The organism is Bradyrhizobium sp. DOA1, from assembly GCF_001593325.1.
Lineage (GTDB): Bacteria > Pseudomonadota > Alphaproteobacteria > Rhizobiales > Xanthobacteraceae > Bradyrhizobium.
Window position 1 is genome coordinate 145,576 of record NZ_JXJM01000001.1, and the last position, 56,682, is coordinate 202,257.

Consider the following 56,682-nt stretch of genomic DNA (forward strand, 5'->3'; position numbering starts at 1 on the left):
GTCGCCATGCCTTTCGTCGGCACGCCGTCCGTCGCCGTGCCGTGCACCTTGCGGACGCTGGCCGGGGCGGCCGCCCGGGCGCCCCTGTCGCTGCTGGGCGGGGGGAGGGCCCGCGTCGCGGCGGCCAGCGTCGGTGCGGAGATCCTCGCGTGGCAGCGCCACCTTGATCAGCCGCTCGATGTCACGGAGATAGCTGAGCTCCTCACCGCCGGCGACCAGCGAGATCGCGGTGCCGTCAGCGCCGGCCCGCGCCGTGCGGCCGATGCGGTGGACATAGGTCTCGGGCACGTTTGGCAGGTCGAAATTGATGACGTGGGTGATGCCATCGACATCAATGCCGCGGGCGGCGATGTCGGTGGCGACCAGGGTGCGGATCTCGCCCGACCGGAACAGGCCCAGCGTGCGTTCGCGATGGTTCTGCGACTTGTTGCCGTGGATGGCGCTGGCGGGGATGCCCGCCTTCTCGAGCGTCTTCACGACCTTGTCGGCGCCGTGCTTGGTACGGGTGAAGACCAGAGCCCGGTTGACCGGTTCTTCCTTCAGCAGCCTGGCGAGGAAGGACGGCTTGGCGGAGAAGTCGACCTGGATGATACGCTGGTTGATCCGCTCGGCGGTCGAGGAGACCGGGGTCACCGCGACACGGGCGGGGTCACGCAGCATGGCATCGGCGAGCTCGGCGATGTCCTTCGGCATGGTGGCCGAGAAGAACAGCGTCTGTCGCTTGATCGGCAGCTTGGCGACGATTTTGCGGATATCGTTGATGAAGCCCATGTCGAGCATGCGGTCGGCCTCGTCCAGCACGAGGAACTCAACGCTTCCAAGCTTCAAGCCGTTGCTCTGCACGAGGTCGAGCAGCCGGCCGGGCGTGGCGACCAGAACCTCGACGCCTTGCATCAGCGAGCGGACCTGGCGGCCCATCGGCACGCCGCCGATGGCAAGCGTCGAGGACAGGCGGATGTGGCGGCCATAGGCGTTGAAGCTGTCCAGGATCTGGCCGGACAGTTCGCGGGTCGGCGACAGCACCAGGACGCGGGCGGTCTTGGGCTGCGGCTTGATGCGGTTCTCGAGCAGGCGATGCAGGATCGGCAGCGCGAAGGATGCGGTCTTGCCGGTGCCGGTCTGGGCGATGCCGACGACGTCGCGGCCGGTCAGCGCCAGCGGCACGGTCTGGGCCTGGATCGGGGTGGGAGTGACGTAATTCTCTTCACGAAGAGCGCGCGCGATGGGTTCGGCGAGGCCGAAGTCCTGAAACGAAGTCAAAAGGGGGTTCTTTCCATGTCAAAAGCGGGCGCCCGGCGCATTCAGCGCGGCGCGCGCAAAGGGGTGTCGAGAAGACACCTGCGTGTTTGGGGTGTCGGATGGCTTGGGAGATATGGGGCAAGCCAGAGGCCCACAGGGGGCTTAAGAACACGCGGCTCGCTACGACCCCCTGATTCGCAAGAGGTCTCGCCCCTCATATGGAACATCGCCGGGGCGCTTTCAAGGCAAGCAGGCCACAAACGACGATTGCGGTGCAGAAATAGTTGTGCCGTTAATTTAGCCAAAACAAGGGATTTGCATATAAAATAGCCTGCCTGCCGCTTTCGCATACATTCCAACCGCCCATGATTTAGGCAGAGGGATGGCGGCGAAACTAGGAATCCAAGGAATTATACAAGTAAAAACAATAACTTGATGGGTGTTTAGTCCATGGCACGGTTCTTGCGAATCCGTTAATCGCAGGCGGCCGTGGGGCCGTTTCGCAGCGTTTTTCACGGCTGCGTCAGGGAGACGATACACTCATGCTTAGCAAATGCACTCACGATATAGCGGCGTCATTTAGCCGCCGCGGCGTGCTCGCCGCGACCGCCGCGCTGATGGTCGGTCTGGCGTCATTGACCGGCGCCAAGGCCGCGGACGATACCATCAAGGTCGGCGTGCTCCACTCCCTGTCCGGCACCATGGCCATCAGCGAAACCACGCTGAAGGACACCATCCTCTTCCTGATCGACGAGCAGAACAAGAAGGGCGGCGTTCTCGGCAAGAAGCTCGAAGCCGTCGTGGTCGACCCCGCTTCGAACTGGCCGCTGTTCGCCGAGAAGGCGCGCGAGCTGATCACCAAAGACAAGGTGTCGGTGGTGTTCGGCTGCTGGACCTCGGTGTCGCGCAAATCGGTGCTCCCCGTCTTCAAGGAGCTGAACAGCATCCTGTTCTACCCCGTGCAGTACGAGGGTGAGGAGAGCGAGCGCAACGTGTTCTACACGGGTGCTGCGCCGAACCAGCAGGCGATCCCTGCGGTAGACTACCTGATGAAGGAAGAGAAGGTGAAGCGTTGGGTGCTCGCGGGCACTGACTACGTCTATCCGCGCACCACCAACAAGATCCTGGAAGCCTATCTGAAGTCGAAGGGCGTCGCCCAGGAAGACATCATGATCAACTACACGCCATTCGGTCATTCCGACTGGCAGACGATCGTGGCCGACATCAAGAAGTTCGGCTCGGCCGGCAAGAAGACCGCGGTGGTCTCCACCATCAACGGCGATGCCAACGTTCCCTTCTACAAAGAGCTCGGCAACCAGGGCATCAAGGCGAAGGACATCCCGGTCGTCGCGTTCTCGGTGGGTGAGGAAGAGCTCGCCGGCATCGACACCAAGCCGCTGGTCGGCCATCTCGCCGCCTGGAACTACTTCCAGTCGATCAAGTCGCCGGAGAACGAGAAGTTCATCAAGGCGTGGCAGGCCTACACCAAGAATCCGAAGCGCGTGACCAACGATCCGATGGAAGCGCACGTGATCGGCTTCGACATGTGGGTCAAAGCGGTCGAGAAGGCGAAGTCGACCGATCCCGACAAGGTGATCGATGCTCTCCCGGGCATCGAAGCCAAGAACCTGACCGGCGGTACCTCCAAGATGCTCCCGAACCACCATATCACCAAGCCGGTGTTCATCGGCGAGATCAAGGGCAACGGCCAGTTCGACGTGGTCTGGAAGACCCCGAGCCTCGTCCCCGGCGATGCCTGGTCGAAGGAGCTCGACGGCTCCAAGGACCTGGTCGGCGACTGGGTCGGCAAGAAGTGCGGCAACTTCAACACCAAGACCAACAAGTGCCTCGGCTCGGGCTCCTGATCCCGATCTGACGCGTCCTTGCAAGCTCGGAGAGGGCGGCGATCCCGCCGCCTTCTCCACCCATTTCTGCCGGGATCAATCACAGTGCCAGCCCATTTGTCCGCTCGCCTATGTTCGCTCGTCCTCTCGCTGTTCCTGATCGCGTTCGCGCTGCCGGCCTTCGCCGGCCCGTTCGAGGATGCCGTCGCCAAGTTCGCCAATGACGATTTTTCCGATACGGAAGAGGCGATCGGCGCGATCGCGGGCAGCGGCAATGCGCTGGCCTTCCCCATCATCAGCGCGCTGCAGGACGGCCGCCTCATGGCCGATCCCGACAGCAAAAAGGTTTACGTCACCGGCGCCGACGGCAAGTCGATCGACGCCGCGACCGGTCAGCCCGTGGCCAGCGTGCCCGACGGCGCGAGCGCGGTTCGCCTCAACAATCGCCTGCGCCGCAGCGTGGACGCTGCGCTCGGCAGCCTGACGCTTCAATCGCCCGATCTGTCGACGCGTCTGCAGGCCGCGCAGTCGGTGTTCAAGTCGCATGAGGAGACCGCGCTCGATGCCGTCGATGCCGCCCTCGCCAAGGAAGGCAACAGGTCCGTCAAGACCGCGCTCGGCGAAGCCCGCGCGGCCATTCTGCTGTTCAAATCGGACGCGACCGAGGTCGAGAAGCTCGAAGCAGTCGCCACTCTCAAGGCGCGCGGCGACCAGGAGGCCCTGGCGCTGCTCACCGGGATGGGCGACCAGCCGGCCTCGGTGACCAAGGCTGCGGCGAGCGCGATCGGCTCGATCCAGAGCTCGCTGGCGGTCTGGTCCATGGTGCAGAACGCCTGGTACGGTCTCTCGCTCGGCTCGGTGCTGCTGCTCGCCGCGATCGGCCTCGCCATCACCTTCGGCGTGATGGGCGTCATCAACATGGCCCATGGCGAGATGGTGATGATCGGGGCCTACACCACCTTCGTGGTGCAGGAGGTGATCCGAACCCGCTATCCGGGCCTGTTCGACTATTCGTTGCTGATCGCGGTGCCGCTCGCCTTCCTCGTCGCCGGCGCCATCGGTGTCCTGATCGAGCGCAGCATCATCCGCTTCCTCTACGGCCGCCCGCTGGAGACGCTGCTGGCAACCTGGGGTCTGTCCCTCGTGCTGCAACAGGCGGTGCGCACCATGTTCGGCCCGACCAACCGCGAGGTCGGCAACCCCTCCTGGATGAGCGGCGCCTTCGAACTCGGCCAGATCACCATCACCTATAACCGGCTCTGGATCCTCTGCTTCACGCTCGCCGTGTTCGTGATCCTGCTCGCGATGCTGCGCTACACCGCGCTCGGCCTCGAGATGCGCGCGGTGACGCAGAACCGCCGCATGGCGGCCTCGATGGGCATTGCCACCTCGCGCGTCGACGCACTGACCTTCGGTCTCGGCTCGGGCATTGCCGGTATTGCCGGCGTGGCGCTGTCGCAGATCGACAATGTCAGCCCCAATCTCGGCCAGAGCTACATCATCGACAGCTTCATGGTTGTGGTGTTCGGCGGGGTCGGCAATCTCTGGGGCACCCTGGTCGGCGCCTTCACGCTCGGCATCGCCAACAAGTTCCTGGAGCCGGTCGCCGGCGCTGTGCTCGGCAAGATCGCCATCCTGGTTCTCATCATCCTTTTCATTCAAAAGCGCCCGCGCGGATTGTTCGCGCTCAAGGGCCGTGCGGTGGAAGCATGACCCCTCACATGCTGACGCGATCGCTGGACCGCAGCGCGACGATCTTCCTCGCCGTCGTCGCGGCCTGCGGCATCCTCATCCCCCTCTCCAACCTGCTGCTGCCCGCGGGCTCGTTCCTGCAAGTGCCGACCTATCTCGTCGCGCTCTGGGGCAAATATGTCTGCTACGCCATCCTGGCGCTCGCGATCGATCTGATCTGGGGCTATTGCGGCATCCTCTCGCTCGGCCACGGCGCCTTCTTCGCGCTCGGCGGCTACGCCATGGGCATGTATCTGATGCGGCAGATCGGCACCCGCGGCGTCTACGGCAATCCGATCCTGCCCGACTTCATGGTGTTCCTGAACTGGGAGAAGCTGCCCTGGTACTGGTACGGCTTCGACATGTTCTGGTTCGCGGCGCTGATGGTGCTGGTCGTGCCGGGCCTGCTCGCCTTCTGCTTCGGCTGGCTCGCCTTCCGCTCCCGCGTCACCGGCGTCTACCTGTCAATCATCACGCAGGCGATGACCTACGCGCTGCTGCTCGCCTTCTTCCGCAACGATTTCGGCTTCGGCGGCAACAACGGCCTGACCGACTTCAAGGACATCCTCGGCTTCAACGTGCAGGCCGAGGGGACGCGGGCCGCGCTGTTCGCGCTGAGTTGCCTTGCGCTGATCCTGGGCTTCCTGATCTGCCGCGCCATCGTCTCTTCCAAGCTCGGCAAGGTCTTGATCGCGGTGCGTGACGCGGAATCGCGCACGCGCTTCCTCGGCTATCGCGTCGAATCCTACAAGCTGTTCGTGTTCACGGTGTCGGCCTGCATGGCCGGCGTTGCCGGCGCGCTCTACGTGCCGCAGGTCGGCATCATCAATCCATCCGAATTCGCTCCCGGCAATTCGATCGAAGCGGTTATCTGGGTCGCGGTCGGCGGCCGCGGCACGCTGGTCGGCGCCGCGCTCGGGGCGGTCGTCGTCAACTACGCCAAGACGTTCTTCACCTCCGGCATGCTGGCGCCGTACTGGCTCTTCATGCTGGGCGCGCTGTTCATCCTGGTGACGCTGCTGCTGCCCAAAGGCATCGTCGGCACCTTCTACGCCTGGTGGGATCAGTCGAAGGACAAGCGCACCGCAGCGGCAGCAGTGAGCGCCGCGGCCGAAGACGGCGTGGCCGAACCCAAGATGGCGGAGTAGCGGTCATGAACGTGATGGACACCCGCACGACCTCCGCAATGCTCTATCTCGACGGCGTGCACGTCTCCTTCGACGGCTTCCACGCCATCAACAATCTGTCGCTGACGCTCGAGCCCGGCGAGATGCGCGCCATCATCGGCCCGAACGGCGCCGGCAAGACCACGATGATGGACATCATCACCGGCAAGACCAAGCCGGACGAGGGCACCGTGCTGTTCGACGGCGTCACCGACCTGACGCGGCTCGACGAGACCCGCATCGCCGAGCTAGGCATCGGCCGCAAATTCCAGAAGCCGACGGTGTTCGAGAGCCAGACCGTGCAGGACAATCTCCTGCTCGCGCTCAATGTCGATCACTCGGTGCGCGGCACCTTGTTCTGGCGCGGCAGCAAGGCCGAGGCCGAGCGCATCGACAAGGTGCTGGAGACGATCCGCCTCACCGAGGCCCGCAACCGCCTCGCCGGCAGCCTCAGCCACGGCCAGAAGCAATGGCTGGAGATCGGCATGCTGCTGGCGCAGGATCCGAAGCTGCTCCTCGTCGATGAGCCCGTCGCAGGGATGACCGACGTCGAGACGCATCTGACCGCCGAGCTGCTGAAAGAGATCAACAAGACCCACACCGTGATGGTGGTCGAGCACGACATGACCTTCGTGCGCGAGCTCGGCGTCAAGGTCACCTGCCTGCACGAAGGCACCGTGCTCGCCGAAGGAACCATCGACCAGGTCTCGTCCAACGAGCGGGTCATTGAAGTTTATCTGGGGAGATAGTGAATGGCGAATAGGGAATGGCGAATGGATTAGCCGCTTCTCTTATTCGCTACTCGCCATTCGCTATACGCCCGCAAAGGTGTTTCCGATGCTTGAAGTTAAAGACATCAACCTGTTCTACGGCGCCGCCCAGGCGCTGCGCGGCGTCTCGATCTCGGCCGAGCCGGGCAAGGTCACTTGCGTGCTCGGACGCAATGGCGTCGGCAAGACCTCGCTGCTGCGTGCCATGGTCGGGCAATATCCGATCTCCTCGGGCGCGATCATGCTCGATGGCAGCGACATCACCGGGCTGAAGCCCTATGAGAGGGCCCGCAAGGGCATCGGCTTCGTGCCGCAGGGCCGCGAGATCTTCCCGTTGCTGACGGTCGAAGAAAACCTCAAGACCGGCTTCGGCCCGCTGAAGCGCGAGGACAAGCACATTCCGGACGACGTGTTCTCGCTGTTTCCGGTGCTGCAATCCATGCTCGGCCGGCGCGGCGGCGATCTCTCCGGCGGTCAGCAGCAGCAACTCGCGATCGGGCGCGCGCTGGTGATGCGGCCCAAGCTGCTGTTGCTCGACGAGCCGACCGAAGGCATTCAGCCCTCGATCATCAAGGACATTGGCCGTGCCATCTCTTATCTGCGCAATCTCGGCAACATCGCGATCGTGCTGGTCGAACAATATCTCGACTTTGCCTGCGAACTCGGCGACAGTTTCGCGGTGATGGATCGCGGCGCGGTGAAGTTCACCTGCGACCGCTCCAATCTCGACGCGAGCGAAATCAGCCGCCAGATGGCGCTCTAGGCCATTCTGCCGCGACCGGCTGGGGAGGCGGATGCGCAGCGACGTTTCGCTCACATCAGGGGTCTTCGAGGCGAACCGCGCCCGCGGCGCGGTGCGCTTCGACGTACATGCGCGCGACGGCGTGACACGGCGCGGGGCCTTGCATGAATCAGGCTCGCTGCGCGTGCGCTTTCCCTCGCCGGAAGGCGAGGGGCTGTCCGGCGTGTTCGTCAACACGGCCGGCGGGGTCGCCGGCGGGGACAATTTCGATATCGACATCGCGGCCGGCCAGGGCTCGCGACTGACGCTGACCACTGCGGCGGCCGAAAAGGTCTATCGTGCGCCCGGGGCTGCGGCGCAGCTCGGCATCGCCTTGAAGGTCGACGCGGACGCGCATCTCGCCTGGCTGCCCCAGGAGACGATCCTGTTCGATCGCGCGCGGGTTCACCGCCGCTTCGATATCGCGCTCGATGAGACTGCTTCGCTCCTGCTTTGCGAGATCGTCGTGTTCGGCCGCACCGCCATGGGCGAGCGGATGGAGCAGGGCGAGTTCGTCGACCGCTGGCGGCTGCGGCGTGGCGGCAGGCTGGTACTCGCCGAGACCGTCAGGCTCGACGGCAATATCGGCGCAAAACTTGGACGATCAGCCGTTGCCAAGGGCGGCGCGGCGATCGGCACGGCCCTGATCGTACCTGGCGACGAGGCCCTGGTCGAGCGCATCCGCGAAGCCTCGGATTCATTCTCCGGCGAGGTCGGTATCTCGGCCTGGAATGGCTTTGCAATGGCGCGGTTCTGTGCCCAAGATGCGGCGTGTTTGCGCGCCGACATGATGGCGGTGCTGGCGCGCACCGGCGCGGTCCTGCCGCGACTGTGGCTGAATTGACCGGTTGAATTGATGCGTTGAACGGAAGAGATGCTGCATGAATCTGTCTCCCCGCGAAAAGGACAAGCTTCTGATCTCGATGGCGGCCATCGTGGCCCGCCGCAGGCTGGACCGCGGCGTTAAGCTCAACCATCCCGAAGCGATCGCGATCATCTCCGACTTCATCCTCGAAGGCGCCCGTGACGGCCGCACCGTCGCCGAGCTGATGCAGTCCGGCGCGCAGGTGCTGACCCGTGATCAGGTGATGCCGGGCATCCCCGAGATGATCCACGACATCCAGGTCGAGGCGACGTTTCCTGACGGCACCAAGCTCGTCACCGTGCACGAGCCGATCCGTTGAAGCGTGAAATTGTATCAACATCGTCATGCCCGGGCCTGTCCCGGGCATCCACGACCTTCGAACCGAGTGGCACGACGTGGATGGCCGGGACAAGCCCGGCCATGACGCAGCGGAGCAAGACGAGGTAGCACATGATCCCCGGCGAGCGCTTCATCCAGGACGGCGAAATCGAGCTCAATGCCGGCCGCAAGACCGTGACGTTGACGGTGGCCAACACCGGCGACCGTCCGATCCAGGTCGGCTCGCACTACCATTTCTTCGAGACCAACCCGGCGCTGAAGTTCGATCGCAAGAAAGCCCGTGGCATGCGCCTCGACATCGCCGCCGGCACCGCCGTCCGCTTCGAGCCCGGCCAGACCCGCGACGTGCAGCTCGTCGCGATGGCAGGAAAGAAGACGATCTACGGCTTCCGCGGCGACGTCATGGGGAAGCTGTGATCTCAGCAGGAACGAGCGTTGTGCGGCACGGTTGAGGCGGAAATGGAGGTTCTTGCCATGCTGTCACCTGTCCGCCTCATCTCCGAAGCCGCCGACCTCGCCGCGCAGCGCCACAATGGCATGGCCCGCAAGGGGCGAGGTCAGGAGCCCTACATCAATCATCTCGCCGAGGTCGCGAATCTGCTGGCGACGGCGACCGACGGCACTGATGCCGAGCTGGTCGCGGCCGGCTGGCTGCATGACAGCATCGAGGACACCGACACCACGCGCGAGGAGCTCGCTCAAAGGTTCTCCGAGCGAGTCGCGTCGCTCGTCACCGAATGCACCGACGATATGACCCTGCCGAAGGCCGAGCGGCGGCAGAAGCAGATCGAGGACGCGCCCCGCAAATCGCCGGGCGCAAAGCTGATCAAGATCGCCGACAAGATCAGCAATACAGGCGCACGCATTCAAACTGACCTAACGGCCAAGGAGCGCAACGATCTCGCCGACTACGTCGGATGGGCCACGCAGGTCGTTGCAGGCTGCCGCGGCGGCAATGCGTGGCTCGACGAGAAATTCGATGATGCCGTGAAGGCGGCGAGGGCCGTGCTGTGAGCCATCAAACATTCAATCGCAAACGGGGCTTGTGATGTCCGTCAAAATAAAGCGTTCCGTCTATGCCGACATGTTCGGCCCGACCACCGGCGATAGGGTGCGGCTGGCCGACACCGACCTCATCATCGAGGTCGAGAAGGATTTCACGACTTATGGCGAGGAGGTGAAGTTCGGCGGCGGCAAGGTGATCCGTGACGGCATGGGGCAGTCGCAGGTCACCAACAAGCAGGGCGCGGCCGACACGGTCATCACCAATGCCCTGATCGTCGATCACTGGGGCATCGTGAAGGCCGACGTCGCGATCAAGGACGGCCTGATCTCGGCGATCGGCAAGGCCGGCAATCCCGACATCCAGCCCGGCGTGACCATCATCATCGGACCGGGCACCGACGTGATCGCGGGAGAAGGCAAGATCCTCACCGCCGGCGGCTTCGACAGTCACATCCATTTCATCTGCCCGCAGCAGATCGAGCACGCGCTGATGTCAGGCGTCACCTCGATGCTGGGTGGCGGCACCGGCCCGTCGCACGGCACTTTCGCCACGACCTGCACGCCGGGGCCGTGGCACATGGGACGGATGATCCAGTCGTTCGACGCATTCCCGGTCAATCTCGGCATTTCCGGCAAGGGCAACGCCTCGCGCCCGGCCGCGCTGGTCGAGATGATCAAGGGCGGCGCTTGTGCGCTGAAGCTGCACGAGGATTGGGGCACGACGCCGGCCGCGATCGACAACTGCCTGTCGGTCGCCGACGATTACGATATCCAGGTCATGCTGCATTCCGACACGCTGAACGAATCCGGCTTCGTCGAGGACACGATTAAGGCGTTCAAGGGCCGCACCATCCACGCCTTCCACACCGAGGGCGCCGGCGGCGGTCACGCGCCTGACATCATCAGGGTCGCTGGGCTGAAGAACGTGCTCCCGTCCTCGACCAATCCGACGCGCCCCTTCACGCGCAACACGCTCGACGAGCATTTGGACATGCTGATGGTGTGCCATCACCTCGATCCCTCGATCGCGGAGGACCTCGCGTTCGCTGAGAGCCGCATCCGCAAGGAGACCATTGCCGCGGAGGACATTCTGCACGATCTCGGCGCGCTCTCGATGATGTCTTCGGACTCCCAGGCCATGGGCCGTCTCGGCGAGGTCATCATCCGGACCTGGCAGACCGCCGACAAGATGAAGAAGCAGCGCGGGTCTCTGCCGCAGGACAAGGGCAAGGACAACGACAATTTCCGCGTCAAGCGCTACATCGCCAAATACACCATCAATCCCGCGATCGCCCATGGCGTGTCCAAGCTGATCGGTTCGGTGGAGAAGGGCAAGCTCGCCGATCTCGTGCTGTGGTCGCCGGCCTTCTTCGGCGTCAAGCCTGATTGCATCGTCAAGGGCGGCAGCATCGTCGCGGCGCCCATGGGCGATCCGAACGCTTCGATCCCGACGCCGCAGCCGGTGCACTACCAACCGATGTTCGGCGCCTTCGGCAGGGCGCGGACGGCGTCTTCCGTGGTGTTCACCTCGAAAGCCGCGATCACCGGCGGCCTCGCGCGCAAGCTCGGCATCGAGAAGAAGCTCTATGCGGTCCAGAACACCCGCAGCAAGATCTCGAAGAAGAGCATGATCCACAACGACGCCACGCCCAATATCGAGGTCGATCCGGAGACCTATGAAGTGCGCGCCGACGGCGAGCTGCTCACCTGCGCGCCCGCGGAGGTGCTGCCGATGACGCAGCGATATTTCATGTACTGAAATAGCGCCTCAACGCATGTCCCCGGGGGGATGTTGGGAGCGCCTTTTCAAGTTTTGCGTTCGGTCCCGCCTGGTCTAATGTCTCGCCCGGTATCGTAACCTGAGAAGAAAAGCCGGGAGGATTTCTCGTGATCTACGTCGTTGCCACCCTGACCATCAAGCCCGAAACGCGTGCCGAATTCATCGCGGCAGCCACCGCCTGCATCAAGGAGACGCGGAAAGAGCCCGGCAATATCGCCTATGACATGCATGAGAGTGTCACCGACCCCAGCAAGATGGTGTTCGTCGAGCAGTGGGAGAGCGCCGAGGCACTGGTGCCGCATCGCGCCATGGAGCACATGAAGACGTTCGGCCGCGTCGCGGTGAAGTGCTTCACGGCGCCGCCGAAGATCGAGGTGATCACGCCCGAGAAGGTCGAGACACGGTAACGGGGTAAACGCATGATCCGGGCGACGCAGATCAAGGGGCAGCACCGCTTCACGGAAGCGCCGGCGGATACGGTCGTGCTCGATTTCGACGATCGGCACCGCCGCCGCATGGCGATGACGGGCACGCGGGGGCTCGAATTCCTGCTCGACCTGGAGAACGCCGTCGCGCTGCGCGGCGGCGATGCACTGGTGCTGGAGGACGGCCGGCTGGTCGAGGTGGTCGCTGCGCCCGAGCCGCTGCTGGAGATCCGCGGCCGCGATCCGCACCACCTCATCCGCGTCGGCTGGCATCTCGGCAACCGCCATTTGCCGACGCAGATCATGGCCAAGGCCTTGCGCATCCGCCGCGACCACGTCATCGAGGCGATGGTAAAGGGGCTCGGCGCGCGCGTGATCGAGATCGAAGCACCGTTCGATCCCGAGGGCGGCGCCTATGCCGATGCCGGCCACGCGCATGGACACGTCGACCATGCGCATCACGATCATGGCCACCATCATGATCATGGCCATCACGATCACCATGATCATCACCATCATGGCCATGCCGGGTATGACCATGGTCACGACCACCACCATCACCACGATGAGCATTGCGACCACCCCGATCATCACCACGGCCACAAGCATGCTCATGACCACAAATGAGCCGGTCTGTGCCGATGACCTCGCCGAGCACGAGGCGGCGGCGCTGTACCGGTTGATGACCTGGCTGTCGCCGGCCTTCCCGGTCGGCGGATTCTCCTACTCCAGCGGCATCGAATGGGCGGTCGAAGCCGGCGACATCACCGATATTGCGACACTGGCCGACTGGCTCGACGCCATGCTCGGCGACGGCTCGGGCTTCTGCGATGCGACGTTCCTGGTCCATGCCTATCGCGCCGCCGAAGCGGACGAGACCGCCACCTTGAACGAGATCACCGAGCTCGCGGCCGCCTTCGTGCCGTCGCGCGAACGACAGCTGGAAACCACCTCGCAAGGCCGCGCCTTCGTCGATATCGCCCGCGCCGCCTGGAATGCCGACGGGCTGGATGCCATGATTGCGGCATGCCGCACGCCATTGGTCTATCCAATCGCGGTCGGCGTGGTCGCAGCACAGCATGGTGTGCCGCTGGCGCCGACGCTGCACGCGTTCCTGCATGCGCTGGTCTCGAACTGGATTTCCGCGGCCAGCCGGCTCATTCCGCTCGGCCAGACCGACAGCCAGCGCGTGCTGGTGAAGCTAGAAGCCGCCGTCGCCGCGACCGCAAATCGTGCGCTGAATGCGACATTGGATGATCTCGGCAGCGCGACGTTTCGCGCCGATCTCGCCAGCCTCCGGCACGAGACGCAATACACGCGGCTGTTCCGGTCGTGAGCGGATTTTTGCGATTGTCGTCCCGGCCTGCGCCGGGACGACGTTAGGAAAGAGCGAGCGACATGTCGAAATCTCACGGCCCCTTGCGTGTCGGTGTCGGCGGCCCGGTCGGATCGGGCAAGACGGCGTTGATGGACCTGCTTTGCAAGACCATGCGCGAGCGCTATGACATCGCCGCAATCACCAACGACATCTACACCAAATGGGATGCGGAATTCCTGGTGCGCTCGGGCTCGCTGACGCCGGATCGCATCGCGGGGGTCGAGACCGGCGGTTGCCCACACACGGCCATCCGCGAGGATGCCTCGATGAATCTCGCCGCGGTCGCGGACATGCGCGCGAAATTTCCCGGCCTCGATCTGGTGCTGATCGAATCAGGCGGAGACAATCTGGCTGCCACTTTTTCCCCGGAACTGGCCGACCTCACCATCTATGTCATCGATGTGGCCGCCGGCGACAAGATCCCGTCCAAGGGGGGGCCGGGCATCACCCGGTCGGATCTCCTCGTCATCAACAAGATCGATCTGGCCCCCCATGTCGGCGCCTCCCTGGAAAAGATGGAAACGGATGCCAAGCGCATGCGGGGCGAGCGGCCTTTCGTCATGACCAACCTGAAGCAGAGCCAGGGGCTGGATCGCATTGTCGGCTTCATCGAGACCAAGGGCGGGCTGACCCGGGCGGGCTGACGCGACGACTTGGCGCAGGCGTTTTTCGCCATAACGCCGGGCTTCGGGCCGCAACTGCGGAACAAATTTCGGACACGGCGATTAACTACCTCCTGAGCCTCTGGCGCATCCTGCGCCGGCCGGATGCGGCCGGCCGGATTAAGCTTTTCAGGCGACCTACGTTGCGTACTGATGCCTCCTCCTCCATTATCTCCGCCATTGGGGTCCACCCTGTTTCGGCACATGGCCGTTCGAGCGGCGTTCATATGCTCTGTGTTTATTGCCGACCCTTTGCTTTCGCTTGAGTAGTCGCGTGGTCCGGCTGGGTTTCATCATCGGCTTCATCGCTCTGCTCGGAGTCTTGCTCTCCGGGCTTGCGGCCTATCGCGTCCACGATCAGGAGTTGGCGCTGGACCGGATTGCGCTTGCGCGTGCGATCGATGTTCACGCAAGCCTGGTTCAGGACCGTCTCACCGAACGGGAGTTGCTGGCGCGTGTCGCCTCCGGCCTGTTCCGCACGCCATCCGTGATCAAGCCGAACATGCTGGAGCCGTTGCGCTCCGCCATCTACGCCTTCAAGACCGACTTCGTGGTCGCGGGGTGGATTGCCCGATTGAAGCCGAACGAACTCGCGGCGGCGCAGGCTGCCATTGCCGGCGCCGGCTTTCCGCAGCCTCAGATCCGCGCCTATGACGACAAGCCGATCAATCCGGTCGATGTCACCCAGCCGATCGACGTGCTGTTGGATCTCGAGCCGCGGAGCAACGAGACCAAGGGACTGCCCGGCCGCAGCTACGATCAGGATCCGGTTCGCAGCGCCATGCTGACGCGCGCTCGGGTCGAGAAACGGTCGATCGCCTCGGACCCGATCCCTCTGCTTCGCCGCGACGGGCCGATCGGCGTCATCGTGGCGGCGCCGGTCATTCCCGAGGGAGCGACGGAGCCGGCCGGGTTCGTCACGTTTTCCTACGAGCTTGCCACGCTGATGCTGACCAACGACGACATGTCGTTGTTCTCGGTCGCGCTCAGGGATCCGCGCAAGGGTGGCAGCGAGCTCGTTGCCAACGATCAAGGCGTGGTCTCCGCGCGCGTAGCGGCGACAGACGGACAGGCGCCGTCGGCGACACGCACGGTGAGCTTCGGCGGCCGCGATTGGCAGCTCAGCTATTACGCAAAAGCCAATTCGGCCCGGCGCGCCGAGCAGACCGCCATCATCGTTGCAGCGATCGGCTTCGCCATCACCGCGATGGTGTGCGGCCTGTTCGGCTATGTCGCCTACAACAATCTGCGGCTCAGTCGCGAAATCCAGGTGCGGATCGGCTTCGAGCGCCGGCTGACCGCCGTCATCGACGAGCTCAACCACCGGGTCAAGAACATTCTGGCGGTGATCCAGTCGATCGTGACGCGCACGCTGCGTCACGGCTCGGACATCGACGTCGCGCGCGAGCTCCTGATCGGCCGCATCCACGCCATGTCCAACGTGGTCTCGCTGCTCAGCGAGAGTCAGTGGCAGGGGGTCAAGCTGAAAGGCTTGTTCGAGGCGCGCGCCATCCCGCATGCCGATCGCATCGCTGTCACCGGCCCCGACATTGCGGTCAGCGCGCGCGCGGCGCAGAGCCTGTCGTTGTTGTTCTTCGAGCTCGCCTCGCATTCCGACGAAGGCCTGTCGCTGGTCGGCAAGCATCCGAACATCACCGCCAACTGGACGGTGACGGGCGAGGGCGCCGACGAGATTTTCAATTTCCGCTGGGAGGAGTTCAACACCAGCGAGGCGACGCGCCGTCCCGATTCCGATTTCGGGCTGATCCTGCTCGACCGCGTCGCGCCCGAGGCGTTAGGGGGCACCGCCAAGCGCTATTTCACCGACGTCTCCTATGTCTACGAGTTGACCGCGCCGATGGAGACGGTGGTCGACATGACCGAGCGCGACCGCACCGACAAGCTCTCGGCGCCGGTGCGGCCCGTGCGAGGCTAAGCCTTCGGCCGCAACACCAGATCGACCAGCTTGCGCGCATAGGCCGGCGTGATCGGTGCAATGCCGAAGACGTAGCGGTAGAACAGGCCGCCATAGATCGCGTCGTAGAGATCCTCGGGCAACCCCTCGGCTAGGATGCTGCCGTCGTTCTGGCCCGCGGCAATCATCTCCACCAGCGCGTCGCGGCGGAATTGCAGATAGCGGGCGTAGAACAGCTCGGCGGAGCCGGTCTTCGAGATGCATTCAGAGATCACGGCGAGCTGCACCTTGCCGAACTCGCCCTGCAGCGCCTCGGCATAGGCCGCGGCATGGCGGCGTGCGCGCGCGGCCGGCGTACCGGAGCTCTCCGGAGGCAGCGGCAGCATCTGTGCAGCGTGGTACAGGAAGGCGTCGATCAGAAGCGCCTCGCGCGAAGGCCACCATTTGTAGATCGTCATCTTGGAGACGTCGGAGTGGCGTGCGACGGCGTCGATGGTGGTGGCGGCAAGGCCGGTGGCAGCCATCAGCGCATAGGCGCTTTCGAGGATGGCGTTGGTGGTCTCGATCGATCGCGGCCGGCCGCGCCGGGGCGGCGTGCTGCCAGCCCCTTCATCCTCGATTTTCGCCATGAGCTGGCCTGGTCTCCTCGCGCATTCCGCTCCCGCTTCGCATAGCCCAGCTACGGCGGCGGGCCTAGGGGAATCGGACTTTGCTACGTCTGCTGCCGCAGGGCGGCAGGCAGGTCCTGCCACTTCGACCAGGAGATGTAGTAAGCGACCGCGGTCATGGCGGCGAAGCCGGCAAGGCTCACCACGATCTGCATCGCCACCAGATTGGGCCCGGTGATCAGGATGAGATGGCCGGCAAAGGACAGGAACACGCCGACGCAGAACACAGCGAGCCATTCCTCGCCGCATCGGATGACCGCCTGAAGCGGCTTCAATTGCAGGCCGGGATGATCGGCTGGAATGAGATGTGTCGCGAGGAACGCGAGCGCGAGGAAGTGAAGCACGCGATAAGGCGCGAGATTTTCCTTGTCGGTTGGTGCGATGCCGTCGAGGAGCAGGCTCGGCAAATAGGTCGACAATGCCGGCGAATGGCGCATCAGGGTGACCGCCATCGCGAAGACGATATAGGTCCCTGCGGCGATCCGCAGCCAGGGCATGCCGCGTAGCGATTTGCCGGGCGCGCCTGTCACGGCGAACCAGCCGCCCAGCACCATCAGCATCTGCCAGCACAGCGGATTGAAGGTCCATTCCTGGTCCGGATAGACCCGGAAATTCCAGTCGAACCAGCGCGCGGCGAGATACAGCGCGACCGATGCCGCGAGCGTCACGTTCGGCCGCCGCAGCAGGCCCCACAGCACGAGCGGATAGAAAGCCATCAAGGGGATCATCAGTTGCAGGAGGTCGAGGTTCAGCGGCTCCTCCTGGAGCACCAGGCCGCGGATCAGGATGCGCAGCGGGTGCTCGAGGATCCCCGAGATGTTGTATTCGTGGATGATCTCCGGCGCCATCGATTGCCGGGCGACATAGGCAATGGTGTCGATATAGATCACGAACAGCACGACATAGGCGGCGTAGAGCCGCCAGACGCGGCGGAAGATACGCGTCGCCGCGACGACGTAGCCGCGCTCCAGCGCCATCCGGCCGTGAATGATGGCGACACCATAGCCCACCACGAACACGAACAGATCGGCGGCGCCGCTGAAGCCGAAGTTTCGCAACGTGAGCAGGTTGACGATGTTGTTCGGGATGTGGTCGACGAAAACCGACCAATTGGCGATGCCGAGCGTCAAATACAGCCTGGCGTCGGGTTGGAAGGCGGCGAGGTTCGCCTTGACGGACGGTTTCATCGCGAAAAAGACTTTTGGAATCAGGGGCGACGCTTTTAGCGGCAACCGCCCGCCCATCCGAGTAGCGTTTGCGTGATGACGGCCGACTTCCCTGCGCGTGGCGCAAGATGCGCGGCGTGCCCTCGTCCGGAATTCCGATAGATGCGCGCGGCGCACTTACAACGAAATTTTCTGCCCCGCCCGAAGCGTCATTCAGCGGGCTCGGCCTGCGCCTCGTCGGAAACACCCGCGCGGCTGGCCATGATTCCGAGTGCGACGCCGCCGATCGCCAGGATCGGCAACAGCCGCTTGATACCGATGGCGCGGACGATCTGGAGGCCCGTGGCGAGCAGCATGGGATCTGCGAGCATGCTCTGCGCCGTCGACTTCGCGGCACGCTCGGCCGCGATGTGAGCTTCCTTGCGCAGCTGCCGCTTATACGCCCAATAGCTCACTGAGGCTGCCAAGGTGAGCAAAAAGAAAACGCCGGCGCCCGCGAGGCAGGCCTGCACCGGGCCATACTTCTCGAGGACCGAGATGAACGCGGCCGCGCACAGGAAGCATGTGGTGATGAAGAGCGCGAAGGCCGCGCCGGCAGCCAGGGAGGTCAGCCGCACCGTCGTGCCGGTAGAGGCACTGATTCCGTCAATGATGCGTTGAAACATGGCCTTGCTCCTCAATCCCCGACAAGCCAAAACACCAGGCGCCGGCATCGGCGGCACGGCAGCGCCGCCGTCTCAATGTTCGTTCCGAAACTTACCGGCGCCAGGCGACACCGATCAGGAAACCGATCCCGAGCGCCAGCCCAACCGTCGCGAGCGGGCGTTGCGTGATCGCATCTTCCAGCGTCTCCTCGATCGAGCCGTAGGCGTCGTGCGCAGCTTCCATCATCGCGCTGCCGCGCTCGGACATGTCGTCCATTGCGGAGTCCACGTTCTCGCGCGCTTGGCGATAGCCTCGGCGAGCCTGCTTGCTGGTGGAATTGGCGAAGGTATTGAGCGCGTCGGTGATCTGGTCGGTGAGGGCGGCGATATCGCTTTTCACGGCTGCTACATCCTTTTCGAGACGTTCTCTGGTGGCTTTGTCGGTCCAGTCCTTCATCCCGGCTTCGGCATTGGGCGTGGACATCGGGAGCTCCAAACTGTTGCGGCTGAGATAGCCGGAGAACGTTTCGTCGTCGGGGAAGTTCCGTTCACGGAAACCGTCAGGCCTGCGGCAGATGCGGCGCATCCGCCGGCAGCAGATGCTCCTTGAGGATCAGCGCGACGATGAGCAGCGGTGACGACAGGAACGCGCCCATCGGACCCCACATCCAGGTCCAGAACGCCAGCGCCAGCAGGACCGCAAGGGCATTCAGCGCCAGGCGGCGGCCGATGATGGTCGGCGTGATGAAGTGCCCCTCCAGGAAGGTGAGGCCGCCAAAGGCGAGCGCGGCCATGAGGCCGCCGCCGATGGTGGGGAAAGCGACGAGGCCCACCACCACCAGCACCACGAACATCGCGACCGGTCCGATGATGGGGATGAAGTTGAGCGTTGCCGCTAGCGCGCCGAGCCCGGCCGGATTGGGCATGCCGGTGAGCGCGCAGATGAGGCCGGTGCCGACGCCGACGCCGATGTTGATCAGGGTCACGGTGAGCAGATAGTTGCCGAGATGAACCTCGATCTCGTTGAGAATGCGCAGCGTGCGCAGGCGCGCGTCGCGGTCGCTGAACGTCATGATCATGGCCCGCCGCAGGTCGCGCCAGCTGGCGATGAACAGGATGAGGGTGACGAAGAACAGCAGGAATTCGGTGAAGGTCGGCGACAGGAATTCAAGCGTCGGCTGCACCCATTCGACCTTCGGCATATGGATGCTGGGAAATCCTTCCGAGCCTCCGATCATGGTTTGCAGCTCGCGCCACAACGCCAGCGGCCGGTCGAATACGTGCAGCTTGTCTCTCAATTGCGCGCCGAGCTCGGGCAGGCGCGTGCTCCATTCCATCACAGGCGAGGCGATCAGCGCCACGACAAAAGCGACCACCGCGGTCCCGGCGATCACGATCAGGACGGCACCGAGCGCGCGCGGCACCTTGCACCGTTCGAGGAAGCTCGCCGCCGGCGACAGCATGGTGCCGGTGACGAAGGCCATCACCACGGGCAGGAAGAACGCCCTTCCGACATAGAGGACGGTGAGGACCGCGATCAATAACAGGCCGGCGAGTGCGAAAGCGACGAACTCCGTGCGGCGAATGACCGGCGGTAGCTCGGTGTGGCTGTCGGGAAGCGGTTCGCCTTCGCTGTTGCTGGGAATCAAACGTTCGCTGGGTAGGACGCGCACAATATCTCTCCCGCACGGAAGGCTAGCGATCCGCGCGCCCATTGACGCTTCCATAACGGACGGATGCCGCGACGGTTCCATCGCGCCTTCGTGAAGATGTGCTCGCTTGACTGTGACTTGGCTGCCGTAAACGTCGGGGGAACCCGAGTCGGTCGGGCCGCGTTTGTTGGAGGCAGCATCACCCCAGATGCACATCCAACGGGGCAGCACATGACAAGGTTCTCTCTCGCCCGCCGCTTTTCACCGCGCGCCGTCACCACCTGTGCATTCGCGACCGTATTGCTCAGTTTGCCCCTCGCTGGTGCGAGCGCGCAGACGTTCGGCTATGCGCCGATGCAGCCGCCGGCCTATCCGCAGGACCAGGGCTATTCCCAAGGTTATTCCCCGGGATACCCGCAAGGCTACTCCCGAGCCGACGTCAACGAGGCGCCGCAGGCTGCCGACGAGGACGCCCAGCTGCCCGACCGTCTGCGCAGGCAGATCGTCAGCTTCGACCGGAGCGAGCCCGCCGGTACCATCGTCATCGATACCAACAACACCTATCTCTATTACGTGCTCGGCCAGGGCCGCGCTATCCGCTACGGCGTCGGCGTCGGCCGCGAGGGATTCACCTGGTCGGGTGTGCAGAGCGTCAGCCGCAAGGCGGAATGGCCGGACTGGCATCCCCCGGCTACGATGATCGCGCGCCAGCCCTATCTGCCGCGCTTCGTCGCCGGCGGCCCGGGCAACCCGCTCGGCGCGCGTGCGATGTATCTCGGCTCGAGCGAATACCGCATCCACGGCACCAACGATCCCAGCACCATCGGCAAATTCGTTTCGTCCGGCTGCATCCGCATGACCAATGAGGACGTCATCGACCTGTTCGGCCGCGTCAATGTCGGTGCCAAGGTCGTTGTGCTGCCGAAGAACGCGCCTCTGATGGCCAGGGGAGGTGATTCCGTGCGCAAGCGTCCGGCCGGGACCGCGCTGCCTTCGGGCCGGCAGGCGCTGAACATTTCGGCGTCGTCGGTGAACTAACCCGCATTCGGGACGAAGCGCGCCTTTGGTTTGAATGAGGTCACATGACTACACGCTCGATCGCCAAGCTAGCCGGCGTTGCCGGGGCCTTTGTCGCGATAACTTGTCTCGGTCTCGCGCTGGCGCCGTCGGCGCATGCACAAGACTTCTTCTCTCAATTGTTCGGTGGTTTCCGGATGCGGCCGCCGCCGGAGATCCGGACACCGTTCCCGCATGACGACATGCCGCGCTACGACGTACCGCGACAGCGGGCCGCCTATGGCGGCGGCACCGCCTATTGCGTGCGCGGATGTGACGGCCGCTATTTCCCGGCGCAGGGAAGCGATGCCGAAAGCAAGGCGCAATCCTGCAAGAGCTTCTGCCCGGCGTCCGAAACCTCTCTGGTCTACGGCAGCAATATCGACGACGCCACGACGGAGAAGGGAAAATCCTATTCCGACTTGCCGAATGCCTTCCGTTATCGCAACGAGATCGTCGCGGGCTGCACCTGCAACGGCAAGGATCCGGCGGGGCTCGCCCAGGTCAAGGTCGAGGACGACCCCACCTTACGCAAGGGCGACATCGTCGCGGGCGCCGGCGGCCTGGTGGTCGCAACGCGCAATGCCAACGACCGCCGCGGCGTCGCGATGAATTTCTCGCCGTTGCCGGAATCGGTGCGGGCCAGATTCCGCCAGGTGCCGGTGGTGGCGAAGGAATAGAGGAAGGTCTTCGATGTCGTCCTGGCTTTCGCCAGGACGGCGTCGCGAGCGGCGCGTTGGCGTGCTACGCCGCGCGGATTTTGCCCAGGAAATCGCTGACCTGCTCACCGAGCTGGCGGCTTTGCGTCTCGAGCGTCTCCGAGGCGTGCTTGACGTTCTCCGCAGCACCGGCTGCGGCGTCCGCATCGGCTTTGACGCCCGTGATATTGTCCGAGACGTTCTTGGTGCCCTGCGCCGCATATTGGGTGCTGCGGGTGATCTCCTGCGTGGCTGCGCCCTGCTCCTGCACGGCAGCCGCAATCGCGGTCGCGACCTCGTTCACCTCGCCGATGATGCCGCCGATGGCCTGAATGGCGTTGATGGCGTCGCCAGCGACCTTCTGGATGTCGGCGATCTGCTCAGAGATCTCTTCGGTCGCCTTCGCGGTCTGGCTCGCCAGCGATTTCACCTCGGAGGCGACGACCGCAAACCCGCGACCCGCTTCGCCGGCACGCGCGGCCTCGATCGTGGCGTTGAGCGCGAGCAGATTGGTCTGCGCCGCGATCGTATTGATCAAGCCGACGACCTCGCCGATGCGACCCGCCGATTGCGCCAGCCCCTGCACGGTGCTGTCGGTTTCGCGCGCCTGGTTCACGGCGCGGCTGGCGATGCCTGCGGCATGGGCGGCCTGTTGGCTGATGTCGTTGATCGAGGCCGAGAGCTCCTCGGCGGCGGCGGCCACGCTGTCCACGCTCATGGAGGCGTCATTGGAGGCCTTGCCGGCCACCTGGACACGGTCATTGGTCTGTCGCGACACGGCGGAGAGGTCGCCCGAGGTCTTGCGCATCTCGCCGGAAGCTTCGCTCAATTCGCCGAGCGTCTTGCGTACCGCTCCCTCGAATTCGCCGACATAGGCCTCGACCGCGCGCTGGCGCGCGGCCGCGCCGACATTGCGTTCGCGCTCCTGCGCCTCGATCCTCAGTTTCTCGGCGGCCTGCTGCTTGAAGGTTTCCAAGGCGCTGGCAAGGGCACCAATCTCGTCCCGGCGGTCGAGATAGCCGCTGTCGACGGCAAGGTCACCGCTGGCCACCTTGAGCATCGCATCGCGGATGGTGTTGAGCGGGTGGATGACACGACGGTTGACCAGGATGACCGCCCCGATAGCAAGTCCGATCGCGAGCGCCAGGAGAGTGAGCTGCAGCATCAACGCGCGCTGCGCCGAGCTGTGCTGCTCCAACGCATGCGTCTTTGCGGCATCGAGCGCGGCTTCCGCAACGGCGACCGCGCTTGCGAGGCGGCCGACCGTGAACGGGCTCCATTGATTGGCCGTCATCTCGGCCTTCTCGCCCTTTACCAGTGTGTCTGCGAGACGATCGCGCAGGGCGAGATATTGTGGGTCGAAATAGGCGGTCTTGACCCCGGCCAGTGCCGAGGCGAGCGCGGGCGGCAATTGCATGCCCGAGGTCGACAATTCCAGCGCCTTCCACATGGCGGCGGTACCGCCGACATGTTGCGTGTAGCTATAGCGGGCCTCAGGCCCGATCTTGCCGGCGCCAAGCCCGGTCGAGATCACCAGAGACGCTTCGCCGCCGGTGTTGCGCAGCAGCCAGGCGGTCTGCTTGATCGCCAGCAACTGGTCGATCACGGCGTCCTGGTGATTGACGGTGGCGGCCAGGCCGTTGGAGAGCTTGTCGAGCGTTTCGAGCAGGCCCTGGGTTGTCTCCATGTATTCCTTGGGCAGGCCGGCACGGCGCTGGTCCTTGGGCTTGGCGACTTCCTCCCAGAACTGTTTCTGCTGCTCGCTCAGCAATTTGTAGAGCCGCGCGAGCTCCGGCACCAGCGTGCCCGATTGCGGGAAGCTCATCATCGGCAGCAGTTCGAGCGCGCGCGCCATGGCCGGCATCTCGGTATCGCGCAATCCACGGAGATATTTCTCGATCTCAGCGTCCATCGGCTCGGTCGCGTTCAGCAGCCGGTTGGTGGTGGAGCGATCGGTGCGCAGATTGTGCATCGCCTTGAACAGGTCGGCGGACGCGCCCGCGATCTGCGAGATCCGGCTCGCGGTTTTCAGGCGATCCCAGGATTCGTAGGCGGTGAGCGAAAGCGCGATCACCACGCAGACCGACGTGATCGCGATCACCGCCTTCAACAGCGCGGATACGGTCAGACGATTCAGCATCGAAGTCCCCCAATTCCCATTGCAAAGTTCGCGAAGACGCCCGGCAACATCGACAAATGGGCGCGTAGCGGCGCCGGCGATCGCATGGTTTTGCGGCCGACGGCCCTGACGGTTTCTGCATCTGAGAGCAAAAGGGTAAAGTTTTAGGCAGGCCGGCCGATCGTAAAACTACGGAAATACTAGAAGTTGCAAGGGGTTGCCGAGGTGGAACCCATGAGGGAGGTGCGCGTTAGGACAATGTCAGCTATTTGCCTGAAGGGGGGTCCTAGCGATGCTGGTCGGCGTACTCGTCACCTTTCTCGTCGTCATTCTCGTGCTTTATCTCATCAACATGCTGCCGATGGACGGCCGCGCCAAGCAGATTGCGCGCGTGATCGTCATCATCATCGGTATCGTGTCGCTGCTGAAATATCTGGCGGTATTCTAGCGGGTTCCAGCCCGGATGAGCGCAGCGATATCCGGGGCGCCGCGACAAGGTCCCGGATGTCGCTTCGCTAATCTGGGCTACACCTCGAAACAAAAGCCCCGGCTTGGCCGGGGCTTCTTTCTTGCTGTCTCAATGCAACGACTTGAGCCAGTCGTCGACGTCCTGGCGGACCTGATCCTTGGCCTTGCCGTAACGTTCCTGAAGCCGGCCCTCGAGCTGTTCGCGCCGACCCTCGATCAGTTGAAGGTCGTCGTCCGTGAGCTTGCCCCATTTCTCCTTGGCCGAGCCCTTGAACTGCTTCCAGTTTCCTTCGATCCGATTCCAGTCCATGACCATCTCCCGTTGGTTGATGGCCCGACAACGCGACCCCCGCGCAGCCAGTTCCGCGGTGCATCGCGACGTTTCGTCCAACAAAAAAGCCCCGGCACGCGCCGGGGCTTTGACGTTTGCGTGACTTCGCTCAGCCCGCAGCCTTGTCATCCAAGAGCCTTGGCTTCGCGGCGGCGCGCGGTGAGGATGTATTCGGTGTACCCGTTCGGCTGCTCGCGTCCCTTGAAGATGAGATCGCTGGCCGCCTTGAAGGCGACGCCGTCGAAGGCGGGCGCCATCGGCTTGTAGATGGGGTCGCCTGCATTCTGCTTGTCGACGACGACGGCCATGCGCTTAAGCGATTCCAACACCTGCGCCTCGGTGATCACGCCCTGATGCAACCAGTTGGCGAGATGCTGGCTGGAGATGCGCAAGGTGGCGCGGTCTTCCATCAGGCCGACATCGTGGATGTCGGGCACCTTGGAGCAGCCGACGCCTTGATCGATCCAGCGCACGACATAGCCGAGGATGCCCTGGCAGTTGTTGTCGATCTCCTGCTTGACGTCGTCGGGCGCCCAATTCGACTTCGACACCGGAATGGTGAGGATGTCCGAGAGCTTTGCGCGCGGCCCGCCTTTGGTCAGCTCCTGCTGGCGCGCAACGACGTTGACCTGGTGGTAGTGCAGCGCGTGCAGGGTCGCGGCGGTCGGGGAGGGCACCCAGGCGGTGGTGGCGCCGGCCTGCGGATGGCCAAGCTTCTGCGCCAGCATGTCCGCCATCTTGTCGGGCGCGGCCCACATGCCCTTGCCGATCTGGGCGTGGCCGGGCAGGCCACAGGTCAGGCCCATGTCGACGTTCCAGTCCTCATAGGCCTTGATCCAGGCCTGCGCCTTCATCTCGTTCTTGCGGATCATCGGACCCGCTTCCATCGAGGTGTGGATCTCGTCACCGGTGCGGTCGAGGAAGCCGGTGTTGATGAACATGATGCGCTTGGAGGCGCGCTGGATGCAGGCCTTGAGGTTGACGGTGGTGCGCCGCTCCTCGTCCATGATGCCGACCTTGAGCGTGTTCTCGGGCAGGCCCAGCATCTTCTCGACGCGGTCGAAAATCTCGCAGGTAAGCGACACCTCGTCCGGGCCGTGCATCTTCGGCTTGACGATATAGGCCGATCCGGTGCGGCTGTTCTTGACCTTGGAGTTGCCCCTGAGATCGTGAATGGCGAGCAGGCCGGAAACCGCGGCATCGAGCAGACCTTCCGGAATTTCCTCGCCCTTCTCGTCGAGCACGGCGTCGGTGAACATGTGGTGACCGCAATTGCGCATCAGCAGCAGGCTGCGGCCATGCAGCTTGAGCTCGCCCTTGCCGTCAGGCGTCTTGTAGAGGCGGTCGGCATTGAGCGCGCGCGTCAGCGTCTTGCCGCCCTTCTCGAAATCGGCCGACAGCGTGCCGTTCATCAGGCCGAGCGTGTTGCGGTAGACCAGCACCTTGTCTTCGGCATCAACGGCAGCGACCGAATCTTCCATGTCCAGGATGGTCGAGACCGCGGCTTCCATGATCATGTCGGCGACACCGGCCGGATCGTCCTTGCCGATCGCGCTGCTGCGGTCGATCTTGACCTCGACATGCAGGCCGTTGTTGACGAGCAGCACGGCGCTTGGAGCTGCCGCAGCGCCCTGGAAGCCAGCGAACTGGGCGGCGTTCTTCAGCGCGGTGGCGTTGCCGCTCTTCAGCTTCACCGCGAGCTGACCTGCGACGACGCTGTAGGCGGTGACGTCGGTGTGGCTGCCAGTCGCCAGCGGCGCGGCGGCGTCGAGGAAAGCCTTGGCCTTGGCGATCACCTTGTCGCCGCGCGCCTTGTTGTAACCCTTTCCGCTCTCGGACGGATCGTGCGGAATCGCATCAGTGCCGTAGAAGGCGTCATAGAGCGAGCCCCAGCGCGCATTCGCCGCGTTCAACGCGTAGCGCGCATTGGTGAGCGGCACCACGAGCTGCGGGCCGCAGATCTTGCCGATCTCCTCGTCGACATCAGCGGTCTCGACCTGCTGCGTCGCCGGCTCCGGGACGAGATAGCCGATCTCCTTCAGGAAGGCGGTATAGGCGCCGAGGTCGAACGCCTTCCCCTTGTTGGCGCGGTGCCAGTCGTCGATCTTGGCCTGAAGCGTGTCGCGGAATGCGAGCAGCGACCTGTTCTTCGGCCCCAGCTCCTTGATGATGGCGGCAAGCCCGGCCCAGAACGCATCCGGTGCGATCCCCGTTTTCGGGGCCGCTTCCTTGGCGATGAAATCGAACAGGACGGGAGCGATCTTCAATCCGTGGGCGTCGACGCGTTTCATGATGGGCTTTCTTGTTGGAAATGGCTGTTTTTGGCTGCTTTTGACCCGACAGCAGCAAAATGCGCCCGCTGGGGGCGACTTTCGGGGGCCTATTAGCCCCAAAAAAGGGGCGGTGAGAAGACCCCCAGGGGCTTGTCAAAATGTCAAGGAGCGGTGCGAGCGGGCGCGCGGAATGTGCGCTGGGAAGGCAATGGGCTCGGCCTCTCCTCGACGTCGTCCTGGCGAAAGCCTGGACCCATTACCCCAGGGAGGAGTTTGGCCACGGCTTGTCGCCCGGTACTGCGACTGAACCCAAGGAATGGATCACGCGGTATGGGTCCTGGCTTTCGCCAGGACGACACCGTTCATGTGGCCCGGGGCGTGCCCCAAGCGGAGCGCACGCCTCAAATATTCGCAGCGAGGTCCACGACTTCGTCGAACAGCACGCCTGATGTCTTCAGCATCTGCTCGATTTCGTCGGCGGCCTCAGTGACCGTCCGCGTCGACGTGTCGATCACGAGCTCGGCGGCCTGCGGCGCTTCATAGTCGTTACCGATGCCGGTGAACGAGGTGAGCGCGCCGGCGCGAGCCTTCTTATAATGGCCCTTGGGGTCGCGCTCCTCGCAGATCTCCGCCGGCGTCGCGACATGGATCTCACGGAACGCGGTGTCGGCGATGCGGCGCGCGGTGGCGCGGTCCTCGCGGGCCGGTGAGACCGCGGCGACGATGGCGATGTGGCCGTTGCGCGCGAGGTGCGTCGCGACCTCGGCGAGGCGGCGGATGTTCTCGCTGCGATCGGTGGCGGAGAAGCCGAGATCGCTGTTGAGCCCGGCGCGCAGCGTGTCGCCGTCGAGCAGGATCGGCGAGCCGCCATTGCTGAACAGCCGCCGCTCCAGCGCTTTCGCCAACGTCGACTTGCCGGAGGCCGGCAGGCCGGTGAGCCAGACCACGGCACCGTTGTGGCGGTAGCGCGCGGAGCGCTCGTCGGGCCGCAGCGCCGATTCCACCGGCACGATGTCGACCGGGACGGCGCGCTGGCCGGCATCGACCGACAGCACCAGGCCGCCGCCCGCGATTCGTCCGGACACCTCGATCACGAGGCGGCCGGTGCGCGGATTTTCGGTGTAGGGATCGGTGGCCATCGGGCTCGATAGGGAGATGTCGATCTCGCCGACATGGTTGCGGCCGATCGCCTTGTTCTCGCTGCTCGACAATTCGCCGGGATCGACCGCCTTCTCGATGGCCACGACGGTGGCGCGGCTTTCCTTCGGCCCCGACCGCACCAGCAGCTGGTCGCCCTTGGCCAGCGGCTTGTCATGCAGCCAGAAGATCCGCGCGCGCAGCCGCCGCGTCTCGCGCGGCGCGGTGCCTGCATGCGCGATGATGTCGCCGCGCTCGATGAAGAGCTCACGGTCCAGCGTGATGCCGACCGAACGGCCCGCGCCTTGCCGTCCGGCGACGGGCGTCACCGGCCAGCTTTCGACCGTCTTTATCTTGGCGATCTTGCCGGCCGGCATGATCACGATCTCGTCGCCGGCAACCAGGCTGCCGGATTCGATGCGGCCGGCCACGATGCGGCGATCGTCGAATTTGTAGATCGCCTGCACCGGCAGCCGCAGCGCCAGCGCTTCCAGAGGCCGCGCCGGCTCGAGGGCGTCGAGCGCCTCGACCACCGTCGGCCCCTTGTACCACGAGATCCGGTCGGTGCGCGCGGCAACGCCGTCGCCGTCCCGCGCGGAGATCGGGATCACCGCCGTCGGCGTCACGCCGAGGCCGTTCAGATGCGCCGAAATCTCGTCGCTGATCGCTTTGAAGCGCTCGGCGCTGAAATCGACACGGTCCATCTTGTTGACGACGACAGCGACCTGCTTCACCCCGAGCAGATGCAGGAGATAGCCGTGCCGGCGGGTCTGGTCGCGCACGCCTTCGAGCGCGTCGATGATCAGCACCGCGCCATCGGCCTGCGAGGCGCCGGTGATCATGTTGCGCAGGAATTCGGCATGGCCCGGCGCGTCGATCAGCACGATGTCGCGCGAATTGGTGCGGAAGCGGATTTGCGTGGTGTCGATGGTGATACCTTGGTCGCGCTCGGTCTGGAGCGCGTCGAGCAGGAACGACCATTCGAACGGCATGCCGCGCCGCGCGCTGACGGCTTTCAGCATCTCGAGCTTGCCCTCCGGCAGGCTGCCGGTCTCGTGCAGCAGGCGGCCGACCAGCGTCGACTTGCCGTGGTCGACATGGCCGACGATGACGATGCGCACCTGGGGACGCGTGGTGCCGTTCGGGGTAGCGGGCGAGGCAGGCGTGACGATCATGTTCATGGGGCGCTCGCGTCAGAGATAACCGGCGACGCGCAGACGCTCGAAAGCGTCTTCGGTCTCGTGGTCGAGCGCGCGTCCGGCGCGCTCCGGCACCTTGGTCTGTTCGAGCTCAATCAGGATCTCGTCGATGCTCGCAGCGTTCGAGGCGACCGGATTGGTGATGTCCTGGTCACCCAGCGAGCGATAGCGCTTGCCGTTCTGCGACAGATAAAGCGGAATGATCGGGATGTTCTCGCGCTTGGTGTAGGCCCAGATGTCGGCCTCGGTCCAATGCAGGATCGGATGGATGCGCAGATGCGCGCCTTGCGGCGGCGAGGCGTTGAAGTGGTCCCAGAACTCCGGCGGCTGGTCGCGCACGTCCCAATTCCCTTCTAGTCCGCGCGGCGAGAACACGCGCTCCTTGGCGCGCGTCGCCTCCTCGTCGCGGCGGATGCCGGCGATCAGACCGTCGAAGCCATATTTGGCGAGCGCCATCTTGAGGCCCTCGGTCTTGCGCGCGGCGGAACGTGCGGCCGGCGGCAGCGTCGGGTCGACGGCATCGATCGGCGGGCAGGGCTCGACGCGCAGATCGAGATCCCACTCTTTGCCGTAATGATCGCGGAAGCGATACATTTCCGGAAACTTCTTGCCGGTGTCGACATGAAGGGCGGGGAACGGCATCTTGCCGAAGAAGGCCTTCCGCGCCAGCCAGATCATGACGTTGGAGTCCTTGCCGAGCGACCACAGCAGGGCGATCTTCTTCAGCCGGGCAAAGGCCTCGCGAAAAATGTAGATGCTCTGCGCCTCGAGCTGGTCGAGATGGTCCATGCTGGGGGCAAGCTCGGCGGAAAATTCTTGCGCGCGCCCGCGCTCGGCCAGCGCCGGATTGCCCAGTCGATCAGCAGCGGAATCGTCCTTGAGAAGATGCATCTCTGCCACTTTGCGTTTGGAGGCGAAAATTCTATAGTTGCAGTGCGGAAGAGAAGAAAAAATTTTCTCTTTGCGCGCTCGAAACGAGACATATATAGAAAATAATTCCAGTCAACCCCGATTGTGGGGAAGCGAGTATCGCATGCGGTTCTTGCCGGTGTTTCTCGATCTCAAGGCCGGTCCGGTGGTCCTCATCGGCGCGGGCGAGCTGTTGCGCGCCAAGCTGCGCGTGCTCGCCGCCGCCGGCGCACGCATCCGCGTGCATGCGATCGACGGCGATCAGGATCTGAATCTTGGCTCCGAGGACGCCGCGCGCATCGAGATCGCCACCAGTGATCCGCTCACTGCCGATCTAACGGGCGTGATCGCCATTGTCTGCGCGGGCGCCGGTGATGTCGGGGTGGCCATGTCGGTGCGCGCCAAGGCAGCCGGCCTGCCCGTCAACGTCATGGACGACCTCGAACATTCCAGCTTCATCTTCCCGGCCATCGTCGATCGCGGCGATGTCGTGGTCGCCGTCGGCACCGGCGGCACCTCGCCGGTGGTGGCGCGGCGCGTGCGCGAGAAGATCGAGGCGCTGCTGCCGGCCCGCATCGGCGAGCTCGCCGAGTTCATCGGCGGCTTCCGCAAATCCATCAACGAGCGTATTGCCGAGTTTCCGCTGCGCCGCCGCTTCTGGGAGCGCGTCATCGACGGTCCGATCGGAGCGTCCGTGCTCGCCGGCCGCAAAAGCGAGGCGGACGCTGCGCTCAAGGCGATTGCCGATCCCACCGCGTTCGCGCGCGCCGACAAGCCGGAAGGCTCGGTCGCGCTGGTCGGCGCCGGTCCCGGCGATCCCGATCTCCTCACCATCAAGGCGCTGCGGGCGTTGCAGGATGCCGACATCGTCTTCCATGACGAGTTGGTCTCGCCCGAGATTCTCGACCGCATCCGCCGCGACACCACGCGCGTTGCGGTCGGCCGCCGCGTCGGCAAGCCCGGCATCGGTCAGGACGCCATCAACAAACGCATGATCGAGGCCGCGCAAGCCGGCCAGCGCGTGGTGCGGCTGAAGGGCGGCGATCCCTTCGTGTTCGGCCGTGGCGGCGAGGAAGTGGAAGCGCTGCGCGCAGCGGGCGTCGCCTATTCGATCATCCCCGGCATCACCGCAGGGCTCGGCGGCGCCGCCGATTTCGAGGTGCCGCTCACCTATCGTCACGAAGCGACCCGCATCACCTTCCTCACCGCGCACAAGGCGCGCGACGCGGAAGTCGTGGACTGGTCGACGCTGACCGACACCAGGATGACCGTCGTGGTCTACATGGGCATGACCGCCGCGCCTGCCATCCGCGCTGGCCTCTTCGCCGCCGGCCGCTCGCCGGAGACGCCGGTCGGCGTGTTCGCCCGCGTCACGCGTCCCGATGCGCAAGGCGCGATCGGCACGCTGCGCGATCTGCCCGAACTGGTGCTGCGGGTCCAGGGCGGTCCCGCCATTCTCATCATCGGCGAGGTGGTCCGGCATGCCGGCTCGCTCAGCCGCGAAAGTCCCACGAAGAACTCAGCTCAAATCATCTCTGACCTCCTGGATGCAGCCGAATGACCTCCCCGCTTGAACAGAAGAAAATCAAGATCGCCGGCCCCTCGGTCGTGACCGCCAACCGCACCTGGGACGGCATCGTGGTTTACCGCACCGCCGCCAAGGGCTGGTCCGCTGACCTGTCGGAAGCCGCGATCGTGCGCAACTCCGACGAGGCCAAGGCGTTGCTTGCGGAGTCCGTCGCCGATGACGTCGGCGCGATCGGTCCCTACATCGCGCCGGTGCAGATCGGTGCCGACGGCAAGATCGTTCCCGGCAATCTGCGCGAACAGATCCGCCGCACCGGCGTCACCATCGGACAGCCGGCCCAGGTTTAAGGCACTCTCTTATGTATGCTTACGACGAAATCGACCGCACGCTCGTCAACGAGCGCGTCTCGGAGTTCCGCGACCAGGTGAAGCGCCGCCTCTCCGGCGAGCTCACCGAGGACGAGTTCAAGATCCTGCGGCTCCAGAACGGCGTCTATCTGCAGCTGCACGCCTACATGTTCCGCGTCGCGATCCCCTACGGCACGCTGGCGACGAACCAGCTGCGGGCGCTCGCCCATGTCGCGCGCAAATATGATCGCGGCTACGGCCATTTCACGACCCGGCAGAACATCCAGTTCAACTGGATCAAGCTCGCCGAGCTGCCGGACGCGCTCGAAGACCTCGCCGAGGTCGGCATCCACGCGATGCAGACCTCCGGCAACAACATGCGCAACGTCACCTCGGACCAGTGGGCCGGCGTCGCGCCCGGCGAGATCGAGGATCCGCGCATCTGGTCGGAGCTGATCCGCCAGCACACCACGCTGCATCCGGAATTCTCGTTCCTGCCGCGCAAGTTCAAGATCGCGATCACCGCGTCGGATCATGACCGCGCGGCGATCAAGATCCATGACATCGGCTTGAGGTTGATCAAGAACGAGAAGGGCGAGACGGGCTTCGAGGTCCTGGTCGGCGGCGGTCTCGGCCGCACGCCATTCATCGCCAAGACCATCAAGCACTTCGTGCACGGCCGCGATATCCTCAGCTACATCGAGGCGATCCTGCGCGTCTACAACCAGTACGGCCGCCGCGACAACATCTACAAGGCGCGCATCAAGATCCTGGTGCACGAGCTCGGCATCGAGAAGTTCTCCCGCGAGGTCGAGGAGGAGTGGCAGCATATCCGCAACTCCTCGCTCCAGATCGACGACGAGGTGATCGAGGACATCCGCTCGCGCTTCACCTATCCGGCCTACGAGAAGCTGCCGCACATGCCGGATGAGTTGCGGCAGGCCGCGGTCGATCCTGATTTCGAGGCGTGGCGCAAGAACTCGGTGGCCCCGCACAAGGTGCAGGGCTATTCCATCGTCACGATCTCGCTGAAGCCGACCGGCGGCCCCCCGGGCGACGCCACCGCCGAGCAGATGGACGCGCTGGCCGACCTTGCCGACAAATATTCCTTCGGCGAGGTCCGCGTCGGCCACGAGCAGAACCTGGCACTGCCGCACGTCGCCAAGCGAGATTTGCCCGCGCTGTGGAAGGCGCTCGACAAGCTCGGGCTCGCGACGCCCAACGTCAACCTGATCACCGACATCATCGCCTGCCCGGGTCTCGACTATTGCTCGCTGGCGAATGCGCGCTCGATTCCGATCGCGCAGGAATTGACGCGGCGCTTTGCCAATCACGAGCTCGCCAATTTGATCGGCCGGCTCCACATCAATATCTCGGGCTGCATCAATGCCTGCGGTCATCACCATGTCGGCCACATCGGCATTCTCGGTGTCGAGAAGAACGGCGAGGAGGTCTATCAGATCACCATCGGCGGTCGTGCCGACGAGAACGCTGCGCTCGGGACCCTGATCGGCCCCGGCGTCAAGTTCGACGAAGTCGCCGATGTCATCGAAGACGTCGTGGAGGCCTATCTGGCGCTGCGCGAGCGGCCGGAGGAGCTGTTCATGGACACGGTGAAGCGCCTCGGCGTCGAACCCTTCAAGGAGCGCGTCTATGCCACTCGTTAACGGCGGAAAGATCACGGGCGACGGCTTCGCCAAGCTCGCCGTCGATACGCCGCTGCCCGAGAGCGGCGACATCCTCGTGCCGGCCGAACGCTTCCTCAGTGAAGCGGAAAGCTTGCTCGAGCGTGCCGGCAAGGTCGGCGTGATCTGGCCGAACAATCGCGACATCGCCGAGCTGGTGCCGTATCTCGGCAAGCTCGCGACGGTCGCGCTGGTGTTCCCGACCTTCCGCGACGGCCGGGCCTACAGCCAGGCCCGCTTGCTGCGCGAGCGCTACAATTACCGAGGCGAACTGCGCGCCACCGGCCAGATTCTGCGCGACCAGTTCGTGTTCATGCTGCGCGCCGGCTTCGATGCCTTCGAGGTCAAGAAGCAGGCGGATGCGGAAGCCTTCATGCAGACCGCCAAGCGCTATTCGGTGTTCTACCAGCCGACCGGCGACGGCCGGATCACGGCGCTGCACCGGCGGATGCAGCTGCGCCACTCCGAAGGTGTCGGCACGTGAACGCGATCACCGCTCAGGTTTCGTCCGTCTCTGCGCTGCCGCCGGCGGACGAGCTCGATCGCGCCTTGCGCGATGCCTCGCCCGCGGAGGTCATCGCCGCGGCGCTGAAGACCGTCGGGCGCGACAAGCTCGCACTGGTGTCGTCCTTCGGCACGGAATCCGCCGCGCTGCTCAAGGTCATGGCGGAGGTCGATCCCGCAATCCCCGTGATCTTTCTCGACACCGGCTGGTTGTTCGAGGAGACGCTGGCCTATCGCGATACGCTGATCGCCACGCTGGGCCTCGAGGACGTGCGGTCGATCAAGCCCGCGGAAGAGACGCTGTCGCGCGAGGATCCCGACCGCGAGCTCTGGTTCTCCGATCCCGACGCCTGCTGCCGCATCCGCAAGGTGGAACCGCTCGCGCGCGCCCTCAAGCCATTCTCGGCCTGGATCAATGGCCGCAAGCGTTTTCAGGGCAATGCGCGCGCAGACATCCCGGTCGTCGAGGACGACGGCGCGCGGTTGAAGTTCAATCCCTTCGCCAACGTCTCGCGTGAGGAGATCGCGGCGATCTTTGCCCGCGCCAAATTGCCACGGCATCCTCTGGTTGTGTCGGGATATCTGTCGGTCGGGTGTATGCCCTGCACGAGCAGAACGACCGAGGACGAAGATTCTCGCGCCGGTCGGTGGCGAGGTCGGGCCAAGACAGAATGCGGCATTCACACGATGAAGATTTCGTAGCACGCTTGCGCTGCCACGCTGCGAACAAGAAAATCCGGTTCCGTTGACTCAAGAGCGTTTCGCCCCGAGTTATGCCCGCGTGCCATCGACGACGCCGACGTCGTCGAGGTGAATGGAGATGGACATGATGCGCCGTATCGTCCCGCTCGCGGCAACCCTGTTGTGGGCAAGCTCGGCTCTCGCCGCGGATATCAACCTGTTGAACGTGTCGTACGATCCGACGCGTGAGCTCTATGCCGAATTCAACAAGGCGTTCGCGACCGCCTATCAGAAGGAGACCGGCAAGAGCGTCGAGATCAAGCAGTCGCATGGCGGCAGCGGTTCGCAGGCGCGCGCCGTGATCGATGGCTTGCAGGCCGACGTGGTGACGCTCGCGCTTGCCTATGACATCGACGCGATCGCGAACAAGGGCCTCACCACGGCCGACTGGCAGAAGCGGCTGCCGCAGAATTCGTCACCCTACACCTCGACCATCGTCTTCCTGGTGCGCAAGGGCAATCCCAAGGGCATCAAGGATTGGGACGACCTGATCAAGCCGGGCGTTGCTATTATCACGCCGAACCCGAAGACCTCGGGCGGCGCCCGCTGGAATTATCTGGCGGCCTGGGGCTTTGCGCAGAAGAAATACGGGTCGGCCGACAAGGCCAAGGAGTTCGTTGGGAAGCTCTTCCAGCAGGTGCCGGTGCTGGATACCGGCGCGCGCGGCGCCACCGTGACCTTCGTCGAGCGCGGCGTCGGTGACGTGCTGCTCGCCTGGGAGAACGAGGCGTTCCTGGCCCTGAAGGAGTTCGGTGCGAACAAATTCGAGATCGTGGCACCGCCGCAATCGATTCTGGCGGAGCCGCCGGTTACCATCGTCGACAAGGTCGCCGACAAGAAAGGCACCCGGAGCGCGGCTGACGCTTACCTGCAATATTGGTATACCAAGGAAGCTCAAGAGATCGCCGCGCGCAACTTCTACCGTCCTCGCGACGCCGAAATTGCGAAGAAGTACGAGAATGCGTTCGCCAAGGTCGAGCTGTTCACGATCGACGATGTCTTCGGCGGCTGGACCAAGGCGCAGAAGGAACATTTCGCCGACGGCGGCGTCTTTGATCAGATCTACAAGAACTGATCGAGCGCTGTCTTAGGAGGCTTTTAGCAGGGGGCCCGGTGAGCGCACTCGCAGCAAGACGCCGGACATTGCCGGGCTTCGGTCTCACCATGGGACTGACGCTGACCTGGCTGTCCGTTATCATCCTGATTCCGCTCGCCGGCCTGTTCCTGAGATCGCTCGAACTTAGTCCCGAGCAGTTCTGGAACATCCTCTCCAGCCGCCGCACGCTGAACGCGCTCCGCGTCTCCTTCGGCCTCGCGTTCGCAGCGGCCTGCGTCAACCTGGTGATGGGCAGCATCATCGTCTGGGCGCTGGTGCGCTACCGCTTTCCGGGCCGGCGCATCTTCGATGCTATCGTCGATGTGCCGTTCGCGCTGCCGACGGCGGTTGCCGGCGTGGCGCTGACCGCACTGTTCGCCGAGAAGGGCTGGCTGGGCGCACCGCTCGCGGCGCTCGGCCTCAAGGTCGCGTTCACCCCGGTCGGCATCTTCGTCGCCATGATCTTCATCGGCATTCCCTTCGTGGTCCGCACGGTGCAACCGGTGCTCCAGGATCTCGACCCCGAGATCGAGGAGGCCGCGGGCAGCTTGGGGGCGAGCCGCTGGCAAACCATCATCCGCGTGATCCTGCCCTCGCTGGCGCCGGCGCTGCTCACCGGGCTTGCGCTCGCCTTCGCCCGCGCGGTCGGCGAATACGGCTCGGTGATCTTCATCGCGGGCAATCTGCCCAACGTCTCCGAGATTGCGCCGCTGTTGATCGTGATCCGCCTGTCCGAATTCCGCTACGCCGATGCGACCGCCATCGCGGTGGTCATGCTCGTCGTCTCCTTCGTCATCATCTTCGCCGTCAACCGGCTCCAGCGCTGGGCGCAGAGCCGGGTCCCAGCGCGTTGAGGGCGGCCATGACGATGCAGATCGCAGACTCCGTTTCGCTCTCACCGCCCGACGAGAAGGCGCGTGCGCACGCGGCGGCGGCGCGTGACAGTCTTCGCACCGAGCCGAGGGCGGTGCGCATCGTCATCATCACGTTGGCGGTGCTGTTCCTCTCCGTCTTCGTCGTGCTGCCGTTGGTGGTCGTGTTTGCCCAGGCGTTCTCGAAAGGCATCCTGGCCTATCTCGCCGCGCTGGCCGAGCCGGAGGCGCTGGCTGCGATCAAGCTGACCCTGCTGGTCGCCGCGATCTCGGTCGGCCTCAATCTCGTGTTCGGCCTCGTCGCCGCCTGGGCGATTGCGAAGTTCGAATTTCCGGGCAAGACCTTCCTGATCACGCTGATCGACCTGCCGTTCTCGGTCTCGCCGGTGATCTCGGGCCTCGTCTTCGTGCTGCTGTTCGGCGCGCAAGGCTATTTCGGCAGCTGGCTGCGCGATCACGACATCCAGATCCTGTTCGCCGTGCCCGGCATCGCGCTCGCCACCACCTTCGTGACCTTCCCCTTCGTGGCGCGCGCCTTGATCCCCCTGATGCAGGAGCAGGGCACGCAGGAGGAGGAGGCCGCCATCTCGCTCGGCGCCTCAGGCCTGCAAACCTTCTTTCGCGTCACGCTGCCGAACATCAAATGGGGCGTGCTCTACGGCGTCCTGCTCTGCAATGCCCGCGCGATGGGCGAGTTCGGCGCCGTCTCCGTCGTCTCCGGCCACATCCGCGGCGAGACCAACACCATGCCGCTGCTGGTCGAGATCCTCTACAACGAGTACCAGTTCGTCGCCGCCTTCGCGATCGCCTCGCTGCTGGCGATGCTGGCGCTGATCACGCTGATCGCAAAGACCGTTCTCGAACGTCACCTCGACGAAGGACACGAAGCCCGTGACCATTGAAGTCAAGAATCTCGTCAAGAAGTTCGGCAGCTTCGCGGCCCTCGACGGCGTCGACCTCAAGGTCCATGACGGCGAGCTGCTGGCGCTGCTCGGCCCGTCCGGCTCCGGCAAGACCACGCTGCTCCGGATCATCGCCGGCCTCGACTGGCCCGATTCCGGCGAGGTCATCTTCAACGGCGAGGACGCGCTGGCGCAGGGGGCGCGCGAGCGGCATGTCGGCTTCGTGTTCCAGCACTACGCGCTGTTCCGCCACATGACGGTGTTCGAGAACGTCGCCTTCGGCCTGCGCGTGCAGCCGCGCGCAATTCGCAAGGACGAAGCGACGATCCGCGCGCGGGTCAAGGAGCTGCTCGATCTCGTGCAGCTCGACTGGCTCGCCGACCGCTATCCCAGCCAGCTCTCCGGCGGCCAGCGCCAGCGCATCGCGCTCGCCCGCGCGCTCGCGATCGAGCCGCGCATCCTCTTGCTCGACGAGCCCTTCGGCGCACTCGATGCCAAGGTGCGCAAGGAGCTGCGAAAGTGGTTGCGCTCGTTGCATCATGAGATCAACGTCACCTCAATCTTCGTTACCCACGACCAGGAGGAGGCATTGGAAGTCGCCAACCGCGTCGTGGTGATGGACAAGGGCCGCATCGAGCAGATCGGCTCGCCCGACGACGTCTATGAAAGCCCGGCGACCGCCTTCGTCCACGGCTTCATCGGCGAGTCCATCGAGCTTCCGGTTCAGATATCCGATGGCGTGATCAGGCTCGGCGACCGGCAGCTTCCGCTTGCCGCGGATGGGCTTGCGCCCGGCGCGTCAAAGCTGTTCGTGCGGCGACACGACATGGTGGTCGGCCCGCCCGGCACCGGCGCCTTCGAGGGCGCGGTCCAGCACGTCCGCAATTTCGGTCCCGTGCAGCGCGCCGAGGTTGCGCTGTCAGGCGGCGAGACCATCGAGATCGACGCCCCCCGCGACCGGGAACTGCGCGCCGGCGACACGGTCGGGCTCGAACCGCGCCGTTACCGGATCTTCGCGGGGTAGAAGTCTCCGTCACTCCGGGATGGTCTCAAGGACCAGACCCGGAAATTCGAGATTGTGGCGCGAGATTCCGGGTTCGCGCCAAGCGCTGCCCCGGAATGACAGCTCAGATTTTCCTCAAAATTCACCTTTCAGCCACGGTTGGTATGCAACAACGGCCCTTCATTTGGGGGCTCGATTCATGCGCGCTGCGGCCGCGATCTCACTTACTTTGCTTCTGGCCGGCTGTGCGGGCAATGAAGCGCCGGTCCAGCAGCCGTCGATGTATACCGACATGGCGGTCCCGGGCGCCAGGCTCGATGCGCAGGCAGCGGCCGTGATGATCTCGCAGTACCGCCAGAACAACGCCCTCGGCACCGTCGTGATCGATTCGGACCTGATGCGGCTCGCCGAATCCCAGTCTCAGGCCATGGCGGCTGCCAACAAGATGGACCATGACGTCCGCGCGCCGCTCGCCAAGCGGCTCGCCTCCGGCGGCTATCCCGCAACCGTGGCGGTCGAGAATGTCTCGGCCGGCTATCATACGCTGGCGGAAGCATTTTCCGGCTGGCGCGACTCGCCGCCCCACCGCGCCAACATGCTCAAGAGCGGTGTCACAAAATTGGGCATCGCAGCCGCCTATGCTCCCGGCACCAAATACAAGGTGTTCTGGACCATGATCCTGGCCTCGACGGAGCGATAAGCCAGACTTGATCCCGGGATGCATTGACGCCGTGGCGGAGTGTCGCCACGGTGGCTCGCCTTTTGCTGTTCCCCCGTTTTGATATCGTTCTCCCATGACAGATCATCGCCCGGACTCCGCCAGCATCCCCGCGAACGCGCAACGTGTCCTGGTGCTCCAGGGCGGTGGCGCGCTGGGCTCGTACCAGGCCGGCGCCGTCCAGGCGCTGTGCGGCTTCGGCTTCGAGCCGGAATGGGTCGCCGGCATCTCGATCGGCGCCATCAACGCGGCCATCATCGCCGGCAATGAGGGCCGCACCCGCATCGACCGGCTCAAGGAATTCTGGGAGATGGTGTCGGCGCCGGTGCCGTGGAAGCCGATCGGCAAGAGCGATCACAGCCGCGAGCTGTTCAACTCGACCAGCGCGGCGCTGATCGCGACCTTCGGCGTGCCCGGCTTCTTCGTGCCGCGCGTGCCGCCGGCGCCGCTGTGGCCGCCGGGCCATCCCGAAGCGGAGAGCTATTACGACACCGCGCCCTTGAGGAAGACGCTGGAGCGCCTGGTCGATTTCGACCGCATCAACGATGTGAAGACGCGCCTGTCGGTCGGCGCGGTCGGCGTCACCTCCGGCAACTTCAGATATTTCGACAATTACGAGTTCAAGAAGCTCGGCAAGAAGATAGGCCCCGAGCACATCATGGCCTCCGGCGCGCTGCCGCCGGGCTTTCCCTCCGTCGTGATCGACGGCGAGCATTATTGGGACGGCGGCATCGCCTCCAACACGCCGCTCGACTACGTGCTCGATACCGAGCTCGAGCGCGACATGCTGATCTTCCAGGTCGACCTGTTTTCCGCCCGCGGCGACCTGCCGACCTCGCTGCTCGAAGCCGCCGAGCGCGAGAAGGACATCCGCTATTCCAGCCGCACGCGGATGAACACCGACAAGAACAAGCAGATCCACAACGCCCGCCGTGCCGTGCGCGACCTGATCTCCAAATTGCCTGATTACCTCAAGAACGATCCGTCCGTCGAATTCCTGTCCAAGGCGTCGCGCGAAAGCACGGTGACGGTGGTTCACCTGATCTATCGCAGCAAGAACTACGAATCCTCGTCCAAGGATTACGATTTCTCGCACGTTGCCATGGTCGAGCATTGGGAAGCGGGCGTGCGCGACGTGCATCTGTCGATGCGCCACAAGGACTGGCTCGAGCAGCCGCAGTCCGGCGAAACCATGGTGGCCTACGATCTCACGGGGGACGTCACCGCGCCCCCGCCAAACAGGAGCGAATAGAATGGGTAGTCTGTCAGGCAAGAACGCCGTCGTGACCGGATCGACCAGCGGCATCGGGCTGGCTTACGCACGTGCCTTCGCCGCCGCTGGCGCCAATGTCGTCATCAACGGCTTCGGCTCGCCCGAGGACATCGAGAAGGAACGTGCCAAGATCGAGGCCGACTTCAAGGTCAAGGCGATCTACTCGTCAGCCGACATGACCAAGCCCGCCGAGATCGCCGGCATGATCGCGCTCGGCGAGAAGACGTTCGGCTCCGTCGACATCCTCGTCAACAATGCCGGCATCCAGTTCGTCTCGCCGATCGAGGAGTTTCCGCTCGAGAAGTGGGACCAGATCATCGCGATCAACCTGTCCTCGGCCTTCCATGCCATCCGCGCGGCCGTGCCCGGCATGAAGAAGAAAGGCTGGGGCCGCATCATCAACACGGCGTCGGCGCACTCGCTGGTGGCTTCGCCCTTCAAGTCGGCTTACGTCTCGGCCAAGCACGGCATTGCCGGCCTCACCAAGACCGTGGCGCTGGAAGTCGCGACCCACAAGATCACCTGCAACTGCATCAGCCCCGGTTACGTCTGGACGCCGCTGGTCGAGAAGCAGATCCCCGATACGATGAAGGCGCGCAATCTGACGCGCGAGCAGGTGATCAACGATGTGCTGCTCGATGCGCAGCCGACCAAGGAGTTCGTCACCTCCGAGCAGGTCGCAGCATTGGCGCTTTTCCTGTGCAGCGACGATGCCGCGCAGATCACCGGCTCCAATCTCTCGATCGACGGCGGCTGGACGGCGGAGTAGGGCGCGCCAACCTCATAACTTTCGGTCATGCCCCGCGAAGGCGGGGCATCCAGTACACCGAGGCCTCTCGGTCAATCATAACCGCGTCGGAGTACTGGATCGCCCGGTCAAGCCGGGCGATGACAGTGAGAGTGGGGCGGCCTTCTTGATCGTCGCCTATTTCCCGAACGCCAGCACGTGCAGGCCGAGGCGCTGCCGCACGATCCAGAACAGCAGCACCGTCTCGAAGGTGAGCGAGATCGAGGTGGCGGCGGCGGCGCCGTGGCCGCCGTAGCGCGGGACCAGCACGATGCAGAGCACGAGGTTCATCACGAAGGCCAGCGCATAGGCCAGCGCGCAGATCTTCTGCTGTCCTAGCATGTTGAGCAGCCGCTCGACCGGGCCGATCGCAGAGCGCACCACGAGGCCGATCGCGGCGACGAACATGATGTCGTAGCCGACGGTGAATTGTGGCCCGAACAGCCAGAGCAGCGGCTTGCCGAGCGCCAGCAGCACGACGGTCGCCGCCAGCGACGGCCAGAACGTCCAGCCGATGGCGTGCGCCACATAGGCCGACAGCCGCGCCTTTTCGCCGCTCGCATTGTATTCGGCGAAGCGATGCGCCGTCGTTGCCGACATCGCGTAGTGGATGAAGGAGACCAACGCCAGCGTCTTCACCACGGCGAAATAGACGCCGACCTCCTCGGAGGGGCGGAATTGCTGGAGCACCAGCACGTCGGTGTAGGACAGCAGCAGGTAGAAGCTCTCGACCAGCAGGATCGGCAGCGAGACGGCGAGCCAGCCGCTTATGTCGTAGGTCTTGGGACCTGGCTCGATGTGCTCGGCGAGCTTGCGGTTCAAGACCACCATCTGACCGGCCATCGCGATCCAGACCGCCCCGGCGCTCGCGACCATCGCGGCGACTGCGCCGAGATGATAGCCGAGCAGGAAGGCAGAGCCCGTGATTCCGATGATCAGCGCCTGACGGATGATGAATTGCGGCATCAGGCCGAGCTGCATCCAGTCGTGCGAGCGCGCGATGCCGTCCTGGGTGTTGGCGACGACGAACGCCGGCAGCGTCATGCAGCCGATATAGAGCGGCAGCGCCTCGGCCGGGTCGATCCAGGGCGCGAGCAGCTTGACGATGCCGGCGAGGGCGAGCGAGATCGCCGTCGAAACGGCAAGGGTCAGCCAGCGGCTGCCGGAGAGAAAGCCGCGCAGCAGCGCCTGCTCGCCACTGGCGCGGTACTCCGGAATGATCTTTTGCGCGGAAGCGGAGATGCCGAAATCCATCATGCTGCCGAGCAGCAGCACCCAGGTCCAGACATAGACGTAGATGCCGTAGTCTGACGTGCCCATCCAGCGCGCGAGCAGCACCTGCGAGACATAGGCAAGGCCGGCGCTGATGACGCGGATGATGAAGATGGTGCCGGCCAGCCGCCGCGTCAGCGACGCCTCGCTAGAGCCGCCCGTCAGCCTGGCGCGCAGCCGCGCGATCAGCCCGGCCGGTCCGGTCGTTGCGGGTTGTGCATCCATCACGGCCAATTCGAGGTCCCCGGCATCCCGCATGCTGCGGCAGCCTCCGGCCTAGCAACCATTCGTTAACATTCGGTTGGATTGGCACGGTGTCGCGCCTCCCGAATCAGCGCGCGCTTGAAGCGCGCTCGTTCGGGACGACAGCGAGATATTTGGTGCGAGCAGGGCAACTCGGTCGTCGCTGTTCCGGCCTTACCGGAACGACAGCGCAGCCTCACTCCAGATTCGTATTGAACTCGTACGACTTCTCCGGTCCGACCAGCGTGAACTTCAGCGCGGCGCCGTCGGGCTTGGCTCCAGGAGGCAATCCGTCGAGCTCGAAGGAAAATCGCTTCACGTCCGTCGAGCCGTGCTGAACCGGAGCCGGAATCGGCAGCGCCCACTCTGGTGTCGGCCCTTCCACGAACAGATTGACGCTGCGGTTGTCCGGCGTCACCACGTCGACCACCACATTCTTGGGCCCGTCGCGCTTGACGTCGCGGATGGTCAGCGGATTGGGATCACCGATATTGGCCGGCTTGGGCACGGTGTCCAGCGCCGCACGCAGATTCGCGTCCTCGGTCGAGGCGACGCTGTTGAAGCCGAGCTCGGCGCTGGCCTCGACGGGAATGCAGAGCTTCTCGCACACCGCGTAATTGATCTCGGCGCGCAAGGTCACCGGCTTGTCGGCGGCCTTGGCGACGATGCGCAAGGGCAGCACGACCTGGTCGCGATAGCCGATCGAATGCCCGCCTGCGCCGTCGTCGAATTTCAGTGGTGCCGGCCACATGACCGTCACCGCCTCGACGTTGTCCGACTTCGAGAAGTCGAACCGCGGCGGCACGCCGGAATCGCCGGGCGTACGCCAGTAGGTCTTCCAGCCCGGCTGGAGCTGGAAGGCGATACCGCCGAGCAGGACGGCGCCGCTGCGCGACCCCGCCACCAGCCGCACTGCGGAATGTCCGTCGCGCTGCCACGACGACGCATCGTCGGCACGGGCTCCGATCGCGAGAGACGACGCAAGCAGGGTTGTCGCGACGCCAATCGCCGCACGCAGGGGAACTATGCTGGACATGGCACGTCTTTACAGGGTCGCCTCGGGGCAAACCATTGAATTGCTTGTGATGGATGCATTGGAATCAAGTCCTGCAAGCCTTGATTTGACAGCGACCGGGCCCGACATCAGGATAGGAATTGAAACCGGAGTGCTTCACCATGGCTCCTACAGGTAAAAGGACGGGCGCCAGCACCCGCAGCGCGAGCCCCGCGCTCCCCAGTTCGGCCGGTTACCTCGACGGCCGCCTCCTGATTGCGATGCCCGTGATGGGTGATCCCCGCTTCGAGCGCTCCGTGATCTATCTCTGCGCCCATTCTGCCGAAGGCGCGATGGGGATCATCGTCAACCATCCCGCGGGCTCGATCGACTTTCCCGAACTGCTGATGCAGCTCGGCATCGTCAAGAAAGGCGAGCACATCAAGCTGCCGGAAAACGCCGAAAGCATGAAGGTGCTGCGCGGCGGCCCGGTCGACACCGGGCGCGGTTTCGTGCTGCATTCCAGCGACTTCTACATCGAGAACGCGACGCTTCGGATCGACGACGGGGTCTGCCTCACCGCGACCGTCGACATCCTGCGAGCGATCGCCAACGGCTCCGGCCCCAAGCACGCCATCCTCGCGCTCGGCTACGCCGGCTGGGCGCCGGGCCAGCTCGAGACCGAGATCCAGGGCAATGGCTGGCTGCATTGCGACGCGGATGCTGACCTGATCTTCGGCGACGACGTCGACGACAAATACACCCGCGCTCTTCAGAAGATCGGCATCGACCCGGGCATGCTGTCGAACGAGGCGGGACACGCGTAAGGGGTGTGGCATCGTTTCGATGTCGTACGTCCCCTCCGCTGTCATGCCCCGGCTTGACCGGGGCATCCAGTACGCCGCGGCCTTTCGGCTCAATCATCGCCGTCTCTGGAATACTGGATCGCCCGGCCAAGCCGGGCGATGACGCCGGTTGCTGAGGAGCGCTGTGCCTTGCCTACTCCGCTGCCTGCTGCTGCACCGTCGGCTCCGTTCCCGCGACCGTCGCGCGGCGCATGTCGCGAGGCTGCGACTGGTCGTAGCGGCGGACGCGGTGCATGGTTTGACGGTTATCCCACATCACGAGGTCATGCAGCTTCCATTTGTGGACGTAGACGAACTCTGCTTGCGTCGCGTGCTCGTTGAGATCGCGCAGCAGCAACCGGCCCTCCGGCACGCTCATGCCCACGATCTTGCCGGCATGCGACGAGAGATACAGCGACTTGCGGCGATGGACGGGATGGGTGCGCACCAGCCGCTGCAGCACCGGCTTGAACATCTCCTTCTCCTCGTCGGTGTACTCGGTGAAGCCGAGCGATCCGCGCGAATACATCAGCGAGTGCTCGCAGACGAGGTCCTCGATCTCCGCCTTGATCTCGTCGTCCAGCGCGTCATAGGCGGCGCGCATGTCGGCGAATTCGGTGTTGCCGCCCTTCGGGTTCACGACGCGCGCCGACAGCAGCGAGAATTTCGCCGGGATGGGGCGGAACGAACTGTCGGAATGCCACAGGCAGTTGCCGAGATTGAACAGATTGGCGCGGCTGTCCTTCGGCAGCGGCTTGCCGTCCTTGCCGAGGTTGGAGACATCGTTCAGGCCCGAGGTGAGGCGGTATTCATCGGCCTTGGTGATGTTGCCGCCGCGTGCTTCCTCGCGCTGGCCGAAATTCAGCGCAAAGGCCATCTGCTGCTCGTCGGTGATGTCCTGGTCGTGGATCACCAGCACGGCGTATTTGTCCATGGCGGCCTCGACCTCGCGCGCCTCATCCGCCGTGAGCGGCTTGCGCAGATCGAGGCCGGACACCTCGCCGACGAAATGTTTCTGAAGCTGCCGGATGGCGATCGTCATGGCGTTCTCCCGCATGTGCGAGCGGTTTCTCCGCTCTGTCGGGAAAAAGGCTACTCTGGCGCTCCTGGTTGTCAACGCTCGCCGTGCATAGCAGCCCGTAGCCCGGGTGAGCGCAGTGATACCCGGGAAAAACACAAGCAAAGTCCCGGATGTCGCTTCGCTCATCCGGGCTACGCGCCTTTGTAAACCCCTACGCGTTGCGCGCCATCAGCCCGCCGTCGACCGGGATCACCGCGCCGGTGAGGAAGGAAGCCGCCGGCAGGCAGAGACTGAGCGTCATATGCGCGACCTCCTCGGGGTCGCCGTAGCGGCCGAGCGCGGTGCGGCGCTTGGCGTAGATGGTCTTGTGCTCTTCCGAGATGCGATCGGTGATGGCGGTGCGGATCGGCCCCGGACAGATGCAGTTGACGGTGATGCCCTCGCGGCCGAGCTCCACCGCGAGCGAACGGGTGAGGCTGGCAACCCCGCCCTTCGCCGCCGAATAGGGGCTGTGCAAGGCGGTGGCGCCGAGCGCCTCGGTCGAGGCGATGTTGACGATGCGTGGGCTCTTCGACTTCCGCAAATGCTGCAGCGCGGCGCGGATGATGCGGGGATGCGCCGTCAGCATCACGGCGAGGCCCTTGGCCCATGCGTCCTCATAGGCCTCGTCGTCGATCGCGACACGCACGGAGATGCCGGCATTGTTGACGACGATGTCGAGCCCGCCGAAACGCCCGGCGATATCGCCGACCACGCGCTTGATCTCGCCGGCATCGGCGACGTCGAGCTTCCAGGCCTGCGCCGATCCGCCGCTCGCCGTAATCTCCCTGGCGACCGCGTTCGCGCCGTGCTCGTCGAAATCCGTGACCGCGACGTTCGCGCCTTCAGTGGCGAACACGCGCGCGGTGGCGCGTCCCATGCCGCTGGCCGCGCCGGTGACGAGGACGGTCAGGCCCTTCACGGACCGGCTGAGCTCTCTGAATTCGGACATGCTGTTTTCCTCGCGCCCTGCTCGTTCTTGTTATGATTGACAAGGCTGTCATCGATCCGCAGACAGGTCAAACAAGCAGAAAAACAAGGGAGGCCGCGATGGCAAACGAGCTCGATTTCTCAGGCAAGCAGGTGCTGGTGGTCGGCGGTTCCAGCGGCATCGGCAACGGCATCGCGCAGGCCTTTCGCGCCAGAGGTGCGGATGTCGCGGTGTGCGGCACGCGTGCTCACGCAACGGAATATTCAGCCCATGAAGGCTCCGATCTCACCGGTCTTGCCTACGCGCAGCTCGACGTCAGCAATCCCAGTGCGATCGAGGCGTACAAGCCGTCGTTCGATCGGCTCGACATCCTGGTGCTGGCACAGGGTGCGGTGCTCTATCGCCGCGGCGAATTCGAGATGGCGGGTTTCCGCAAGGTCGTCGAGGTCAATCTGATGAGCCTGATGGCCTGTGCGACGCGGTTTCATTCCATGTTGCGGGACGCGAAGGGCTCGCTGATCATGGTGTCCTCGACCGCCGCCTATCACTCCACCATGGGCAATCCCGCGTACAACGCCTCGAAGACCGGCGCGGTCGGATTGACGCGCACGCTGGGCGAGGCCTGGGCCGAGGACGGCATCCGCGTCAACGGCATCGCGCCCGGCCTCGTCGACACCAAGATGACGAAGGTGACGACAGACAATCCCAAGCGGCTCGAAGGCGCGCTGGCGCGCATCCCGCTGCGGCGATTGGGCACGCCGGCCGACATGGCGGGCGCGGCGCTGTTCCTGGCGTCGCCGCTGTCGTCCTACATCGTCGGCCAGACGCTGGTCGTCGATGGCGGTCTCATTCTATAGGCGACGACAAGGAACCGCGCTGCGTCTGATCGGTTACTTCGGCTGACCACCGAGGAGGATCATCATGGACACGGATCGGATTGTTGGATCGGCCAAGGAATACGCCGGCCGCGCGGAAGGCGCGATCGGAGACATGGCGGGTGATGCGAAGACGCAGGCGTCGGGTAAGGCGCGGGAGGCCGCGGGTACGGTGCAGAATCTCTACGGCCAGGCCAAGGACGCCGTACGCGATGCCACGGACACCGCCGCCGGCTACGCCAAGGACGCCTATGAGAACAGCGGCGAGACCTTCCGCGACGGCACACAGGCGCTGTCGAAGAAGGTGCAGGACAATCCGCTCGGCTCACTGCTGGTCGCCGGCGGCATCGGCTTTGCGCTCGCGCTCCTGATGTCGCGTCCTGCCCGCCGTCCGCCGCCGCGCTGGCGCTATTAAGCCGAGCGACAAACACGCATTCTCCTGCCCCGGACGCGCGTCAGCGCCAAGGCGCTGCCGTGCAGATCCGGGGCCCATTTTTTCTTCGTGAATGCTGCTCGTGGATGCCGCTCGAACCGGGTCCCGGCTCGGCGTCACAACGCTTCGCGCTGCGTCGCGTCCGGGACACCAGACCTCAGCTTGGAAACTACCGGATGACTTCCGCCGATCGCCCGACATTGCCGGGCGGCCGCGGAATCGCGGGGTTCGGAGTCGGGTTGCGCGGCCCTGGCGCCGGCGCGAACTGACGCGGCGGCGGTGGCTGCGGCGATCCGAAGCCGAAGAAATCCCGGAAGGTCGGCTGCGCCTGGGCGGGCTGCTGTTGCGGAGGCGGCGGCCTTCTCGGTGCGAGCTTTGGCGGCGCGATCGCGGCGGCCGCGCCCGGCGAGCCCGGTGCGGCGCTGCCGTCAGGCGTCGTGGCCGCAACAGGCGTGTCGCCCTTGGCCTGCTCGCGGCCGACTTCGCGGCGCGGCCAGGCATAATCGTCGGCACGCCCCGCGGGGGCTGACAGCGGCTCGCCCTTCACCATCGTCTTCGCCGCGAGCGCATCGACGGCGGCGGGACGCGAGCCCGGTCCGCCCAGCAACTGATCGGCCGAGATCGAGGCCGCAACCAGCGGCACGATCGGACCGGCCAGAGGTCGCGGCGCCGGCTTGCCGGGCTCGGCGCTGGTGTCCGGCGTCGCCGGCTCGCTTGGCAGCGCGATGGGGCCGGAGCGTCCCGCGAGCAGGCGCGTGATCTCGCGCTCGACATAATGAGCGAGTTTGCGCGCGCCGGGTTTGGTGAAGAAGACGCCGTCGGAGCTGCGCAGCTGGCGGATCTGGCCTTCGAAGTCCGGGCCCTTCTGAAGGAATCGGCCGGCTTCGTCGACGAAGCCGTCCCAGACGTCGACATAGGTGATGCCGGCCTTGGCCGCGCCTTCGCGATACAGCGAATCCAGGAACAGCATGTCCGCCGTGCCCTTCTGCCCGCGAATGGCGGGAAGGCCGACCCAGAGCACCGGAACGCCCTTGGCCTTGAGCAAATTGGCCAGCTCTTCGATCTTCTTGCCGTAGAGCTCGATCCAGCGCTCGTCGCGGAATTCATAGAGGCCGTTCGGATTGCGCGCGGTCTTCTCCGGCGCGGCCGCAGGTGTGTCGGCGTTGTCGGCATCGTCTTGCGGCAGATCGGCATCGGCAGGCTTGTCGTCCGGCTTGGCGGCGCTATCGGGGCCGGGCTTCGTCTCACCGGGCTTGGCCGGCGGCTTGGCGCGCGCGCCCTTGTCGTTCTTCTTGTCCTTGTCCTTATCCGCGGCCTTGTCCGACTTGTCGGTCACAGGCTCGCGAAGCGCGGCGCGGTCGTTGAGGCCGAGCATGATGACGATGACATCGGGCTTCTCGGTCTCGAGGATGCCCTTCGCCGCTGCCGCCCAATCCGAGGGCTCACCCCTGGGCTGGTACTTGATCAGGCCGGACGTCGTCTTGTGCTTGCGGATCACGCCCATGTCGGGCTGCTCGCTGTAGGCGTCTTCCAGGCCATAGGCGAGCCAGTCGGCCATGGCATCGCCGATCACCAGCACGTTCTTCTCAGGAATGGTGTCGCGCTTGGCCGGCGCCGGCGCGCGCGAAAAATCCTGGCGCGGCGCCTGCGGCGCTTGCTGCTGGAAGGGCGCGAAGAAGTCGCCGCCGAACCAGCCGCCGCCGCCTCCACCGCCGCCCCGTTGGGGCGGGGGGGCTGAACGCTGCGGCGGTCCGCCGAAGCCGGGGAAATTGAAGAACTGCGCCGAGGCGGGGGCCGCCACCGACACCAGGATCGCAAGCGCCGTCCCCAGCGCGATCAGCGGGCCGGTCTCGGTCAGCGCCTTGAATAGGGACTTCTTCGACATGCGATCTCGGGCACGCGCAATGAGGACTAAAGTTAGCTCGATATAATAACGGAATCCGGCGCGAAACGGGCAAATTCCATTGCAGATTTCTCTGTCCATACACCGGGGAACAGCGGCCGCCGTCAAGGCCGCCTGGCAAAATCCCCGTTCAGGGCTACTTTCGGCGCGATTTTACCGCCCGCGGAGCCGATCCAGCACGTCGGAGGAGGCAAAGCCGTCCGCGGGCACGCCGATCGAGGCCTGGAAATGGCGCAGGGCTTCCCGTGTCTGGCCGCCGAACTGGCCGTCCGGGGTGCCTTTGTAGAAGCCGCGCTGGGCCAGCAGCTGCTGCAGTTCCAATCGCTCGGTGCGCGACAGCTCCCGCTCCTGCCGCGGCCAGGGCTGCACGAAGGGGTGCCCTCCGCGCAGCCGGTCGGCGAAATGGCCGATCGCGAGCGCATAGGCCTCAGCCGGGTTGTACTTCATGATCACGCGATAGTTCTGGAGCATCAGGAAGCCCGGTCCCTGCGCGCCGGCCGGCGCGAGCAGATAGGCTTTCTCCGCCGGATGCGGGAAGGCCTGGCCCGTCGCCCGCTTCAGCCCAAGCTTCTCCCATTGCGCGATCGTCATCGCCTTGGCCCGGTCGGCCAGCATGTAGTTGAAGCCTTGCGGCACCACGACCTCAAAGCCCCAGGTCTGGCCGGCCTGCCAGCCGTCCTTCTTCAGATTGTTGGCGGTCGACGCGATCAGGTCGGTCGGATTGTCGACGACGTCGCGCCGGCCGTCGCCGTCGCCGTCGACGGCAAAGCGCTTGAATGCGGTCGGCATGAACTGGGTCGGGCCGAAGGCGCCGGCCCAGGAGCCGCGCAGCTGCTCCGGTCGCAGATCCCCGCGGTTGAGGATCTCCAGCGCGGAGAGGAACTCGTCCTTGAAATAAGCCTGGCGGCGGCCGATGCAGGCGAGCGTCGCGGTCGATTGCAGCACGCTGCGATCGCCCATCTGCGTCGAGTAGTTGGACTCGATGCCCCAGATCGAAGCGATGATGTAGCGGTCGACGCCGCTGGCCTTTTCGGTGGCGTCGAACTGCGCCTTGTATTTGGCGAGGATCTCGCGGCCCGTGGCGAGGCGGTTGTCGTTCACGAGAATGTCGAGATAGGCCCAGATCGATTTGGTGAACTCCGGCTGCGAGTCCATCAGATCCATGATGCGCAGGTCAGGTGAGAGCCCGGCCGTGAAGCGCTGGAAATTCTCCTGGGTGATGTTGCGCCGTGCGGCATCGGGCCACATCGCCGCGACGCAATTGTTGAAATTTCCCGCGGCTTCGCGGATCGCTGCGGCCGTCATCAGCGGATGGCCGGAAGCGCCATCCTCGCCGCTCCAAGGGGGAGCTCCCGTTGGCGCGCCCGGCGCAGGTTGCGCGGGCGCCGGGTTCTGGCCGGAGAAGATGCCGCCGAACAGATTGGACAGGCCGTTCTGCGCCTGGGCGTGCGCGCCGACAGGCAGCAGCAGAGCCGCTGCGATCATCGTCGCACCGGCCACTGACCCGGCCTGTCTTGCCAATCGTGCCGCTGATTGCATCATGTCCCATCCGCCGGCCTGAAATTTCAGCCATCAGGAGGCCTGTCAGGCGTTGCCAATAGCTTAACAAAGGTGAAATTTTGGTGACGGCCTTTTTCTTAACTCTGTCGGGGCGAGGCCCCACATCCGCCTTTGTTGGCGGCTGCAAACAGGTTAGCAAGTCACCATTGCTCCGTTCACGTCCTCAGGTATTCGATCGCCCCCATGAAAATTCGCAAAGCCGTATTCCCCGTCGCCGGCCTCGGCACCCGCGTACTGCCCGCCACCAAGGCGATGCCGAAGGAAATGCTGACCATCGTCGACAAGCCGCTGATCCAGTACGTCTATGACGAGGCGAGGGAGGCCGGCATCGAGCATTTCGTCTTCGTCACCGGTCGCAACAAGAACGTGATCGAAGATCATTTCGACCGGATGTTCGAGCTCGACGCGACGCTCAGTCAGCGCGGCAAGAAGGCCGAGCAGGAGATTCTGGCGCAGAACCAGCCCGAGGCCGGCGCCGTCAGCTTCACCCGCCAGCAGGCGCCGCTCGGTCTCGGCCACGCGGTCTGGTGCGCGCGCGACATCGTCGGCAACGAGCCGTTTGCGGTCGTGCTGCCCGACGAGCTCGTGCTCAACACGCCCGGCTGCCTGAAGCAGATGATCGAGATGGCGTCCTCGCTCGGCGAGAAATCGAATCTGGTCGCGGTCGAGGCGGTGCCCGACCATCTCACCCATCAATACGGCATCTGCGGCGTCGGAAAACGCACCGGCAAGATGTTCGAGGTCGACGGCATGGTCGAGAAGCCGGCCAAGGGCACGGCGCCCTCCAACCTCTCGATCACCGGCCGCTACATCCTCCAGCCGGAGATCTTCAAGATCCTGGAGACCCAGGAGCGCGGCGCCGGCGGCGAGATCCAGCTCACCGACGCCATGATCGGCCTTGCCAAGACGCAGAAATTCTACGGTGTCGAATTCGAAGGCGAGCGCCACGATTGCGGCTCCAAGCCCGGCTTCCTCCGCGCCAACATCGCCTACGGCCTGAAGCGCCCGGAATTGCGCGACGGGCTGATCGCGGAGATGAAAAAGTATCTGGGGCAGTAGCGGGCGTTATCTCTCGACTCGTCATTGCGAGGAGCGAAGCGACGAAGCAATCCAGGCTGCCTCCGCGGAGGCAGTCTGGATTGCTTCGCGAGCCTGTCATCGGGCCGCGCTAAGCGCGGACCCGTTGCCTCGCAATTGTGAACATGCACAGCAATGACGACGGCTGGAGAGTTCGTCACGCCACCAGCGACAGTTGCGGCAGACTCGCGACCGCTGACTGGTTGCGGCCCCCGGCTTTCGCCCCATAGAGCGCCTTGTCGGCGGCGGCGACCAGGACCGGCCAGTCCATGCCGGCAACGGGAACTAGGCTGGCGATGCCGCAGGACACCGTCGAGATGGTCTGCTCGTCGGACCAGCCCTGCACCTTGAGGCGGATCGTCTCGGCGACTTTGAAGGCGTCGCTGGCCGAAATGTTCGGCAGCAGCACCGCGAACTCCTCGCCGCCATAGCGGGCGGCGCAGTCGCCAGGCCGGCTCACCGAATCCGAAATGCAGATGGCGATGCCGACCAACACCTGGTCGCCGGCCTGATGCCCGAACGTGTCGTTGTAGGCCTTGAAGTGATCGGCATCGATCATCAGCAGCGCGAGCGGCGCCTTCTGGCGCATCGCACGCCGCCACTCGACGTCGATCACGGCATCGAACTTGCGGCGGTTCTTCAGGCCGGTGAGGGCGTCCGTCGTCGCCATCTCCTCGAGCTTGCGCTCGGCCTCGGCGCGCCGTCCGATCTCGCGCGCAAGCACCAGGGTCGAGGCCAGCACGAACAGGATGAGTGCCACGACCACGGCGCCGATGCGATAGGCCTCTCTCTGCCACAGCTCGAACACGGCGTTCAGCGGCTTGCCTGCCACCACGAACAGCGGTCCACTGCCGCCGCTGCGGGCATAGAGCCTCGGCGTCGGATCGACCGGTCCCTGCCCAGAATAGGAGGCGCCGGCGGGCAGATTGTCCGCCTTCCAGCTCCGATGGTCGTTCAGATTCGTTCCAATGATGTCGAGATCGAACGGCCGCCGCATCATGATGGTGCGGTCGCGCTTGAGCACGGTGATGGTGTCGTCGGGGTCGAGGCTCAGCCGATCGAACAATTCATGGAAATAGCTGAAACGGATCGAGCCGGTGACGACGCCCATGAAGCCGCCATCGGCATCGCTGATGCGCCGGCTCAGGACGATGGAATAGGCACCGCGAAACAGCATGGGACGGCTGATGAAGAGCCCGGCGCCGGGATTGTCGCGATGAACCCTGAAGTAATCCTCCTCGCGCCGATTCTCGGTGAGGGGATCGAGCGTGGAGGCGTCCATGATCAGCCGTCCCTCGGCATCGAATACCTGGATGGCGCCGAAATGCCTGGCGTTGGTCGCATGGTCGAACAGGATCAGGTGGCGGATCGGCTTGGAGACCGTCGCGAGCTCGGGCAGCAGCATGTTGCTGGCGACCGCCTTCAGCGAGAGATCGTAGATCTCGACGTTCCGGCTGACGTCGGACTCGATCGTCGTCGCCAGATTCTCCAGCGTCTGGCGGGCGAGCGCCTCCTCGCCGCGGCGCATGTCCAGCATCACGTTGACGCAAATGGCGGAGAAGCCGATCACCGTCACCACGGACGAGATGATCAGCAGTTTCGCCGAAATCCGCCACGGCCGACGGGCCGTGTTCTCGCGCCATCCAGACAGCATCGCTCGCTCCCGATCCTAGTGGATGCGCCCGAAAGCTTGCGTAGTGTTTAAGGCGGGACGGCGCTGCCGCAATGAGTTAAGAAACGGTTCATGCGGCGCACGGTTTTGGGCAGCCTCATGTGAGCGGGACGAGAGGACGATTGTGAACGACTACCAGGCGTTGCGTGACTATCTGATGCGGCAAAAGCAGGACGAGTTCGTGCTGAGCTTCGAGCAGATCGAGGAGATCATCGGTGCGGCCCTGCCGCGCGCGGCGAACCGCGCCTCCTGGTGGGACAGCCTGCGCAGCCCCGACATCCAGATGCCGCAACGCGAAGCCTGCCTGGCCGCCGGCTTCGTGGCGACGCGGATGCCGGACGGTGCGAGCGTTCGGTTCAGGAAGCAGAAGGGCGGGCGGCGGCGATAGCGGCGGCTAGGTCGGTGCAGATCCCTCGAAAACAAACAGTATTGTAGGGTGGGCAAAGCGAAGCGTGCCCACCATAAGCTAGAGCGGCATGCGGGAAGAAATGGTGGGCACGGCGCAAGTGCGCCTTTGCCCACCCCTACGGGACTCGTGATCAGCTCGCAGCTTCGAGCCGCACTTCCGTCAGCAGGCGCATCGCGGCATCCGCGTCCATCGGTTCGCCGAAGGCAAAGCCCTGCGCGTATTCGCAGCCCATCTGGTAGAGCTCGACCGCATCGGAATCGGTCTCGGCGCCTTCCGCCACAACGTCCATGCCGAGGTCGTGCGCGAGCGCGATGATCGACTTCAGGATCACCGGACGCGTGCCGCGGCTGGTGGTGCGCACGAAGGACTGGTCGATCTTGATGGTGTCGAACGGGAAGCGCTGGAGATAGGCCAGCGAGGAATGGCCGGTGCCGAAATCGTCGAGCGAGAGGCCGGTGCCGAGCTCGCGGATTCGCGTCAGCATCTGTGCCGCGTGCTCCGGATTCTCCATCACCAGCGATTCCGTCAGCTCCAGCTTCAGCGTGCCGCGCGCCACCGAGGAGCGCGACAGCACGGTGCGGACATCGTGAATGAGATCATGACGGAGCAATTGCCGTGACGACACGTTGACCGAGGCGAAGATCGGCTCGCGCGAGCGCATCGCGCGCTGCCACACCGAGAGCTGCTTTGCGGTCTGGTCGAGCACGAACATGCCGAGATCGACGATCAGGCCGGTCTCTTCCGCGATCGTGATGAATTCCGACGGCGCCATGCGTCCGAGCTTCGGATGGTCCCAGCGTGCCAGGGCCTCGAAGCCGGCGATCGAGCGATCCTCCAGCCGCACGATCGGCTGGTACAGGATGGTGATCTCCTGCCGCTCGATGGCGCGGCGCAGTTCGCTCTCCAGCGTCAGGCGGTCGGTCTTCCGCGCGCGCATCGCCGGCTTGTAGACATCGATGCGGTCGCCGCCGATGCGCTTGGAGTGATACATCGCGAGCTCGGCGTCCTTGATGATCTCGTCCGTGAGCTGGACTTGCGGGTCGGAGAGCGCGAGGCCGATCGAGGCTGTGAGGAAGATCTCGCGGTCGTTGAAGGCGATCGGGGCGCGGATGGTCTTGCGGATGGTTTCGGCGAAAGCCGTGATGCGCGCCGGGTCCTGCTCCGACAGCAGGATCAGGCCGAACTGGTCGCCGGCCATCCGTGCCAGCGTGTCCTGCGGCTTCAGGATGCGGGTGAGGCGGCGGGCGAGGGTGAGCAGGATGGAATCGCCGACCGCGATGCCGACGGAATCGTTGACCTGCTTGAAGCGGTCGAGGTCGATCACCATCAGCGTCGGCCGCAGCGTCGGCATGGACTTGGCGAAATGCGCGACCGCACCCAGCCGATCCATGAACAGCTTGCGGTTGGGCAGGCCAGTGAGATTGTCATGCACGGAATCGTGCAGCAGGCGCTCTTCGGCGTTGCGCAGCTCGGTGACGTCGGTCAGCGTTCCGACCACGCGCGAGACCTCGCCGTCGGAGCCGACCACCGGCCGCGCCTTCAGCGCGAACCACATGAAGTGACCGTCGGGGGTGCGCAAACGGAAATCCTGGACCAGGCGGCCGCGGCGCTGGTCGAGCACGCTGTCGAGCGCGGCGCGGAAGCGATCCTGGTCGAGCGGGTGCAGCACCTCTAGCCAGGACGCGGCCGGGCCTTCCAGCGTGCCGCGCTTGAGGCCGAGCAGGGCCTCGGT

The 56,682-nt window shown here is 64.8% G+C and carries 54 protein-coding genes (1 of these 54 only partly in view); 35 read left to right on the forward strand and 19 right to left on the reverse strand.

From position 1 onward, the window contains the following. The coding region (locus tag SE91_RS00665) for a DEAD/DEAH box helicase (RefSeq protein WP_061846214.1) at nucleotides 1-1,260 on the reverse strand (1,260 nt) is incomplete at its 3' end. Nucleotides 1,261-1,781: 521 nt separating this feature from the next. On the opposite strand from SE91_RS00665, the gene urtA reads away from it, so the two are divergent. The 15 genes from urtA to SE91_RS00740 all read left to right on the forward strand — a co-directional run bounded on the left by urtA (nucleotide 1,782) and on the right by SE91_RS00740 (nucleotide 15,921). Next, the gene (urtA, locus tag SE91_RS00670; protein WP_061846215.1) at nucleotides 1,782-3,104 is read left to right on the forward strand and encodes an urea ABC transporter substrate-binding protein; all 1,323 of its coding nucleotides are present in this window, start codon (nucleotides 1,782-1,784) and stop codon (nucleotides 3,102-3,104) included. Between the two features lie 84 nt (nucleotides 3,105-3,188). Next, nucleotides 3,189-4,796, forward strand: a complete 1,608-nt coding sequence (gene urtB / locus SE91_RS00675) for an urea ABC transporter permease subunit UrtB (protein ID WP_061846216.1) — start codon at nucleotides 3,189-3,191, stop codon at nucleotides 4,794-4,796. Next, nucleotides 4,793-5,962, forward strand: coding sequence for an urea ABC transporter permease subunit UrtC (gene urtC, locus SE91_RS00680; RefSeq protein WP_061846217.1), 1,170 nt, complete (start codon nucleotides 4,793-4,795; stop codon nucleotides 5,960-5,962). The genes urtB and urtC overlap by 4 nt, the downstream gene beginning before the upstream one ends. A 5-nt stretch (nucleotides 5,963-5,967) precedes the next feature. Then, complete coding sequence (gene urtD / locus SE91_RS00685; RefSeq protein ID WP_060737172.1) at nucleotides 5,968-6,729, forward strand: urea ABC transporter ATP-binding protein UrtD; 762 nt, start codon at nucleotides 5,968-5,970, stop codon at nucleotides 6,727-6,729. Between the two features lie 88 nt (nucleotides 6,730-6,817). After that, entirely contained in the window at nucleotides 6,818-7,513 is a 696-nt protein-coding gene (urtE, locus tag SE91_RS00690) for an urea ABC transporter ATP-binding subunit UrtE (protein WP_061846218.1), read from the forward strand. 31 nt (nucleotides 7,514-7,544) lie between these two features. Further along, nucleotides 7,545-8,375 carry an urease accessory protein UreD gene (locus tag SE91_RS00695; RefSeq protein WP_061846219.1) on the forward strand — a complete coding sequence of 277 codons (831 nt, stop codon included), beginning with the start codon at nucleotides 7,545-7,547 and terminating at the stop codon, nucleotides 8,373-8,375. A gap of 37 nt (nucleotides 8,376-8,412) precedes the next feature. Further along, entirely contained in the window at nucleotides 8,413-8,715 is a 303-nt protein-coding gene (locus SE91_RS00700; RefSeq protein ID WP_007605424.1) for an urease subunit gamma, read from the forward strand. Nucleotides 8,716-8,846: 131 nt separating this feature from the next. Next, the gene (locus SE91_RS00705) at nucleotides 8,847-9,152 is read left to right on the forward strand and encodes an urease subunit beta (RefSeq protein ID WP_061846220.1); all 306 of its coding nucleotides are present in this window, start codon (nucleotides 8,847-8,849) and stop codon (nucleotides 9,150-9,152) included. A gap of 57 nt (nucleotides 9,153-9,209) precedes the next feature. Further along, nucleotides 9,210-9,749: an HD domain-containing protein gene (locus SE91_RS00710; RefSeq protein ID WP_061850851.1), complete on the forward strand. Its 540-nt coding sequence runs from the start codon at nucleotides 9,210-9,212 to the stop codon at nucleotides 9,747-9,749. Nucleotides 9,750-9,783: 34 nt separating this feature from the next. After that, entirely contained in the window at nucleotides 9,784-11,499 is a 1,716-nt protein-coding gene (ureC, locus tag SE91_RS00715) for an urease subunit alpha (RefSeq protein ID WP_061846221.1), read from the forward strand. A gap of 128 nt (nucleotides 11,500-11,627) precedes the next feature. Beyond that, on the forward strand, nucleotides 11,628-11,927 hold the full coding sequence (locus tag SE91_RS00720) for a putative quinol monooxygenase (protein WP_008546866.1): 300 nt from the start codon (nucleotides 11,628-11,630) through the stop codon (nucleotides 11,925-11,927). Between the two features lie 12 nt (nucleotides 11,928-11,939). After that, nucleotides 11,940-12,572 (forward strand): urease accessory protein UreE, encoded by a 633-nt coding sequence (locus SE91_RS00725; RefSeq protein ID WP_061846222.1) that lies wholly within the window; start codon nucleotides 11,940-11,942, stop codon nucleotides 12,570-12,572. Continuing rightward, complete coding sequence (locus SE91_RS00730) at nucleotides 12,553-13,281, forward strand: urease accessory protein UreF (RefSeq protein ID WP_061846223.1); 729 nt, start codon at nucleotides 12,553-12,555, stop codon at nucleotides 13,279-13,281. The genes SE91_RS00725 and SE91_RS00730 overlap by 20 nt, the downstream gene beginning before the upstream one ends. Nucleotides 13,282-13,343: 62 nt before the next feature. After that, complete coding sequence (ureG, locus tag SE91_RS00735) at nucleotides 13,344-13,967, forward strand: urease accessory protein UreG (protein WP_061846224.1); 624 nt, start codon at nucleotides 13,344-13,346, stop codon at nucleotides 13,965-13,967. A gap of 292 nt (nucleotides 13,968-14,259) precedes the next feature. Further along, nucleotides 14,260-15,921, forward strand: a complete 1,662-nt coding sequence (locus SE91_RS00740) for a CHASE domain-containing protein (RefSeq protein ID WP_061846225.1) — start codon at nucleotides 14,260-14,262, stop codon at nucleotides 15,919-15,921. Here SE91_RS00740 and SE91_RS00745 read toward each other — a convergent pair. The 5 genes from SE91_RS00745 to SE91_RS00765 form a co-directional block, all read right to left on the reverse strand. Continuing rightward, nucleotides 15,918-16,529 (reverse strand): TetR/AcrR family transcriptional regulator, encoded by a 612-nt coding sequence (locus SE91_RS00745; protein ID WP_061846226.1) that lies wholly within the window; start codon nucleotides 16,527-16,529, stop codon nucleotides 15,918-15,920. The genes SE91_RS00740 and SE91_RS00745 overlap by 4 nt on opposite strands. 83 nt (nucleotides 16,530-16,612) lie before the next feature. Then, nucleotides 16,613-17,755, reverse strand: a complete 1,143-nt coding sequence (locus SE91_RS00750; protein ID WP_061846227.1) for an OpgC domain-containing protein — start codon at nucleotides 17,753-17,755, stop codon at nucleotides 16,613-16,615. 188 nt (nucleotides 17,756-17,943) lie between these two features. After that, entirely contained in the window at nucleotides 17,944-18,399 is a 456-nt protein-coding gene (locus SE91_RS00755) for a hypothetical protein (protein ID WP_061846228.1), read from the reverse strand. Between the two features lie 91 nt (nucleotides 18,400-18,490). Then, nucleotides 18,491-18,862 (reverse strand): ElaB/YgaM/YqjD family protein, encoded by a 372-nt coding sequence (locus SE91_RS00760; RefSeq protein WP_061850852.1) that lies wholly within the window; start codon nucleotides 18,860-18,862, stop codon nucleotides 18,491-18,493. Between the two features lie 76 nt (nucleotides 18,863-18,938). After that, the gene (locus SE91_RS00765) at nucleotides 18,939-20,051 is read right to left on the reverse strand and encodes an AI-2E family transporter (RefSeq protein ID WP_061846229.1); all 1,113 of its coding nucleotides are present in this window, start codon (nucleotides 20,049-20,051) and stop codon (nucleotides 18,939-18,941) included. Nucleotides 20,052-20,261: 210 nt separating this feature from the next. On the opposite strand from SE91_RS00765, the gene SE91_RS00770 reads away from it, so the two are divergent. Both SE91_RS00770 and SE91_RS00775 read left to right on the forward strand, forming a co-directional pair. Beyond that, nucleotides 20,262-21,068: a L,D-transpeptidase gene (locus SE91_RS00770; protein ID WP_061846230.1), complete on the forward strand. Its 807-nt coding sequence runs from the start codon at nucleotides 20,262-20,264 to the stop codon at nucleotides 21,066-21,068. Nucleotides 21,069-21,112: 44 nt separating this feature from the next. Beyond that, a complete protein-coding gene (locus tag SE91_RS00775; protein ID WP_061846231.1) occupies nucleotides 21,113-21,766 on the forward strand; it encodes a DUF2865 domain-containing protein in 654 nt (217 codons plus the stop codon). Between the two features lie 64 nt (nucleotides 21,767-21,830). On the opposite strand, the gene SE91_RS00780 is transcribed toward SE91_RS00775, so the two are convergent. Next, nucleotides 21,831-23,924 carry a methyl-accepting chemotaxis protein gene (locus SE91_RS00780; RefSeq protein WP_061846232.1) on the reverse strand — a complete coding sequence of 698 codons (2,094 nt, stop codon included), beginning with the start codon at nucleotides 23,922-23,924 and terminating at the stop codon, nucleotides 21,831-21,833. A gap of 271 nt (nucleotides 23,925-24,195) precedes the next feature. Here SE91_RS00780 and SE91_RS35830 point away from each other — a divergent pair, with 271 nt between their 5' ends. Beyond that, entirely contained in the window at nucleotides 24,196-24,351 is a 156-nt protein-coding gene (locus SE91_RS35830) for a Thivi_2564 family membrane protein (protein WP_008546817.1), read from the forward strand. A 129-nt stretch (nucleotides 24,352-24,480) separates the two neighbouring features. Here SE91_RS35830 and SE91_RS00790 read toward each other — a convergent pair whose 3' ends face one another. From SE91_RS00790 to cysD, 4 genes are all read right to left on the reverse strand, one after another. Beyond that, a complete protein-coding gene (locus SE91_RS00790; RefSeq protein ID WP_008546815.1) occupies nucleotides 24,481-24,681 on the reverse strand; it encodes a CsbD family protein in 201 nt (66 codons plus the stop codon). A 146-nt stretch (nucleotides 24,682-24,827) separates the two neighbouring features. After that, nucleotides 24,828-26,993 (reverse strand): malate synthase G, encoded by a 2,166-nt coding sequence (locus tag SE91_RS00795; protein WP_061846233.1) that lies wholly within the window; start codon nucleotides 26,991-26,993, stop codon nucleotides 24,828-24,830. Nucleotides 26,994-27,376: 383 nt separating this feature from the next. Continuing rightward, nucleotides 27,377-29,293: an adenylyl-sulfate kinase gene (cysC, locus tag SE91_RS00800; protein ID WP_061846234.1), complete on the reverse strand. Its 1,917-nt coding sequence runs from the start codon at nucleotides 29,291-29,293 to the stop codon at nucleotides 27,377-27,379. Nucleotides 29,294-29,305: 12 nt separating this feature from the next. Continuing rightward, nucleotides 29,306-30,100 (reverse strand): sulfate adenylyltransferase subunit CysD, encoded by a 795-nt coding sequence (gene cysD / locus SE91_RS00805; RefSeq protein ID WP_008546797.1) that lies wholly within the window; start codon nucleotides 30,098-30,100, stop codon nucleotides 29,306-29,308. 244 nt (nucleotides 30,101-30,344) lie between these two features. On the opposite strand from cysD, the gene cysG reads away from it, so the two are divergent. The 12 genes from cysG to SE91_RS00865 all read left to right on the forward strand — a co-directional run bounded on the left by cysG (nucleotide 30,345) and on the right by SE91_RS00865 (nucleotide 41,658). Beyond that, a complete protein-coding gene (gene cysG / locus SE91_RS00810; protein ID WP_061846235.1) occupies nucleotides 30,345-31,781 on the forward strand; it encodes a siroheme synthase CysG in 1,437 nt (478 codons plus the stop codon). Beyond that, nucleotides 31,778-32,095, forward strand: a complete 318-nt coding sequence (locus SE91_RS00815; RefSeq protein ID WP_008546782.1) for a DUF2849 domain-containing protein — start codon at nucleotides 31,778-31,780, stop codon at nucleotides 32,093-32,095. The genes cysG and SE91_RS00815 overlap by 4 nt, the downstream gene beginning before the upstream one ends. Nucleotides 32,096-32,106: 11 nt before the next feature. Further along, nucleotides 32,107-33,762, forward strand: coding sequence for a nitrite/sulfite reductase (locus SE91_RS00820; RefSeq protein ID WP_061846236.1), 1,656 nt, complete (start codon nucleotides 32,107-32,109; stop codon nucleotides 33,760-33,762). Then, on the forward strand, nucleotides 33,749-34,264 hold the full coding sequence (locus tag SE91_RS00825; RefSeq protein WP_060737160.1) for a DUF934 domain-containing protein: 516 nt from the start codon (nucleotides 33,749-33,751) through the stop codon (nucleotides 34,262-34,264). Before SE91_RS00820 ends, SE91_RS00825 begins: the two co-directional genes overlap by 14 nt. Continuing rightward, nucleotides 34,261-34,986 carry a phosphoadenylyl-sulfate reductase gene (locus SE91_RS00830; protein ID WP_061846237.1) on the forward strand — a complete coding sequence of 242 codons (726 nt, stop codon included), beginning with the start codon at nucleotides 34,261-34,263 and terminating at the stop codon, nucleotides 34,984-34,986. The genes SE91_RS00825 and SE91_RS00830 overlap by 4 nt, the downstream gene beginning before the upstream one ends. Before the next feature lie 112 nt (nucleotides 34,987-35,098). Continuing rightward, on the forward strand, nucleotides 35,099-36,100 hold the full coding sequence (locus SE91_RS00835; RefSeq protein WP_144441613.1) for a sulfate ABC transporter substrate-binding protein: 1,002 nt from the start codon (nucleotides 35,099-35,101) through the stop codon (nucleotides 36,098-36,100). Nucleotides 36,101-36,138: 38 nt separating this feature from the next. Further along, nucleotides 36,139-36,975, forward strand: coding sequence for a sulfate ABC transporter permease subunit CysT (gene cysT, locus SE91_RS00840; protein ID WP_082813629.1), 837 nt, complete (start codon nucleotides 36,139-36,141; stop codon nucleotides 36,973-36,975). Nucleotides 36,976-36,983: 8 nt separating this feature from the next. Further along, on the forward strand, nucleotides 36,984-37,895 hold the full coding sequence (gene cysW / locus SE91_RS00845; RefSeq protein WP_061846238.1) for a sulfate ABC transporter permease subunit CysW: 912 nt from the start codon (nucleotides 36,984-36,986) through the stop codon (nucleotides 37,893-37,895). Then, nucleotides 37,885-38,919: a sulfate/molybdate ABC transporter ATP-binding protein gene (locus tag SE91_RS00850; protein WP_060737157.1), complete on the forward strand. Its 1,035-nt coding sequence runs from the start codon at nucleotides 37,885-37,887 to the stop codon at nucleotides 38,917-38,919. The genes cysW and SE91_RS00850 overlap by 11 nt, the downstream gene beginning before the upstream one ends. A 178-nt stretch (nucleotides 38,920-39,097) precedes the next feature. After that, nucleotides 39,098-39,598: a CAP domain-containing protein gene (locus SE91_RS00855; protein ID WP_061846239.1), complete on the forward strand. Its 501-nt coding sequence runs from the start codon at nucleotides 39,098-39,100 to the stop codon at nucleotides 39,596-39,598. A gap of 94 nt (nucleotides 39,599-39,692) precedes the next feature. Beyond that, nucleotides 39,693-40,868, forward strand: a complete 1,176-nt coding sequence (locus SE91_RS00860) for a DUF3734 domain-containing protein (RefSeq protein ID WP_061846240.1) — start codon at nucleotides 39,693-39,695, stop codon at nucleotides 40,866-40,868. Nucleotide 40,869: 1 nt separating this feature from the next. Then, nucleotides 40,870-41,658 (forward strand): 3-hydroxybutyrate dehydrogenase, encoded by a 789-nt coding sequence (locus SE91_RS00865; protein WP_061846241.1) that lies wholly within the window; start codon nucleotides 40,870-40,872, stop codon nucleotides 41,656-41,658. Nucleotides 41,659-41,814: 156 nt separating this feature from the next. Here the strand turns inward: SE91_RS00865 and SE91_RS00870 are convergent, their stop codons facing one another. Together SE91_RS00870 and SE91_RS00875 are read right to left on the reverse strand one after the other, a co-directional pair. After that, nucleotides 41,815-43,182: a flippase gene (locus SE91_RS00870; protein WP_061850853.1), complete on the reverse strand. Its 1,368-nt coding sequence runs from the start codon at nucleotides 43,180-43,182 to the stop codon at nucleotides 41,815-41,817. A 205-nt stretch (nucleotides 43,183-43,387) separates the two neighbouring features. Further along, on the reverse strand, nucleotides 43,388-44,227 hold the full coding sequence (locus SE91_RS00875) for a protein-disulfide reductase DsbD domain-containing protein (protein ID WP_061846242.1): 840 nt from the start codon (nucleotides 44,225-44,227) through the stop codon (nucleotides 43,388-43,390). A 140-nt stretch (nucleotides 44,228-44,367) separates the two neighbouring features. On the opposite strand from SE91_RS00875, the gene SE91_RS00880 reads away from it, so the two are divergent. Beyond that, the gene (locus SE91_RS00880; protein ID WP_060737154.1) at nucleotides 44,368-45,012 is read left to right on the forward strand and encodes a YqgE/AlgH family protein; all 645 of its coding nucleotides are present in this window, start codon (nucleotides 44,368-44,370) and stop codon (nucleotides 45,010-45,012) included. A gap of 172 nt (nucleotides 45,013-45,184) precedes the next feature. Here SE91_RS00880 and SE91_RS00885 read toward each other — a convergent pair whose 3' ends face one another. Beyond that, nucleotides 45,185-46,072: a TauD/TfdA dioxygenase family protein gene (locus tag SE91_RS00885; protein WP_061850854.1), complete on the reverse strand. Its 888-nt coding sequence runs from the start codon at nucleotides 46,070-46,072 to the stop codon at nucleotides 45,185-45,187. Between the two features lie 190 nt (nucleotides 46,073-46,262). Continuing rightward, complete coding sequence (locus SE91_RS00890; protein WP_061846243.1) at nucleotides 46,263-47,042, reverse strand: SDR family NAD(P)-dependent oxidoreductase; 780 nt, start codon at nucleotides 47,040-47,042, stop codon at nucleotides 46,263-46,265. A 98-nt stretch (nucleotides 47,043-47,140) separates the two neighbouring features. On the opposite strand from SE91_RS00890, the gene SE91_RS00895 reads away from it, so the two are divergent. Further along, entirely contained in the window at nucleotides 47,141-47,878 is a 738-nt protein-coding gene (locus tag SE91_RS00895; RefSeq protein ID WP_008546681.1) for an SDR family NAD(P)-dependent oxidoreductase, read from the forward strand. A 64-nt stretch (nucleotides 47,879-47,942) separates the two neighbouring features. Next, nucleotides 47,943-48,311 (forward strand): CsbD family protein, encoded by a 369-nt coding sequence (locus SE91_RS00900; protein WP_008546679.1) that lies wholly within the window; start codon nucleotides 47,943-47,945, stop codon nucleotides 48,309-48,311. A 187-nt stretch (nucleotides 48,312-48,498) separates the two neighbouring features. Here the strand turns inward: SE91_RS00900 and SE91_RS00905 are convergent, their stop codons facing one another. Both SE91_RS00905 and SE91_RS00910 read right to left on the reverse strand, forming a co-directional pair. Continuing rightward, complete coding sequence (locus SE91_RS00905; RefSeq protein ID WP_061846244.1) at nucleotides 48,499-50,214, reverse strand: SGNH/GDSL hydrolase family protein; 1,716 nt, start codon at nucleotides 50,212-50,214, stop codon at nucleotides 48,499-48,501. A 171-nt stretch (nucleotides 50,215-50,385) separates the two neighbouring features. Continuing rightward, on the reverse strand, nucleotides 50,386-51,774 hold the full coding sequence (locus tag SE91_RS00910; RefSeq protein ID WP_197489402.1) for a lytic murein transglycosylase: 1,389 nt from the start codon (nucleotides 51,772-51,774) through the stop codon (nucleotides 50,386-50,388). A 201-nt stretch (nucleotides 51,775-51,975) separates the two neighbouring features. On the opposite strand from SE91_RS00910, the gene galU reads away from it, so the two are divergent. Beyond that, the gene (gene galU / locus SE91_RS00915) at nucleotides 51,976-52,851 is read left to right on the forward strand and encodes a UTP--glucose-1-phosphate uridylyltransferase GalU (RefSeq protein ID WP_008546654.1); all 876 of its coding nucleotides are present in this window, start codon (nucleotides 51,976-51,978) and stop codon (nucleotides 52,849-52,851) included. Nucleotides 52,852-53,026: 175 nt separating this feature from the next. Here galU and SE91_RS00920 read toward each other — a convergent pair whose 3' ends face one another. Then, nucleotides 53,027-54,523 (reverse strand): sensor domain-containing diguanylate cyclase, encoded by a 1,497-nt coding sequence (locus SE91_RS00920; protein ID WP_061846246.1) that lies wholly within the window; start codon nucleotides 54,521-54,523, stop codon nucleotides 53,027-53,029. Nucleotides 54,524-54,665: 142 nt separating this feature from the next. Here SE91_RS00920 and SE91_RS00925 point away from each other — a divergent pair, with 142 nt between their 5' ends. Next, nucleotides 54,666-54,929, forward strand: a complete 264-nt coding sequence (locus SE91_RS00925; RefSeq protein ID WP_061846247.1) for a DUF7662 domain-containing protein — start codon at nucleotides 54,666-54,668, stop codon at nucleotides 54,927-54,929. 151 nt (nucleotides 54,930-55,080) lie between these two features. Here SE91_RS00925 and SE91_RS00930 read toward each other — a convergent pair whose 3' ends face one another. Beyond that, on the reverse strand, nucleotides 55,081-56,682 hold the 3' portion of the coding sequence (locus tag SE91_RS00930) for an EAL domain-containing protein (protein WP_061846248.1). It continues 1,275 nt past the right edge of the window; only the last 1,602 of its 2,877 coding nucleotides appear in the window; the start codon falls outside the window, past its right edge; its stop codon occupies nucleotides 55,081-55,083.

Bases quoted from the DNA above. Each gene is read 5' to 3' on its own strand.
- ureC (WP_061846221.1), top strand. From the start codon at position 9,784: ATGTCCGTCAAAATAAAGCGTTCCGTCTATGCCGACATGTTCGGCCCG.
- SE91_RS00825 (WP_060737160.1), top strand. From the start codon at position 33,749: ATGCCACTCGTTAACGGCGGAAAGATCACGGGCGACGGCTTCGCCAAG.
- SE91_RS00885 (WP_061850854.1), bottom strand. From the start codon at position 46,072: ATGACGATCGCCATCCGGCAGCTTCAGAAACATTTCGTCGGCGAGGTG.
- SE91_RS00750 (WP_061846227.1), bottom strand. From the start codon at position 17,755: ATGAAACCGTCCGTCAAGGCGAACCTCGCCGCCTTCCAACCCGACGCC.
- SE91_RS00895 (WP_008546681.1), top strand. From the start codon at position 47,141: ATGGCAAACGAGCTCGATTTCTCAGGCAAGCAGGTGCTGGTGGTCGGC.
- SE91_RS00860 (WP_061846240.1), top strand. From the start codon at position 39,693: ATGACAGATCATCGCCCGGACTCCGCCAGCATCCCCGCGAACGCGCAA.
- cysC (WP_061846234.1), bottom strand. From the start codon at position 29,293: ATGAACATGATCGTCACGCCTGCCTCGCCCGCTACCCCGAACGGCACC.
- SE91_RS00865 (WP_061846241.1), top strand. From the start codon at position 40,870: ATGGGTAGTCTGTCAGGCAAGAACGCCGTCGTGACCGGATCGACCAGC.
- SE91_RS00875 (WP_061846242.1), bottom strand. From the start codon at position 44,227: ATGTCCAGCATAGTTCCCCTGCGTGCGGCGATTGGCGTCGCGACAACC.
- SE91_RS00760 (WP_061850852.1), bottom strand. From the start codon at position 18,862: ATGTCCACGCCCAATGCCGAAGCCGGGATGAAGGACTGGACCGACAAA.
- SE91_RS00880 (WP_060737154.1), top strand. From the start codon at position 44,368: ATGGCTCCTACAGGTAAAAGGACGGGCGCCAGCACCCGCAGCGCGAGC.
- SE91_RS00855 (WP_061846239.1), top strand. From the start codon at position 39,098: ATGCGCGCTGCGGCCGCGATCTCACTTACTTTGCTTCTGGCCGGCTGT.
- SE91_RS00920 (WP_061846246.1), bottom strand. From the start codon at position 54,523: ATGCTGTCTGGATGGCGCGAGAACACGGCCCGTCGGCCGTGGCGGATT.
- SE91_RS35830 (WP_008546817.1), top strand. From the start codon at position 24,196: ATGCTGGTCGGCGTACTCGTCACCTTTCTCGTCGTCATTCTCGTGCTT.
- SE91_RS00730 (WP_061846223.1), top strand. From the start codon at position 12,553: ATGCTCATGACCACAAATGAGCCGGTCTGTGCCGATGACCTCGCCGAG.
- cysG (WP_061846235.1), top strand. From the start codon at position 30,345: ATGCGGTTCTTGCCGGTGTTTCTCGATCTCAAGGCCGGTCCGGTGGTC.
- urtC (WP_061846217.1), top strand. From the start codon at position 4,793: ATGACCCCTCACATGCTGACGCGATCGCTGGACCGCAGCGCGACGATC.
- SE91_RS00695 (WP_061846219.1), top strand. From the start codon at position 7,545: ATGCGCAGCGACGTTTCGCTCACATCAGGGGTCTTCGAGGCGAACCGC.
- SE91_RS00780 (WP_061846232.1), bottom strand. From the start codon at position 23,924: ATGCTGAATCGTCTGACCGTATCCGCGCTGTTGAAGGCGGTGATCGCG.
- SE91_RS00705 (WP_061846220.1), top strand. From the start codon at position 8,847: ATGATCCCCGGCGAGCGCTTCATCCAGGACGGCGAAATCGAGCTCAAT.
- SE91_RS00820 (WP_061846236.1), top strand. From the start codon at position 32,107: ATGTATGCTTACGACGAAATCGACCGCACGCTCGTCAACGAGCGCGTC.
- SE91_RS00910 (WP_197489402.1), bottom strand. From the start codon at position 51,774: ATGATGCAATCAGCGGCACGATTGGCAAGACAGGCCGGGTCAGTGGCC.
- SE91_RS00755 (WP_061846228.1), bottom strand. From the start codon at position 18,399: ATGTTTCAACGCATCATTGACGGAATCAGTGCCTCTACCGGCACGACG.
- SE91_RS00770 (WP_061846230.1), top strand. From the start codon at position 20,262: ATGACAAGGTTCTCTCTCGCCCGCCGCTTTTCACCGCGCGCCGTCACC.
- SE91_RS00835 (WP_144441613.1), top strand. From the start codon at position 35,099: ATGGAGATGGACATGATGCGCCGTATCGTCCCGCTCGCGGCAACCCTG.
- SE91_RS00890 (WP_061846243.1), bottom strand. From the start codon at position 47,042: ATGTCCGAATTCAGAGAGCTCAGCCGGTCCGTGAAGGGCCTGACCGTC.
- ureG (WP_061846224.1), top strand. From the start codon at position 13,344: ATGTCGAAATCTCACGGCCCCTTGCGTGTCGGTGTCGGCGGCCCGGTC.
- urtD (WP_060737172.1), top strand. From the start codon at position 5,968: ATGAACGTGATGGACACCCGCACGACCTCCGCAATGCTCTATCTCGAC.
- SE91_RS00745 (WP_061846226.1), bottom strand. From the start codon at position 16,529: ATGGCGAAAATCGAGGATGAAGGGGCTGGCAGCACGCCGCCCCGGCGC.
- cysW (WP_061846238.1), top strand. From the start codon at position 36,984: ATGACGATGCAGATCGCAGACTCCGTTTCGCTCTCACCGCCCGACGAG.
- SE91_RS00700 (WP_007605424.1), top strand. From the start codon at position 8,413: ATGAATCTGTCTCCCCGCGAAAAGGACAAGCTTCTGATCTCGATGGCG.
- SE91_RS00710 (WP_061850851.1), top strand. From the start codon at position 9,210: ATGCTGTCACCTGTCCGCCTCATCTCCGAAGCCGCCGACCTCGCCGCG.
- SE91_RS00815 (WP_008546782.1), top strand. From the start codon at position 31,778: ATGACCTCCCCGCTTGAACAGAAGAAAATCAAGATCGCCGGCCCCTCG.
- SE91_RS00795 (WP_061846233.1), bottom strand. From the start codon at position 26,993: ATGAAACGCGTCGACGCCCACGGATTGAAGATCGCTCCCGTCCTGTTC.
- urtE (WP_061846218.1), top strand. From the start codon at position 6,818: ATGCTTGAAGTTAAAGACATCAACCTGTTCTACGGCGCCGCCCAGGCG.
- SE91_RS00775 (WP_061846231.1), top strand. From the start codon at position 21,113: ATGACTACACGCTCGATCGCCAAGCTAGCCGGCGTTGCCGGGGCCTTT.
- SE91_RS00900 (WP_008546679.1), top strand. From the start codon at position 47,943: ATGGACACGGATCGGATTGTTGGATCGGCCAAGGAATACGCCGGCCGC.
- urtA (WP_061846215.1), top strand. From the start codon at position 1,782: ATGCTTAGCAAATGCACTCACGATATAGCGGCGTCATTTAGCCGCCGC.
- SE91_RS00905 (WP_061846244.1), bottom strand. From the start codon at position 50,214: ATGTCGAAGAAGTCCCTATTCAAGGCGCTGACCGAGACCGGCCCGCTG.
- SE91_RS00790 (WP_008546815.1), bottom strand. From the start codon at position 24,681: ATGGACTGGAATCGGATCGAAGGAAACTGGAAGCAGTTCAAGGGCTCG.
- galU (WP_008546654.1), top strand. From the start codon at position 51,976: ATGAAAATTCGCAAAGCCGTATTCCCCGTCGCCGGCCTCGGCACCCGC.
- SE91_RS00725 (WP_061846222.1), top strand. From the start codon at position 11,940: ATGATCCGGGCGACGCAGATCAAGGGGCAGCACCGCTTCACGGAAGCG.
- cysD (WP_008546797.1), bottom strand. From the start codon at position 30,100: ATGGACCATCTCGACCAGCTCGAGGCGCAGAGCATCTACATTTTTCGC.